Source organism: Stenotrophomonas sp. BIO128-Bstrain (genome assembly GCF_030128875.1).
Lineage (GTDB): Bacteria > Pseudomonadota > Gammaproteobacteria > Xanthomonadales > Xanthomonadaceae > Stenotrophomonas > Stenotrophomonas bentonitica_A.
Genome location: NZ_CP124620.1, coordinates 3,716,265 through 3,772,213, shown reverse-complemented (window position 1 = coordinate 3,772,213; position 55,949 = coordinate 3,716,265). Strand labels below are relative to the sequence as shown.

General features: G+C 67.9%; 53 protein-coding genes (2 of these 53 cut by a window edge). 36 read left to right on the top strand and 17 right to left on the bottom strand.

Annotated features, from left to right (window positions below):
- The 3 genes from POS15_RS17230 to POS15_RS17220 form a co-directional block, all read right to left on the bottom strand.
- Positions 1–962, bottom strand: partial view of a TldD/PmbA family protein gene (locus POS15_RS17230; protein WP_019184928.1) — the 5' portion only. 373 nt of this gene lie to the left of the window's left edge; only the first 962 of its 1,335 coding nucleotides appear in the window; its start codon is at positions 960–962; its stop codon lies beyond the left edge, outside the window.
- 20 nt (positions 963–982) lie between these two features.
- Positions 983–2,617: a TldD/PmbA family protein gene (locus POS15_RS17225; protein ID WP_019184927.1), complete on the bottom strand. Its 1,635-nt coding sequence runs from the start codon at positions 2,615–2,617 to the stop codon at positions 983–985.
- A 132-nt stretch (positions 2,618–2,749) separates the two neighbouring features.
- Positions 2,750–4,378 (bottom strand): TldD/PmbA family protein, encoded by a 1,629-nt coding sequence (locus POS15_RS17220; protein WP_046273872.1) that lies wholly within the window; start codon positions 4,376–4,378, stop codon positions 2,750–2,752.
- Positions 4,379–4,522: 144 nt separating this feature from the next.
- Here POS15_RS17220 and POS15_RS17215 point away from each other — a divergent pair, with 144 nt between their 5' ends.
- The 3 genes from POS15_RS17215 to POS15_RS17205 all read left to right on the top strand — a co-directional run bounded on the left by POS15_RS17215 (position 4,523) and on the right by POS15_RS17205 (position 6,921).
- The gene (locus POS15_RS17215) at positions 4,523–5,149 is read left to right on the top strand and encodes a DUF938 domain-containing protein (protein WP_019184923.1); all 627 of its coding nucleotides are present in this window, start codon (positions 4,523–4,525) and stop codon (positions 5,147–5,149) included.
- 92 nt (positions 5,150–5,241) lie between these two features.
- Positions 5,242–5,880 carry a hypothetical protein gene (locus POS15_RS17210; RefSeq protein ID WP_019184922.1) on the top strand — a complete coding sequence of 213 codons (639 nt, stop codon included), beginning with the start codon at positions 5,242–5,244 and terminating at the stop codon, positions 5,878–5,880.
- A 108-nt stretch (positions 5,881–5,988) separates the two neighbouring features.
- A complete protein-coding gene (locus POS15_RS17205) occupies positions 5,989–6,921 on the top strand; it encodes an AEC family transporter (RefSeq protein ID WP_284128555.1) in 933 nt (310 codons plus the stop codon).
- Between the two features lie 33 nt (positions 6,922–6,954).
- On the opposite strand, the gene POS15_RS17200 is transcribed toward POS15_RS17205, so the two are convergent.
- Positions 6,955–8,439, bottom strand: a complete 1,485-nt coding sequence (locus POS15_RS17200; RefSeq protein ID WP_019184920.1) for an AAA family ATPase — start codon at positions 8,437–8,439, stop codon at positions 6,955–6,957.
- Positions 8,440–8,571: 132 nt separating this feature from the next.
- Between POS15_RS17200 and POS15_RS17195 the strand changes: the two genes are divergently transcribed.
- The 9 genes from POS15_RS17195 (at position 8,572) to POS15_RS17155 (ending at position 17,564) form a co-directional block, all read left to right on the top strand.
- Entirely contained in the window at positions 8,572–9,204 is a 633-nt protein-coding gene (locus POS15_RS17195) for a ParA family protein (RefSeq protein ID WP_019184919.1), read from the top strand.
- Positions 9,205–9,217: 13 nt separating this feature from the next.
- Positions 9,218–9,694: a histidine phosphatase family protein gene (locus POS15_RS17190; RefSeq protein ID WP_019184918.1), complete on the top strand. Its 477-nt coding sequence runs from the start codon at positions 9,218–9,220 to the stop codon at positions 9,692–9,694.
- A 42-nt stretch (positions 9,695–9,736) separates the two neighbouring features.
- Positions 9,737–10,294: a YceI family protein gene (locus POS15_RS17185; protein WP_051010531.1), complete on the top strand. Its 558-nt coding sequence runs from the start codon at positions 9,737–9,739 to the stop codon at positions 10,292–10,294.
- On the top strand, positions 10,291–12,324 hold the full coding sequence (locus tag POS15_RS17180) for a phospholipase D family protein (RefSeq protein WP_019184916.1): 2,034 nt from the start codon (positions 10,291–10,293) through the stop codon (positions 12,322–12,324). The genes POS15_RS17185 and POS15_RS17180 overlap by 4 nt, the downstream gene beginning before the upstream one ends.
- A gap of 25 nt (positions 12,325–12,349) precedes the next feature.
- A complete protein-coding gene (locus tag POS15_RS17175) occupies positions 12,350–12,787 on the top strand; it encodes a hotdog fold thioesterase (protein WP_019184915.1) in 438 nt (145 codons plus the stop codon).
- Positions 12,788–12,968: 181 nt separating this feature from the next.
- A complete protein-coding gene (locus POS15_RS17170; RefSeq protein ID WP_019184914.1) occupies positions 12,969–13,760 on the top strand; it encodes a lysophospholipid acyltransferase family protein in 792 nt (263 codons plus the stop codon).
- A 56-nt stretch (positions 13,761–13,816) separates the two neighbouring features.
- Positions 13,817–14,812 (top strand): alpha/beta fold hydrolase, encoded by a 996-nt coding sequence (locus tag POS15_RS17165; RefSeq protein WP_026070062.1) that lies wholly within the window; start codon positions 13,817–13,819, stop codon positions 14,810–14,812.
- Between the two features lie 60 nt (positions 14,813–14,872).
- On the top strand, positions 14,873–16,942 hold the full coding sequence (locus POS15_RS17160) for a tetratricopeptide repeat protein (RefSeq protein ID WP_284128554.1): 2,070 nt from the start codon (positions 14,873–14,875) through the stop codon (positions 16,940–16,942).
- A gap of 10 nt (positions 16,943–16,952) precedes the next feature.
- The gene (locus POS15_RS17155; RefSeq protein ID WP_019184911.1) at positions 16,953–17,564 is read left to right on the top strand and encodes a YbhB/YbcL family Raf kinase inhibitor-like protein; all 612 of its coding nucleotides are present in this window, start codon (positions 16,953–16,955) and stop codon (positions 17,562–17,564) included.
- Positions 17,565–17,712: 148 nt separating this feature from the next.
- Here the strand turns inward: POS15_RS17155 and POS15_RS17150 are convergent, their stop codons facing one another.
- Together POS15_RS17150 and POS15_RS17145 are read right to left on the bottom strand one after the other, a co-directional pair.
- Positions 17,713–18,537: an META and DUF4377 domain-containing protein gene (locus POS15_RS17150; RefSeq protein WP_026070061.1), complete on the bottom strand. Its 825-nt coding sequence runs from the start codon at positions 18,535–18,537 to the stop codon at positions 17,713–17,715.
- Positions 18,538–18,608: 71 nt separating this feature from the next.
- Positions 18,609–19,403, bottom strand: a complete 795-nt coding sequence (locus POS15_RS17145; protein ID WP_026070060.1) for an undecaprenyl-diphosphate phosphatase — start codon at positions 19,401–19,403, stop codon at positions 18,609–18,611.
- Between the two features lie 223 nt (positions 19,404–19,626).
- On the opposite strand from POS15_RS17145, the gene glnA reads away from it, so the two are divergent.
- The 11 genes from glnA to POS15_RS17090 all read left to right on the top strand — a co-directional run bounded on the left by glnA (position 19,627) and on the right by POS15_RS17090 (position 29,818).
- Positions 19,627–21,036: a type I glutamate--ammonia ligase gene (glnA, locus tag POS15_RS17140; RefSeq protein ID WP_019184908.1), complete on the top strand. Its 1,410-nt coding sequence runs from the start codon at positions 19,627–19,629 to the stop codon at positions 21,034–21,036.
- Between the two features lie 349 nt (positions 21,037–21,385).
- Positions 21,386–21,724 carry a P-II family nitrogen regulator gene (locus POS15_RS17135; RefSeq protein WP_019184907.1) on the top strand — a complete coding sequence of 113 codons (339 nt, stop codon included), beginning with the start codon at positions 21,386–21,388 and terminating at the stop codon, positions 21,722–21,724.
- Positions 21,725–21,742: 18 nt separating this feature from the next.
- Positions 21,743–23,176, top strand: a complete 1,434-nt coding sequence (gene amt, locus POS15_RS17130) for an ammonium transporter (RefSeq protein WP_266084775.1) — start codon at positions 21,743–21,745, stop codon at positions 23,174–23,176.
- A 139-nt stretch (positions 23,177–23,315) separates the two neighbouring features.
- Positions 23,316–24,065 (top strand): N-acetylmuramoyl-L-alanine amidase, encoded by a 750-nt coding sequence (locus POS15_RS17125; protein WP_070473812.1) that lies wholly within the window; start codon positions 23,316–23,318, stop codon positions 24,063–24,065.
- Positions 24,062–25,240: a murein transglycosylase A gene (locus POS15_RS17120; RefSeq protein WP_284128553.1), complete on the top strand. Its 1,179-nt coding sequence runs from the start codon at positions 24,062–24,064 to the stop codon at positions 25,238–25,240. Before POS15_RS17125 ends, POS15_RS17120 begins: the two co-directional genes overlap by 4 nt.
- Positions 25,241–25,245: 5 nt before the next feature.
- Entirely contained in the window at positions 25,246–25,539 is a 294-nt protein-coding gene (locus POS15_RS17115) for an immunity 53 family protein (RefSeq protein ID WP_284128552.1), read from the top strand.
- 22 nt (positions 25,540–25,561) lie between these two features.
- Entirely contained in the window at positions 25,562–25,912 is a 351-nt protein-coding gene (locus POS15_RS17110; protein ID WP_284128551.1) for a VOC family protein, read from the top strand.
- A gap of 54 nt (positions 25,913–25,966) precedes the next feature.
- Positions 25,967–27,025, top strand: coding sequence for an ATP-binding protein (locus tag POS15_RS17105; protein ID WP_019184902.1), 1,059 nt, complete (start codon positions 25,967–25,969; stop codon positions 27,023–27,025).
- Positions 27,018–28,469, top strand: a complete 1,452-nt coding sequence (gene ntrC / locus POS15_RS17100; RefSeq protein ID WP_046273864.1) for a nitrogen regulation protein NR(I) — start codon at positions 27,018–27,020, stop codon at positions 28,467–28,469. The genes POS15_RS17105 and ntrC overlap by 8 nt, the downstream gene beginning before the upstream one ends.
- A 93-nt stretch (positions 28,470–28,562) precedes the next feature.
- Entirely contained in the window at positions 28,563–29,129 is a 567-nt protein-coding gene (locus POS15_RS17095; RefSeq protein WP_019184901.1) for a superoxide dismutase family protein, read from the top strand.
- Between the two features lie 53 nt (positions 29,130–29,182).
- A complete protein-coding gene (locus POS15_RS17090) occupies positions 29,183–29,818 on the top strand; it encodes a superoxide dismutase family protein (protein ID WP_019184900.1) in 636 nt (211 codons plus the stop codon).
- Between the two features lie 132 nt (positions 29,819–29,950).
- Here the strand turns inward: POS15_RS17090 and POS15_RS17085 are convergent, their stop codons facing one another.
- Positions 29,951–30,838 carry a hypothetical protein gene (locus POS15_RS17085; RefSeq protein WP_019184899.1) on the bottom strand — a complete coding sequence of 296 codons (888 nt, stop codon included), beginning with the start codon at positions 30,836–30,838 and terminating at the stop codon, positions 29,951–29,953.
- A 92-nt stretch (positions 30,839–30,930) separates the two neighbouring features.
- Between POS15_RS17085 and POS15_RS17080 the strand changes: the two genes are divergently transcribed.
- Positions 30,931–32,226 (top strand): acetyl-CoA C-acetyltransferase, encoded by a 1,296-nt coding sequence (locus POS15_RS17080; RefSeq protein ID WP_026070059.1) that lies wholly within the window; start codon positions 30,931–30,933, stop codon positions 32,224–32,226.
- Between the two features lie 211 nt (positions 32,227–32,437).
- On the opposite strand, the gene POS15_RS17075 is transcribed toward POS15_RS17080, so the two are convergent.
- The 3 genes from POS15_RS17075 to POS15_RS17065 all read right to left on the bottom strand — a co-directional run bounded on the left by POS15_RS17075 (position 32,438) and on the right by POS15_RS17065 (position 35,669).
- Complete coding sequence (locus POS15_RS17075) at positions 32,438–33,802, bottom strand: heme biosynthesis HemY N-terminal domain-containing protein (RefSeq protein WP_019184897.1); 1,365 nt, start codon at positions 33,800–33,802, stop codon at positions 32,438–32,440.
- 3 nt (positions 33,803–33,805) lie between these two features.
- A complete protein-coding gene (locus POS15_RS17070; protein WP_070472010.1) occupies positions 33,806–34,783 on the bottom strand; it encodes a uroporphyrinogen-III C-methyltransferase in 978 nt (325 codons plus the stop codon).
- 109 nt (positions 34,784–34,892) lie between these two features.
- Entirely contained in the window at positions 34,893–35,669 is a 777-nt protein-coding gene (locus tag POS15_RS17065; RefSeq protein WP_284128550.1) for a uroporphyrinogen-III synthase, read from the bottom strand.
- 43 nt (positions 35,670–35,712) lie between these two features.
- On the opposite strand from POS15_RS17065, the gene POS15_RS17060 reads away from it, so the two are divergent.
- The 5 genes from POS15_RS17060 to POS15_RS17040 all read left to right on the top strand — a co-directional run bounded on the left by POS15_RS17060 (position 35,713) and on the right by POS15_RS17040 (position 38,831).
- Positions 35,713–36,183 carry a YiiD C-terminal domain-containing protein gene (locus tag POS15_RS17060; RefSeq protein ID WP_026070058.1) on the top strand — a complete coding sequence of 157 codons (471 nt, stop codon included), beginning with the start codon at positions 35,713–35,715 and terminating at the stop codon, positions 36,181–36,183.
- A 30-nt stretch (positions 36,184–36,213) separates the two neighbouring features.
- The gene (locus POS15_RS17055) at positions 36,214–36,648 is read left to right on the top strand and encodes a hypothetical protein (protein WP_019184893.1); all 435 of its coding nucleotides are present in this window, start codon (positions 36,214–36,216) and stop codon (positions 36,646–36,648) included.
- 78 nt (positions 36,649–36,726) lie between these two features.
- On the top strand, positions 36,727–37,164 hold the full coding sequence (locus tag POS15_RS17050) for a rhodanese-like domain-containing protein (RefSeq protein WP_019184892.1): 438 nt from the start codon (positions 36,727–36,729) through the stop codon (positions 37,162–37,164).
- 105 nt (positions 37,165–37,269) lie between these two features.
- Positions 37,270–37,785 (top strand): protein-export chaperone SecB, encoded by a 516-nt coding sequence (secB, locus tag POS15_RS17045; RefSeq protein ID WP_019184891.1) that lies wholly within the window; start codon positions 37,270–37,272, stop codon positions 37,783–37,785.
- Positions 37,786–37,805: 20 nt separating this feature from the next.
- On the top strand, positions 37,806–38,831 hold the full coding sequence (locus POS15_RS17040) for an NAD(P)H-dependent glycerol-3-phosphate dehydrogenase (RefSeq protein ID WP_284128549.1): 1,026 nt from the start codon (positions 37,806–37,808) through the stop codon (positions 38,829–38,831).
- Between the two features lie 310 nt (positions 38,832–39,141).
- On the opposite strand, the gene POS15_RS17035 is transcribed toward POS15_RS17040, so the two are convergent.
- Both POS15_RS17035 and POS15_RS17030 read right to left on the bottom strand, forming a co-directional pair.
- Positions 39,142–39,714: an Ax21 family protein gene (locus tag POS15_RS17035; protein WP_019184889.1), complete on the bottom strand. Its 573-nt coding sequence runs from the start codon at positions 39,712–39,714 to the stop codon at positions 39,142–39,144.
- Between the two features lie 287 nt (positions 39,715–40,001).
- A complete protein-coding gene (locus POS15_RS17030) occupies positions 40,002–40,640 on the bottom strand; it encodes a response regulator transcription factor (RefSeq protein ID WP_019184888.1) in 639 nt (212 codons plus the stop codon).
- Between the two features lie 74 nt (positions 40,641–40,714).
- Between POS15_RS17030 and POS15_RS17025 the strand changes: the two genes are divergently transcribed.
- Entirely contained in the window at positions 40,715–44,185 is a 3,471-nt protein-coding gene (locus tag POS15_RS17025) for a transporter substrate-binding domain-containing protein (RefSeq protein WP_284128548.1), read from the top strand.
- Positions 44,186–44,300: 115 nt separating this feature from the next.
- On the opposite strand, the gene POS15_RS17020 is transcribed toward POS15_RS17025, so the two are convergent.
- Both POS15_RS17020 and POS15_RS17015 read right to left on the bottom strand, forming a co-directional pair.
- The gene (locus tag POS15_RS17020) at positions 44,301–44,666 is read right to left on the bottom strand and encodes a c-type cytochrome (protein WP_237740331.1); all 366 of its coding nucleotides are present in this window, start codon (positions 44,664–44,666) and stop codon (positions 44,301–44,303) included.
- Between the two features lie 122 nt (positions 44,667–44,788).
- Complete coding sequence (locus tag POS15_RS17015; RefSeq protein WP_019184885.1) at positions 44,789–46,465, bottom strand: electron transfer flavoprotein-ubiquinone oxidoreductase; 1,677 nt, start codon at positions 46,463–46,465, stop codon at positions 44,789–44,791.
- A gap of 273 nt (positions 46,466–46,738) precedes the next feature.
- Here POS15_RS17015 and POS15_RS17010 point away from each other — a divergent pair, with 273 nt between their 5' ends.
- Positions 46,739–47,902: an acyl-CoA dehydrogenase family protein gene (locus tag POS15_RS17010; RefSeq protein ID WP_019184883.1), complete on the top strand. Its 1,164-nt coding sequence runs from the start codon at positions 46,739–46,741 to the stop codon at positions 47,900–47,902.
- Between the two features lie 104 nt (positions 47,903–48,006).
- On the opposite strand, the gene trmL is transcribed toward POS15_RS17010, so the two are convergent.
- Positions 48,007–48,486, bottom strand: a complete 480-nt coding sequence (trmL, locus tag POS15_RS17005; protein WP_019184882.1) for a tRNA (uridine(34)/cytosine(34)/5-carboxymethylaminomethyluridine(34)-2'-O)-methyltransferase TrmL — start codon at positions 48,484–48,486, stop codon at positions 48,007–48,009.
- Positions 48,487–48,529: 43 nt separating this feature from the next.
- Positions 48,530–49,009: a hypothetical protein gene (locus POS15_RS17000; protein WP_102788813.1), complete on the bottom strand. Its 480-nt coding sequence runs from the start codon at positions 49,007–49,009 to the stop codon at positions 48,530–48,532.
- A 395-nt stretch (positions 49,010–49,404) separates the two neighbouring features.
- Between POS15_RS17000 and POS15_RS16995 the strand changes: the two genes are divergently transcribed.
- From POS15_RS16995 to POS15_RS16980, 4 genes are all read left to right on the top strand, one after another.
- Positions 49,405–52,296: a pitrilysin family protein gene (locus POS15_RS16995; protein ID WP_284128547.1), complete on the top strand. Its 2,892-nt coding sequence runs from the start codon at positions 49,405–49,407 to the stop codon at positions 52,294–52,296.
- Positions 52,297–52,423: 127 nt separating this feature from the next.
- A complete protein-coding gene (locus POS15_RS16990) occupies positions 52,424–52,741 on the top strand; it encodes a DUF4156 domain-containing protein (protein ID WP_046272272.1) in 318 nt (105 codons plus the stop codon).
- A 112-nt stretch (positions 52,742–52,853) separates the two neighbouring features.
- On the top strand, positions 52,854–53,870 hold the full coding sequence (locus POS15_RS16985; RefSeq protein WP_019184878.1) for a 3-oxoacyl-ACP synthase III: 1,017 nt from the start codon (positions 52,854–52,856) through the stop codon (positions 53,868–53,870).
- Positions 53,871–53,977: 107 nt separating this feature from the next.
- Entirely contained in the window at positions 53,978–54,868 is an 891-nt protein-coding gene (locus POS15_RS16980; protein WP_019184877.1) for an alpha/beta fold hydrolase, read from the top strand.
- Between the two features lie 163 nt (positions 54,869–55,031).
- On the opposite strand, the gene POS15_RS16975 is transcribed toward POS15_RS16980, so the two are convergent.
- Complete coding sequence (locus tag POS15_RS16975) at positions 55,032–55,457, bottom strand: YkgJ family cysteine cluster protein (RefSeq protein ID WP_019184876.1); 426 nt, start codon at positions 55,455–55,457, stop codon at positions 55,032–55,034.
- Positions 55,458–55,560: 103 nt separating this feature from the next.
- Between POS15_RS16975 and oleC the strand changes: the two genes are divergently transcribed.
- Positions 55,561–55,949 carry the beginning of an olefin beta-lactone synthetase gene (gene oleC / locus POS15_RS16970; RefSeq protein ID WP_026070057.1) on the top strand. It continues 1,267 nt past the right edge of the window, so the window shows 389 of its 1,656 coding nt (coding positions 1–389); it begins with the start codon at positions 55,561–55,563; its stop codon lies off the right edge, out of view.

The following is a 55,949-nucleotide window of genomic DNA, read 5'->3' as shown; positions in this document are numbered from 1 at the left end:
TTCTGCGCCCAGAAGCGCGAGTAGTTGAGGTTGGCGATCTTGCCGTCCTTGATGATGTCCAGCTTCTCGCGCGGCTGGCCTTCGTTGTCCCACGGCAGCACGGCGGCTTCGGGGTGCCACGGGTCGGCGACCATGGTCACGCGCGGGTCGTAGACCTGTTCGCCCAGCTTGTTGCCGCCGCCCTTCCTGGACAGGAAGCTGCGGCCTTCATCGGCCGAGCGCGCATCGAAGAAGTTCATCATGAAGCTGATCAGGCCGGCCGCGGCCGCCGGCTCCAGGATCACCGTGTACTTGCCCGGCTCCAGCGCCTTGGCCTCGGCCGATTCGGTGGCCTTGCGCATGGCGATGCGGATGTCCTGGTCGGCCTTGAAATCGGCGGCATCCTTGAGGTTGCGACCCACCCAGCCCGAGCCGCGGCCGTCTTCGGTGCGCACGGTGCAGGTGTAGTCGAAGTTGGTGCCGCGCTGGTAACCGAAGTTGCCGTTGCTGTTGGCGGTGGCGTAGAAGCTCTGGCCGTCTTCCAGGAAGCCGGCCGCGATCAGACCGTTGCCACGGCACGGCGCGATCGAGTCGGCGGCGACCTTGGCGCGGAAGGCCGGGTCGATCGCCGCAGTGGATTCGCTGAAGGTCGGGCTGGGCCGGTAGGTCTGCTTGCCGATCGCCGGCAGGAACTCCGGGTTCTCCGGGGCCAGGCGGGCCAGATCCTCGGCGCGGCGCACCACGCGTTCCAGCGCGGCATCGTCGAATTCGTTGATCGAGGCGGTGCCGACGCGCTTGCCGAAGGCGACCGTGACGGCCAGTTCGGTGTTGTCGACGATGCCGCTGGTGGAGACATTGTTCAGTGCGAAACGGATGTTGCCGTCGATCGAGCCGGCCAGCACGGCAGTGCATTCATCGGCCTTGGAGAGCGCGATGACCTTGTCGAGGATGGCCTTGGCCTGGGCTTCGGTGAAGATACTCATGGATTGGGGCTCCTGACCGGTCAGCCGAGGCTGCGCGCGGTGTTGATGACGTTGATGCCGTTGAAGCGCGCGGTGGACGAACCGTGCGAGACCGCCGAGACCTGGCCCGGCTGGCCCTTGCCGTCGAAGAACGAGCCGCCCAGGCGGTAGTCGCTTTCGTCGGCCACGGCGGTGCAGGCATTCCAGAACTCCGGCGTGCGGATCTGGTAGGCCACGTCCTCGAGCATGCGGGTGATCTGGCCGTTCTTGATTTCATAGAACAGCTGCCCACCGAACTGCGCGTTGTACCGCTGCTGATCGATGGAGAACGAGCCGTCGCCGATGATGTAGATGCCGTTCTCGACGTCCTTGATCATGTCGGCCACGCTCAGCTTGGTCTTGCCCGGTGCCATGGAGACGTTGGCCATGCGCTGGAACTGCACGCTGGACCACGAATCGGCATAGCAGCAACCATCGGACTCGGTCTTGCCGAGGATGTGGGCCTGGTCGCGGATGGTCTGGTAATCCACCAGCTTGCCTTCGCTGATCAGGTCCCAGCGCTTGGTCTTGACGCCTTCATCGTCGTAGCCGACCGCGCCGAGGCTGCCCGGCTGGGTCTTGTCGGCGAAGATGTTGACCTTGTCGCTGCCGTACTGGAAATGCTGCTCGCGCTTGTCCAGCGTCGCGAAGCTGGTGCCGGCGTAGTTGGCTTCGTAGCCGAGGACGCGGTCCAGTTCCAGCGGATGGCCGACCGACTCGTGGATGGTCAGCCAGGTGTGCGACGGATCCAGGATCAGGTCGTACTTGCCCGGCTTCACCGACGGGGCCTTGAGCTTCTCCTGCGCCTGCCTGGCCGCGGCGATCGCATCGGCCTTCATGTCGTAGGAGTTGCGGTAGTTGACCACGCCGTTGGGCGAGACCGCCTTGCCGGTGCCGACGCCATCGAGGTACTCGTAGCCCAGGCCCATCGGCGAGGACAGCCCCGAGCGGGTGCGGAACTTGCCGGTGCTCTTGTCGATGGCGGTGACCGTCATCGGTGCCCAGATGCGGTGCACGTCCTGGTCGATGTAGGAGCCGTCGGTGGAGGCGAAGTACTTCTGCTCGTTGACCAGGAACAGCATCGAGTTGACGAAGCTGGCGCCGGCGCCCATCGCGCCTGCATTGACGTCCAGCAGCAGCTCGACCTTTTCCTTGATCGGCACGTCCATCGCGTTCTTGCGGATCGGGGTGCGCCAGGACACCTCACCCACGCCGGGCGCGGCAGCCAGCTGCACCGGGGCGGTCTGCACGCCGGCGTTGGCCTTGGCGATCGCCGCGGCCTGCTGTGCGGCGCGGGCCACGTCGGTGGTGCCGAGCTGGTTGGTGGCGGCAAAGCCCCAGGCGCCGTTGACGATCACGCGGATGCCCACGCCGGTCGATTCGGTGTTCACCACGTTCTGGACCTTGTCCTCGCGGGTGATCACGTACTGGCGCAGGTAGCGGCCGATACGCACATCGCAGTAGGTCGCGCCCGCCTGGCGCGCAGCGGCCAGGGCGGCGTCGGCCAGGCGCTTTTTCAGGGCCGGGTCGAGGCTGCTCTGCAGTTGCTCGGCGGCAATGACCTTGCCGAAGAACGACGGCACGATCAGTCCGCCAGCGGTAAGCCCGGTCAGGGCGAGAAAGTCACGTCTTTGCAAGGCAGCTCTCCACGTCGGTGTGGGGGTGGCAGGGAAACAGCGACATCAGGGCGACCGCCGCGGCGGCACAGCCGATTCTTGCGGCCATGCGTGCGCCGCGGTAGTGACATTCGGCACGGAGCAGGGACGGGCTCATCCCAGGCTGCGTGCGGTGTTGATGATGTTGATGCCATCAAAGCGCGTGGTCGCCGAGCCATGCGAGACCGCCGAGACCTGGCCCGGCTGGCCCTTGCCATCGAAGAACGAGCCGCCGAAGCGGAAATCGCGCTCATCGCAGATCGCGCTGCAGGCATTCCAGAACTCCGGCGTGCGGATCTGGTAGGCGGCATCCTCGACCATGCCGGTGATCTCACCGTTCTTGATCTGGTAGTACAGCTGGCCGCCGAACTGCGCGTTGAAGCGCTGCTGGTCGATCGAGTACGAGCCGCGGCCGTGGATGTAGATGCCGTTCTCCACGTTCTTGATCATGTCGGCCACGCTCAGCGGGGCCTTGCCCGGCGCCAGTGACACGTTGGCCATGCGCTGGAACTGCACGCTGGACCACGAATCGGCGTAGCTGCAGCCGTGGCTTTCCTTCTCGCCGAGGAGGTGCACCTCATCGCGGGTGGCCTGGTAGTTGACCAGGATGCCGTCCTTGACCAGGTCCCAGCGCTTGGTTTTCACGCCTTCATCGTCGTAGCCCACCGCGCCCAGGCTGCCCGGGGCGGTCTTGTCGGCGAAGAAGTTGACGATGTCGCTGCCCCAGCGGAAGCCCGCCTCGCGCTTGTCCAGCGTGGCGAAGCTGGTGCCGGCGTAGTTGGCTTCGTAGCCGAGCACGCGGTCCAGCTCCAGCGGGTGGCCGACGTTCTCATGGATGGTCAGGAACAGGTTGGACGGGTCCAGCACCAGATCGTACTTGCCCGGCTTGACCGACGGCGCCTTGAGCTTTTCACGGGCGTGGCGGGCGGCAGCAATGGCATCTTCGACAGGGTCGTAGGAATCGCGGTAGGCGACCACGCCGCCCGGCAACGCGATCTTGCCGCGCGCGTCGCCATCGAGGAATTCGTAGCCCATGCCCATCGGCGAGGACAGCCCGGCGCGCGTACGGAACTTGCCGCTGGCCTTGTCGATCGCGGTGGCGGTGAACGGCAGCCAGATCCGGTGCACGTCCTGGTCGATGAACGAGCCGTCGCTGGAGGCGAAGAACTTCTGTTCGTTGACCAGGAACAGGGTGGAGTTGATGAAGTCGGCGCCGGCATTGAGCGCGGCCGCATTCAGCGACAGCAGCATCTCGACCTTGTCCTTGATCGGTACCGCCATCGCGTTCTTGCGGATCGGGGTCTTCCAGCTCACGTCACCCACGCCGGTCACCGGCGCCAGCTGTACCGGGCGGCTCTGGATGCCGGCGTTGGCGCGGGCGATCGCCGCGGCCTGCTCGACCGTGGCCAGCACCGCGGCCGGGGTCTGCTGGTGGGTGGCGGCAAAGCCCCAGGCGCCGTTGACGATCACCCGGATGCCGATGCCCGAGGATTCGCTGTTGGTGACGTTCTGGACGTTGGCCTCGCGGGTGATGATCGCCTGGTTGAGGTACCGGCCGATGCGCACATCGCAGTAGCTGGCACCGGCGCGTTTGGCGGCGGCAAGCGCGGCCTCGGCCAAGGCCTTCCGGCGACCCGCATCGCCCGGTTCGAGCAGCTGCTCGGCGGCGATCAGCCGGCCATGCGGCAGTACCAGGCCCGCCAGGCCCATTCCAGACAGCGCTAGAAACTCACGACGTTGCACAGCTCACATCCCCCAAGGACGGCCGGCGGCGCGCAGGCGGCCGGCGTTGGACAAGTCTTCGACTTTCGGTGGCATCGCACAGTGGCACAAGTGACTGCGGTCATGGTTGGATGGACATCGATTCCCTGCCGATGTGACATTGCGATGAGCCAGATACGCTGGTCCGAGGCCTGCGACCGCAACCGCGCGCCGATCCTGGCGGTGCTGCAGCGCCACCTCGCCGACCGCCACCGGGTGCTGGAGATTGGCAGCGGCACCGGCCAGCACGCCGAGTCCTTCGCGGCGGCACTGCCCCACCTGCAGTGGCAGGCCAGCGACCATCCGGATCACCTGCCGGGCATCGCCGAGCGGCTGGACGCCGCGGGCCTGCCCAACACACCGGCCCCGTGGCCGCTGCAGGCCGTGTTGTCCCCCGCGCCCGGGCTCGGGCCGCTGCCGCCGGACGCGCCGTTGGCGTTCGATGCGGTGTTCAGCGCCAACACCCTGCACATCATGAGCTGGGCGCACGTCCAGGCGCTGTTTGCCGGGTTGCCGGCAGTCATGGCGGCCGGTGCCGTGCTCTGTATCTACGGTCCGTTCAATGCCCATGGCGAGTACAGCAGCGACAGCAACCGCCAGTTCGACGCATGGCTCAAGGCGCGGGACCCGGCCTCGGGCATCCGCGACGCCGAGGCGGTGGATGCGCTGGCGGCGGGGGCGGGCCTGCAGCTGATCGAGGACGTGGCGATGCCGGCCAACAACCGCCTGCGGGTGTGGCGGCGCGCCGGCTAGCGCCGACCGCTGGTCGGCCGCGCTTGGTGTCCGGCGCATGCTGCGGTTAGGATCAGGAGGGGAGGTTGTTGTGACAACCTGGGGGAGTTTGCATGGCAATTGCAAGACAGATGGTGGCCGGCGTGATGCTGGCCATGGGGGCGTGTGTGTTCAACGCGTCGGCGCAATCGCTGCCGGCCGTGCAGGAGTTCTACTTCGACAACGACGTGGCGGCCGCCCCGATGGTGGTGGTGCAGGGCCAGGGCGGGGAGCTCGTCGACCAATTGATGAAGCAGCGCGAGCGCGGCCGCAAGAGCCTGGAAGCGACCGTGCAGCTGGCCGGCGTCGCGATCGCGCAGGGCCGGCCCGAGCTGGGGCGCAGTCTGTACGAACAGGCCGCGACGACCGCATCGGCCAGTTCGGTGCCCGGTCGGTCGGTGCGCTGGAACTACGGTTGGGATCTGTTCCGGCTGGGTGAGGCCGACGCGGCGTTGGTGCAATGGACCGCGGCGCAGAACACGCTGCGCGGGAATCCGGCGTGGGTGCCGCCCACCTTCGCGCTGGCGCTGTGGACGCTGGGCCGCAAGACCGAAGCCGTGCAGTGGTACGCCGCCGCCGTGCGCACCGAGCCGCAACAGTGGAGTGGGGCCGATCGCTACGCCGAACTGCTGCCTGGTTGGCGCGACAGCGAGCGCAGCACGCTGGCCGAGGTGCAGCGTGCGTGGGCCGAGAAGCCACCCGCCTGGCCATGATTCCGCAGGCCGGCCCGTGCAGGCGGGCTGGCCTGCCATAGCGCGGGCGATGCGGGCTTCGACCATGGTCGGAACATGCCATGCAGGCGATTGGGCTAGGCTGTGGCGATGGCTTTCGACGCATTCGCTCTGATCCTGACCATGCTCGGCCTGGGCATGGCGTTCTCGCGCCTGCGCACGCTGCCGGAGAACACGGCCGATGTGCTCAACCGCATCGTGCTGTACGTGTGCCTGCCGGCGGCGGTGCTGATCTATGTCCCGCGGCTGCATCTGGACACCAGCCTGATCGGGCTGGTCGCCACGCCGTGGCTGTTGATGCTGTGCACGCTCGCACTGGTGAGCCTGGCCACGCGCGCGTTCGGCTTCGCCCGGGATGTGCATGCGGTGCTGCTGATCTGTGTGGCGCTGGCCAATTCCAGCTTCATCGGCTATCCGATGGTGCGTGCCCTGCTCGGCGATCACGCCCTGCCCTATGCGGTGGTCTACGACCAGTTCGGCACTTTCGTGCTGCTGTCCACCTTTGGTCTGTACGTGATCGCGCGCTACAGCGGCGACACCCCGCCCACCGCCGCGCAGATCCTGCTGCGGATCGCGAAGTTCCCGCCGCTGTGGGCGTTGCTGTTCGCGCTGACCCTGATGCCTGAGCAGCCGCCGGGCTGGATCGGCACCGGGCTGAAGCAGCTGGCCGATGCGATGCTGCCGCTGGTGATGTTGGCGGTCGGTTTTTCGATCCAGCTGCGCCTGCCATTGGACGAGCTCAAGCCGCTGGGCATCGGGTTGCTGTTGAAGCTGCTGGTGATGCCGGCGCTGGCGCTGCCGATCTCGTGGGGGTTCGGCCTGCAGGGTGCGATGCTGCAGGCCAATGTGCTGGAGTCGGCGATGCCGACCATGATCACCGCCGCCGCGCTGGCGATGTCACATCGCCTGGCCCCGCGCCTGGCTGCCGCGCTCGTTGGCTACGGCATCCTGCTGTCGCTGGTGACGCTGCCGGCGTGGGTGTGGGTGCTGCAGCGCGGGGCCGGTCTTCCAGGGTCGCCATGATCAGGCAGCCGGCAGCCGGCTGACGGTCGGGCGCTACCCGTCCGCGCTGACGGTGCGCCCGCGGGCCCACTCGCGCAGCGCGGTGACCTGCTCGGCCATCAGCACCGACAGCGGCCGGCTGCCGCGGATCTCCTGCATCAGCAGCTGGGTATCCAGCCCGCGTGATTCGGCGTGTGCGGCGTACAGCCCGGCGACCACCGCCTGTTCGATCTCCGCCCCGGAGAATCCGTCCGCCGCGGCCGCCAGCGCCGGCAGCGCGAAATCGTCGGCGTTGAGCTGGCGCTTGCCCAGGTGCAGGCGCAGCAGTTCCACCCGGGTGTTGGCATCGGGCAGGTCGACGAAGAAGATCTCATCGAAACGCCCCTTGCGCAGCAGCTCGGCCGGCAGCTCATGGACCTGGTTGGCGGTTGCGACGATGAACACCGTGCCCTTGCGTTCGGCCAGCCAGGTCAGCAGGTGGCCGAGCACGCGGCGCGAGACGCCGCCATCTTCGCCGCCACTGGCCAGGCCCTTCTCGATCTCGTCGATCCACAGCACGCACGGCGCCAGCTGCTCGGCCGAGGCCAGCGCATCGCGCAGGTTCTTCTCGGTCTCGCCGTGGTATTTGTCATACAGGCTGCCGAAATCCAGCCGCAGCAGCGGCACGCCGAAACCGGCGGCCGTCGCCTTGGCCAGCATCGACTTGCCGCAGCCCTGCACGCCCAGCAGCAGCATGCCCTTGGGCGGGTCCAGGCCCGCCGGGCCGGCGCCGCCGAGGAAGACCGGGCGGCGCTGGTTGACCCAGCGCTTGAGCCGGTTGGCACCGGCCACGTCGGCGAAGCGGGTGGTGTCGTATTCGTAGTGCAGGTGGCCGGCGCGGTTGAGCAGCTCGAACTTGAGCCGGGCCAGCTGCGGCAGGTCGTCCTGGCTGAGCGCACCGTCGGCGAAGATCAGCTGGCGGGCGATCCGCCGCGCGTCGACCAGGCTCAGCCCGCGCAGGTTGTGCAGGATCTTCTGGACCGCCTCGTTGTCCACCTCCACGCGCCGCCCGCCATGTTCGCGGGCATAGGCTTCGGCTTCCTCGCGCAGCATCTTCAACAGCGCGTTGAGGTCGGGCAGGCGCGGATTGAAGCGGGTGGCCAGCGCTTCCAGCTCGGCCGGAAGTTCTACCTTGGCCCCGATCAGGACCAGCACGTGGGCCTGGCAGTGGCGCCGCTGGATCAGGTCGCGCAGGGCGCGCTGGTGGCTGGCATAGCCCAGGTAGGGATGGAAATCGAGCAGCAGGTAGATGCCGCGCTGCTCGGCCTGGCGGATCATCTGCAGGGCCGCGCTGGCGTCGGGCGGGCCGACCGGGTCGTCCTCGCGGTCCATGTCGATCCGGCGCAGCCCCTCGGTGATCGACCAGCGGTGCAGGGCGCGCCAGACATGCATCAGGGTCTGCCGGAACAGCTCGACCACCCGGCCTTCATCCTGGGTCTCGATGATGATCAGCGGGGTGTTGGCGCGGATCAGCGCGCTCAGGTCCTGTAGTTCGCTCATGCGGGCGGTCAGTCCATTGGAACCATCCACGATAGCAAAGCCGTGGGCGCCGGTTCTGGTTCAGCGCCGCGACTATCTCCGTCACAGGCGCCGGTGTAGGCTGCGGAAACGTTCCCCGGAAGCGAGGCCTGCATGAAGACGATCCTGGTGGCCGGTTCCAAAGGCGGAGTGGGCAAAACCACCGTCGCCACCCACCTGGCGGCGCATTCGGCATTGGAAGGCAAGCGGACCGTCCTGGCCGATGCCGATCCACAGGGCTCCAGCACACGCTGGGCACAACGCCGCTCGGTCCTGGAAAGCGCCGTGCTGCCGATCGACGTGTACCGCAAAAAGAGCTGGGAACGACTGGTTCCCGACGGCACCGACGAAGTCATCATCGATGCGCCGGCCGGTGCGATGGCCGACGATATTCCGCATTTCCTTGACGTTGCCGATGCGGTGGTGGTTCCCGTGCTGCCTTCCGCGCTGGACATCGAAGCCATCGTCGGCTTCCTCAACAGCCTGTCGCGCGTGGCCCGCGTCCATGACCGCAGCCTGCCGGTCGGGTTGGTGCTCAACCGCACCAAACCCTGGACGCAGACCTCGCAACAGGCGATACAGATGTTGGCCGATTGGCCTTACGAGGTCGTTGCGCAGTTGCGCGACAGCCAGAGCTATGTGGTGATGGTCGGGCTGGGACGGAGTCTGTTCGACTACCGCTCGGCCCAGGTGCGCGAGCACCAGAGTGACTGGGAGCCGCTGTTGAAGTGGCTGAAGAAAGCCTGACACGAGAGATCCCATGCGAGAACTGATATTGCTGCGTCACGCCCATGCCGAAGCCGCCAGCACCGGCCAGGCCGATCTGGACCGCCCGCTGTCGCCGGTCGGTCTGGCCGAAGCCGAGGCCGCCGGCCGCTGGCTGAAGGAAAACAACCTGCTCCCCGACTGCGTGCTCTGCTCGCCGGCGCGGCGTACCCGCGAAACCCTGGAGGCTGTGCTGGGCATCACCGGCTTCGTCGAAAAGCGCCTGGAGGATGCCGTCTACGAGGCCACCCCGGGCACCTTGATGGGGCTGATCGATGCGCGCCGGGACGTCGACCGCCTGCTGGTGGTCGGGCACAACCCGGGCCTGGAACAACTGGTCGCCCTGATGAGCGAAGGCACCAGCAGTGATTACCGGGGCATGCCACCGGGCGGAATCGCGGTCCTGGCCTTCGACCGTGAGGCTGCCATCGAGCCGGGTGTGGCCAGCCTGACCGCCTTCTGGTGGCCGTAACCCGTGTGGGCAGTCCGCGCGGCGTGGGTCGGGCTGCTGTTGATGGCAGGGGCGGCCCATGCCGCCCCGCCGTCGTCGGTGCCGGCCGCCACCAGCCAGGCCCTTGCCTTCGATACGGCCACCTCGCGCTTCGGGTTTGAGATCCGGACGCGGCTGGGGCAGCGCATCGAGGGCATCTTCCCCCGCTTTGAAGGCAACATCGAAGTGCTCTCCGACGGTCGCCACCAGGTGCACCTGCGGATGTTCACCCGCTATGTCGAGATCCCCGGCAAGGCCCGCTACACCGGCTGGATGCGGGGCGAGGAGTTCTTCGACGCGGCCCGCTACCCGGTCGTGGAGTTCGACTCGCTGCCCTACTGGCCCGAGGTGGTCGACAAGGGGGGCAGCATCCAGGGCCGGCTGATCCTGCGCGGGGTCAGCCACCCGGAAACGCTACGGGTCGAACCGCCGCAGTGTGCCCGGGCCGGGTATGATTGCGACGTGGTCAGCCGCGGTACCGTCCAGCGTGGCCGGTATGGAATGGACAGCTGGCAGCTTGCGCTGAGTGATCGAGTGACCTTTGTATTGCGTGCGCGTCTGAGCGAGGCGCCGAAACCGTGAACCCATTGCTGCGTCTGTTGGTGCTGGCAACGCTGTTGCTGGGCAGCGGCTGTGCTTCGCTGTCCAACGCCGAGCGCGACCGCGCCGCCGGCATCGCCGTACAGGCGCGTTCGACCGTGGTCGACTGCGCCCAGCCGGACCGCTGCGCGCTTGATTCGCCGCTGCGTGCCCTCGGTGGCCGCGCCTTCGCCGAATCGCATGCCGGCCAGCCGCGGCACTACGCCACCATCCTCGACGAAGGGGAAGTTTCCCTCGTCGCGCGCTTGAACCTGATCCGCAGCGCCACGCGCAGCATCGACCTGCAGACCTACATCTTCGACAAGGACGACAGCGCCCGGCTGGTCCTGGACGAACTGCAGGCGGCCGCACGCCGCGGGGTCAAGGTGCGGGTGCTGATCGACCAGCTCTCGGCGATCTCCGACCTGGAGATCCTCGGCGCCCTGTCCGGCAGCCATGCCAACTTCGAACTGCGGGTCTACAACCCGACCTTCGGCAAGGCGCGCCTGAACTACTTCGATTACGCCGCCAGCGTGGTGTGCTGCTTCCGCCGTTTCAACCAGCGCATGCACAACAAGCTGCTGGTGGTCGACGATGCACTGGGCGTGGTCGGTGGGCGCAACTACCAGGACGACTATTACGACTGGGACAGCGAATACAACTTCCGCGACCGCGATGTGATCGTGGCCGGCCCGGAAGTGCGTGAGATGGCCGCCAATTTCGATGCGTTCTGGCGCGCGCCGCGCAGTGTGCCGGCCGAGCGCCTCAACGATGTCGGCCGCACGCTGCTGCGCCAGGGCGTGCCGGCCATGCCGCCGGCCGACTTCCGGCGGCCCGAGCGGGTCGAGCGGGTCAGTGAAGAGGCCGACGATCCGGACTACGTGCGCCGCACCTTCGTCGATACCGCCCTGCCCGTGGCCTCGGTGCAGTACGTCGCCGATCTGCCGCGCAAGCATCGCCGCGAACGTGCCAGCCAGCCGGCCAACGGCCAGCACGTGACCGAGCCGCAGCTGGATGCGCTGATCGCCAGCGCACAGTCCGAAGTGCTGCTGCAGACGCCGTACCTGGTGTTGTCCAAGCCGGCGCAGCGCCTGTTCCGCGACCTGCGCAAACGCGAGCAGGCACCGCGCGTGGTGGTGTCCACCAACAGCCTGGCCGCCACCGACAACCCGATCGTCTACGCGCTGTCCTACAAGTACAAACGCCGCAACCTGCGTGAGCTCGGGTTCAACATCTACGAGTTCAAACCGTTCCCGCTCGATGCCCCGGTGGACTACCGCAACCTGCTGCCGGCACCGCTGGGTTCCGAGGCGCCGCCGTCGCAGGGCAAGCGCAGCAGTCTGCTCGGGGGCAGCGCGGCCGGCAGCAATGCGCGCGCTGGCAGCGACGGCCGTGCCAGCGATGGCCCGCGCCGTGGCAACGCCGACCGCAACAGCGCCAGCGGGCGCCGCCGCAGTACCGATGGCAGCGAAGTGGAGCGCCGCGTGCTGCGTGCTGAAACCCGGCCCTCGTTCCTGGGCACCAAGGCGGTCAACAAGCCGCTGCCGGTCACCCGCAAGGGCGCCCGCATGGGCCTGCACGCCAAATCGATGGTGGTGGATCGCCGCATCGGCGTGATCGGCACCCACAACTTCGACCCGCGCAGCGAGAACTACAACACCGAAGGGGCGGTGATCATCGATGACCCGGTGTTCGCCGAGGCGCTGGCGCAGAGCATCCTGCGCGACATCCACCCGCAGAACTCCTGGGTGGTCGCGCCGCGTGCCAAGCCGCCGGTCCTGTCCGGCCTGAACTACAGTGTCGGCAAGGCCTCCGAGGCGCTGCCCGTGCTCGATTTCTGGCCGTGGCGCTACGCCACCGATTACGAGTTCCAGCCCGGGCCCGAGTGCCCGGATCCGCTCAAGCGGCAGGACCCGGCCTTCCACACCTGCTACGTCGCCGTCGGGGATTTCCCCGAGGTGAATGTCGGGCCGAAGTGGCTGCTGGTGCGCATGCTCACCGCCTTCGGTGCCGGGCTGGTTCCGATTCTGTAAATCTGCAACCCCACGGAGAAGCTGCATGCCCCAGGTATTCCGCGACGCGGTGTCGATCCAGGCGCTCAACACGCTCAGCCGCAACACGCTCATCGAGCACCTGGGCATCGTGTTCACCGCCGCGGGCGAGGACTGGATCAGCGCCACCATGCCGGTGGACGAACGCACCCGCCAGCCGTACGGCATCCTGCATGGCGGGGCGTCGGTCGTGCTGGCCGAAACTCTCGGCAGCAGCGCCGGCAACCTGTGCGTGGATACCACCAGGGAGGTCTGCGTCGGGTTGGAGATCAATGCCAACCACATCCGCGCGGTGCGCGCCGGCACGGTCACCGGCACCGCGCGTGCGGTCCATGTGGGGCGCAGCACCCAGGTGTGGGACATCCGCATCGAGGACGCGGCCGGCAAGCTGGTCTGCACGTCGCGGTTGACCCTGGCGGTGGTGCCCGCGGTGCGCCCGGGCTGATCGCACGCATGGCACGGATGCTGTGTTGCGTGGCCCATGACAGTGCGCCGGCGCATGTGCGCACGGCCGTTGTGCCGCCGCTGGCCGTTGGCTTGACAGCGTGCGGCGGCTGGCTTGGGCCTGCCATCGATTTGTCCGGATTCCGCTGGCAGAGCCTGCGGCGCTCGGGTATCGTTCGCGGATGAATTCCCCCACTCCGGCCTCACGTGGCGGCGTGGCGCGTGTGTGCCGTTACCTGTACCGCGTACCGCTGCTGCTGGTCCACCTGTTGCTGTTCCTGCCGATGCTGCTGATCGCCATGCTGCCGCCGTGGGGGCGCGTGCGCGTGGGCCAGCGCACGTTCGAGCATGCGGCGGTGAACGCCTGGTCGGGCGGGCTGATGTGGATCTTCGGCTTCCGCCTGCACCGGATCGGCACACCGCTGCCGGGTGCGGTGCTGTTCGTGGCCAACCATGTCAGCTGGGTCGATATTTCGATGCTGCACAGCCAGCGCATGATGGGCTTCGTGGCCAAGCAGGAGATCGCCGGCTGGCCGGTGGTCGGCTGGCTGGCCGCGCGCGGGCAGACCATCTTCCACCAGCGCGGCAGCACCGAGTCGCTGGGTGGGGTGATGCAGGAAATGGTCGTGCGCCTGCGCGAGGGCAAGGCAGTGGGCGTGTTCCCGGAAGGGCGCACCCGCGGTGGCCATGAAGTCGGCCCCTTCCATGCGCGCATCTTCCAGGCCGCGGTCGAGACCCAGGTCCCGGTGCAGCCGGTCGCGTTGCGCTACGGCTGGCGCGGTGACGCGCAGACCATTGTCGCGTTCGGCCCGAAAGAGAGTTTCTTCGCCAACTTCCTGCGTCTGCTGGGAGAGCCGGCACGGCGGGCCGAGGTGCACTTCCTCGCGCCCATTGATACCCACGATCTGGAAGGCCGTCGCCGCATCGCGGAAACCTCGCGCGCGCGCATCCTGGCGGCCATGTCCGCCGAGTAAGCGGTGGTGGTCCTTCACACGCCAGCGTCGCGGCCGGGAGCAGGCTCGCGCCCATGTTGACCGCTGCCGACTATCACCCCCCGCGTTGGCTGCGCAACCCGCACCTGCAGTCGATGCTCAGCTCGAGCCGGATGCGGATGCAGCGCGGGCTGGTGCTGCTGGCGGCGACCGGCGCGCACACCGACGAGCTGATCCTCGATGGCGGTGAAGGCGTGCGCCTGCAGGGCTGGCACAGCTACCTCCAGGGGCGCCAGCCGGTCGGCATGGCGCTGCTGCTGCATGGTTGGGAAGGCAGCGCCGAATCGAGCTACATGCGCATGACCGCCGCGCGGCTGCTGGAAGAGGGCTACGACGTGGTGCGGCTGAATTTCCGCGACCATGGCAATACCCACCACCTCAACCCGGGCATCTTCCACTCCAACCGCATCGATGAGGTGGTGCACGCAGCCGGTGACATCGCCCGCCGCTGGCCCGAGCTGCCGCTGGTCGCCGCCGGCTATTCGCTGGGCGGCAACTTCGTGCTGCGCCTGGCCCTGCGCGCGCCCTCGGCCGGCGTGCCGCTGCGCCGCGTGGCCTCGGTGTGCCCGGTGCTGGACCCGGCGATCACGATGGAGAGCATCGAGAACGGCCCGGCGATGTACGACTGGTACTTCCGGCGCAAATGGGCCGGCTCGCTGCGTCGCAAGCGCGATCTGTTCCCCGAGCTGAGCGACTGGGACGACCGCGTGCTCAAGCTGGACATCCGCGCGCTGACCGCCTGGCTGGTCGAGCACCACACCGAGTTCGGTTCGCTGCAGGCCTACTTCGATGGTTACTCCATCGCCGGCGACCGCCTGGCCGGGCTGCAGGTGCCGGCCGACATCCTGATGGCGCAGGATGACCCGGTGATCCCGTTCGCCACCTTCAACGGCTGGCGGCTGCCGGCCCATGCCCACCTGGAAATCGCCCCGTGGGGTGGCCACTGCGGTTTCCTGGAAAACTGGCGTGGTGATGGCTTCTCCGAGCGCTGGGTGGCCCAGCGGCTGCGGATCGAGGCGAACACGCCGGCCTGACAGCCGTTCTGGCCGGCCGGCCCCGCTACAATCGGGGTTTGCCCTCGAGTTCGGACCGTCATGCAAGACCAGATTCTCCAAGCCCTGCGCCGCAATGCGGTGGACGATGCCGTGCAGCTGGCGCGCGAGTGGATCGCGGCCGAGCCGGAGCAGCCGCAGGCACACCGCTGGCTGTCGCTGTCGCTGCAGCAGCAGGGCCAGTTCGATGACGCGCTGGCCAGCCTGCAGCAGGCCCTGACGCTGGCGCCGGACAACGCCGACCTGCATCTGCAGCAGGCCGGCCTGTTGCTGGCCCTGCGCCAGTTCGACGCAGCCGGCTCGGCGCTGGACCGCACCGCCGAACTCAACCCCAACGAACTGTCCGCGTACGTGATGCAGGCGCACCTGGCGCTGGCCCGCAATGACGTGGACGACGCCGACCGCCTGACCCGCCTGGGCCTGCGCGTGGATGAGGAACATCCGGAACTGGCCGCCCTCTCGGGCATGGTCGCGCTGCGCCGGGGTGAGGTGGATCGCGCGCTGGCCCAGCTCTCGGCGGCCAGCCAGGCGCTGCCGGATGATGCCCGGGTGCTTTACGCACTGGGCTTTGCCTACCTGGGCAAGGACATGCTGGCCTTCGCGGAGCAGGCCTTCCGCCGGGTGCTTGCCCTGAATCCGGCCACCACCGCCCTGCAGGGGCTGGTCGTCCAGCTCGCGCTGCGCCAGGGCAACCTGGAGAGCGCAGCGGACATGATGCGCCAGGTCCTGGCCGTGCCCGGCGGCGATACGCCGGCCATGCGCCGCCTGGCCGGCGAGCTCGAACTGCAGGCCGGCCAGCCGTTGCAGGCGCTGGAGCACCTGCTGCCGGTGCTGGCGCAGTGGCCCTCCGATCGGCACACGCTGCAGCTGCTGCTGATGGCGTGGCAGCGCCTGGGCCGTGAACAGCAGGCCCGCGAGACGCTGGATGCGACCCTGGCCGATCATCCCGAGGTGCATGACCTGTGGATGGCGCGCCTTACCGTGGAACCGGTGGGTGGCCCGGAAGCGGTGGCCGTGGGCGAACGCTGGCTGCAGGCCATGCCGGAGCACCTGCCGGCACTGGAAACGCGTTTGCGCCTGCACGACATGAACAACGAAGCCAACCAGGCCGAGGCCGTGGCCGAGCGCATCGTCGCGCTGGAGCCGGGCCGGGTTTCCGGTGAAGTGCGCCTGGTCGATGGACTGCTCACGCGTGAGCCGGCTGCCGCGATCGCGCGCGTGCAGGCGCTGCTGGACACGGCCCCGGAGGATGCCCGGGCGGGACTGCGCGCCTGGCTGGGCTCAGTGCAGGACCGTGCCGGCCAGTACCACGATGCGCTGCGGACGTGGGTCGACCTGCATGCGGCCGAGGCGCCGCAGCGCCTGCCCCTGCCGCCGCAGGCCAAGGCACCGCTGAGCTGGCCGGACCTTGCGCCGGTGGCTGAAGACAATGCGATCGCTCCGTTGTTCATCTGGGGCGCGCCCGGCTCCGGCGTTGAACGCGTGGTCGCCGCGATGGCCGCCGCCAGCCCGGTGATGCGTGGTGACCGCTTCGGGCCGACGCCGCCCAACGATCCCTTCCAGCGCTATCACACGCTGCAGGAGCTCTCGACCGGCAAGCTCACGCCCGAGGCACTGGTGGAGCAGTGGCGCAGCCAGTTGCCAGCCCGGGGCATCGCCGACGGGGCGGTGATCGATTGGCTGCTGTGGTGGGACAACGCGCTGCTGTGGGCGCTGCGCCCCCAGCTGCCGGAGGCACGCCTGGTCATCGTGCTGCGCGACCCGCGCGACATGCTGCTGGAGTGGATCGCCTTCAGTGCCCCGGCCCCGCTCGCGGTGACCTCGGTGCACGAAGCGGCCGAATGGCTGGCGCGTGCGCTGGCCCAGGTCGCCACCCTGCACGAGCAGAGCCTGTACCCGCACGCGCTGTTGAAGATCGACGAGATCGGCAACGACCCGCAGGCGATGGCCGAGTTCCTCGGTGCCCACTTCGGCATGCGTTTCCCGCCGGCCGGCACGCTGGGCCCGGCCCGCATGGCCCCCGGCCACTGGCGCGATTACCGCGAGGTGATGGGGCCGGCGTTCGCGCTGCTGACCTCGGTCGCGGTGCGCCTGGGTTACCCGGAAGAATAAGGAGACCTGTATGCATCTGAGCAGTGACAGCATCACCAACGGCCAACCGATCGCCGCCACCTTCGCGGCCGGCGATGCCGAAGGCTTCGCCCCCAACCGCAACCCGCAGCTGGCCTGGCACGATGTGCCGGCCGGCACCCGGTCGTTCGCGCTGCTGTGCATCGACCCGGATGTGCCGACCGTGCCCGATACGGTCGGCCGCCAGGATTGCACGGTGCCACGCGATCAACCGCGTGCGCACTTCGCGCACTGGGCGATGGCCGATATTCCGGCCGATGTGCGCGCGCTGGCCGCGGGCAGCTGCAGCGACGGCTTCACCGTGCGCGGCAAGACCCAGCCGGCCGGCCCGGCGGGCAGCCGCCAGGGCCTGAACGATTTCACCGGTTGGTTCGCCGGCAATCCGGACATGGCCGGCCAGTACCTGGGCTATGACGGCCCGTACCCGCCGTTCAACGACGAGCGCGTGCACCGCTACTTCTTCCGCGTGTTCGCGCTGGACGTGGCGCAGCTGGAGCTGCCCACGCCGTTTACCGCTGCCGATGTGCTGCATGCGATGCACGGGCACGTGCTGGCCGAAGCATCGCTGCATGGCACGTATACGTTGAACCCGGCGCTGGCGTGATCCCCCGGTGGGTGCCGACCGTTGGTCGGCGTTACATCCGGTAGGTACTGTCGGGAGCCGGCCAGCGGCCGGCACTACAGTCGGGAGCCGGCCAGCGGCCGGCACTACAGGATGAAGAAGGGCGGCCAGCGGCCGCCCTTCTGCGTTCTTATTTCTTCTCGTTCGCCGACTCGACCACCATGTCCAGCACGTAGGCGTTGGACGAGGCATCGGCCGGTGGGTTGGCGATCGTGTAGCGCTTCACGCGCACCACGTTGCGCACGCCGTCTTCGTGGGTGTAGCCCTCGATGACGTCGTAGAAGTTCTGCCACTCGCCCGGCTCGCCCTGCTTGATGCCATTGGCGTCGTAGCGGATCTCGCGCGTCTGCAGGCACTGCTTGTCGCGGATCAGCGGGTGCGGGCACGGCTTGGTCTGCGCGGCCACCTCCAGGAACACCGTTTCGCCTTCGCCGCCGTAGCGGGTCTCAGCGGTCGGCTCCGGGGTGAACACCAGCACATCGCCGTTGGCGGTACGCAGGGTCAGCTGGCCGGCATCGCCCAGCTCGGTCTTGAGCGCGCCTTCCAGGCGGCTGCCCACGGCCTGGTCCAGCGCCATCAGGTTCTTGTCGGTGCAGGCCATCATGGTCGAGGCCATCGGCGAGACGGTCAGCGAACCATCGGCCAGCGTGTAGCCCCCGCCCATGCGGTTGCAGGTGTTGCTGATCGCGATGCGGTCATCCTTGAAGTCCAGCGTGACCGGCTTGTCGGCGCGGGCGAACAGCGCATCGATGCGCTTGCCGCTGGCATCGGTGGCCGATTCCAGGCGCCAATGGCTGCCCTGCAGGCGCTGCACATCCAGGCGGGCCACGGCAGCCTGGTCGGCGGCGGCGGTCGGTGCCGGGGCGAGGTCATCGCGGCCGGCCGGGGCGGTGGAAGGGTTGCTGCAGGCGGCCATCAGGGCCAGCGGCAGCATCAGCATCAGGGTGCGTTTCATGTACATCTCCTTGGGAACCTGGGGAAAAACGCCGGCGCGCCCCCAACGGGGTTGCGCCGGCGCCGGGCCGTTCAGTTGCCAGCGGGCAACCAGAGCAGCAAGGCCGCGCCCAGTGCGATGCGGTAGACCGCGAACGCCGTGAACTTGTGCGACTTGATGTAGCCCAGCAACCACTTCACTACGATGAAGCCGGTGACGACCGCGGCAAGGAAGGCCACGCCGACGTCGGTCCAGTTCTCACTGGCGAGCTTGCCGTCCTTGGCCAGTTCCAGGAAGGCATAGCCGCTGGCGGCGAACATGGTCGGGATGCCGACCAGGAACACGAACTCGGTGGCTTTCGCGCGGCGGCTCAGGCCGAACAGCATCGCGATGAAGATCGCCGCCGCCGACCGCGAGGTGCCCGGGAACACACCGGCCACCACCTGCGCCACACCGACCAGGATGGCGACCTTCCAGGTCACCTCATCGCGCTCGGGCAGGCGTGCGGTGTAGGCCTCCACCAGGATCATCCACAGGCCGCCGATGATCAGTGCCCAGGCTACCGGCGTGACCGTCTCCGGCAGTTCCCAGCCGGCCAGGCGGACCGGCAGGCCGACCACGGCGGTGACCAGGAAGGCGGTGCCGAGCTTGAGCACGTAATCGCGGTTGGCGCGCTCATGCAGGCCGGTCGCCAGGGTCCACAGCCGCTGCCGGAACACCAGCGTGATCGCCAGGATCGCGCCGGCCTGGATGATGATGTTGAAGAAGTCCGAGCGTGCGCCCAACCAGTGCTGGGCGATCAGCAGGTGGCCGGTGCTGGAGATCGGCAGGAATTCGGTGAGGCCTTCAAGAATGCCCAGAAGGAGGGCGGAGAGCAGGTCGGACATCGGGGGGGCTGGGGCTCGGAATGGGTGAAATCGGGAGGCAGCATAAAACATCCGCGTCCCGCACCAAATGTGTGCGTGGTGCAGGGCGCGCACTATTTTGGTGCGGATAGCCGTGCACTGCGGGGTCGGGCAGCCCAGTGAAATCAAGGGTTTGTGAAGTCTGAAAAGTTGGCACGGGGATTGCTCTATCCACTCAGGCAATCACCCATCTGAGGTTTCACCGATGTCCGTGGAAAATGTTGAGAAGCTGATCAAGGACAACCAGATCGAGTTCGTCGACCTGCGTTTCGTCGATATGCGTGGTATCGAGCAGCACGTCACCTTCCCGGTCAGCATCGTGGAGCCGTCGCTGTTTGAAGAAGGCAAGATGTTCGATGGCAGCTCGATCGCCGGCTGGAAGGGCATCAACGAGTCGGACATGGTCCTGCTGCCGGACCCGTCCAGCGCCTACATCGACCCGTTCTACGCCGACCCGACCCTGGTCATCAGCTGCGACATCCTCGATCCGGCCACCATGCAGCCGTACGGCCGCTGCCCGCGCGGCATCGCCAAGCGCGCCGAGGCCTACCTGAAGTCCTCCGGCATCGCCGAGCAGGCCTTCTTCGGTCCGGAGCCGGAGTTCTTCATCTTCGATTCGGTCCGCTTCGCCAACGACATGGGCCACACCTTCTTCAAGATCGATTCCGAAGAAGCGGCCTGGAGCACCGGTGACAAGTACGACGGCGCCAACAGCGGCTACCGTCCGGCCGTCAAGGGCGGCTACTTCCCGGTCCCGCCGACCGATTCGCTGCACGACCTGCGTGCGGAAATGTGCAAGACCCTGGAACAGGTCGGCATCGAAGTGGAAGTGCAGCACCACGAAGTGGCGACTGCCGGCCAGTGCGAAATCGGCACCAAGTTCAGCACCCTGGTGCAGAAGGCCGACGAACTGCTGCGCATGAAGCACGTCATCAAGAACGTTGCCCACCGCAACGGCAAGACTGCCACCTTCATGCCCAAGCCGCTGGTCGGCGACAACGGCAGCGGCATGCACGTGCACCAGTCGCTCTCCAAGGGCGGCACCAACCTGTTCTCCGGTGATGGCTACGGCGGCCTGAGCCAGCTGGCGCTGTGGTACATCGGCGGCATCTTCAAGCACGCCAAGGCGATCAATGCCTTCGCCAACTCCGGCACCAACAGCTACAAGCGCCTGGTCCCGGGCTTCGAAGCCCCGGTGATGCTGGCCTACTCGGCCCGCAACCGTTCGGCTTCGTGCCGCATTCCGTGGGTGTCCAACCCGAAGGCGCGCCGCATCGAAATGCGCTTCCCCGATCCGATCCAGTCCGGCTACCTGACCTTCACCGTGCTGATGATGGCCGGCCTGGACGGCATCAAGAACCAGATCGACCCGGGCGCACCGAGCGACAAGGATCTGTACGACCTGCCGCCGGAAGAAGAGAAGCTGATCCCGCAGGTCTGCTCCTCGCTGGACCAGGCCCTGGAAGCGCTGGACAAGGACCGCGAGTTCCTCAAGGCCGGTGGCGTGATGAGCGACGACTTCATCGACGGCTACATCGCGCTGAAGATGCAGGAAGTCACCAAGTTCCGCGCGGCGACCCACCCGCTCGAGTACCAGATGTACTACGCGAACTGAGCAACAGGTGACGATGACGAAGGATTTCCCTCCCACCCTTCGTCATCGTCGCCGCTTTTCCGGCTGGGGAGCCGGCAAGGCGACCATGTTGTAGAGCGGACCGTCGGTCCGCTGAAAAAGGTAGAGCGGACCGTTGGTCCGCTCCACCACCAGGGGCAAGAGAGACCGGACGCGTGTCATGGGCCCTTCCTCCCTCCCGCGTCACCGCTGGCGTCGCCCTTCGGGCGTCGGCAACGGCGTGGCCCATGCAACGTTCGGCGCAACGACCGGCGGCCATGTGCAAGTGGCCGCCGGTTGACCTGACATCGGCCCCACGCGGGCCGGTTCCATCCACCATCGGGATATGCGCATGAAACTGATCTCCGCCATCATCCGGCCGTTCAAGCTCGACGAGGTCCGCGAGGCCCTCTCCGACGCTGGCGTGTCGGGCATCACCGTGACCGAAGTCAAAGGCTTCGGGCGCCAGAAGGGCCACACCGAGTTGTATCGCGGCGCGGAGTACGTCGTGGATTTCCTGCCGAAGATCAAGATCGAGACCGTCGTGACCGACGATCGCCTGGAGGCCGTGGTCGAGGCCATCCAGACCGCGGCCGGCACCGGCAAGATCGGCGACGGCAAGATCTTTGTCACCGCGGTCGAACAGGTCGTCCGCATCCGCACCGGCGAAATCGGCGCTGACGCGCTCTAACCCCACTCGGAGCCCACAATGAAGACCTCTTTGTTCACCGGGTGGCAAGCCCGGTTCCATGCCGTGTGCCTGATGATGCTGCTCAGCGCGCTGGCCGTCGGTGCCTTCTCCAGCAGTGCGCACGCCCAGGCCCAGGTCACTCCGGCACCGTCGGAGACGGTCGCGGTCGAGCCGCTGCCGGCCACGCCGGAGGCCACGGCTGCCCCGGTCGCCGAAGCCGCCGCGGCGGCCACGTTCGATCACGGCGATGTCGCCTGGATGCTCACCTCCACGTTGCTGGTGCTGCTGATGGTGGTGCCGGGCCTGGCCCTGTTCTACGGCGGCCTGGTGCGCTCCAAGAACGTGCTGTCCATCCTCAGCCAGATCCTGGTGGTGTTCTCGCTGGTGCTGATGCTGTGGGTGGCCTACGGCTACAGCGCGGTGTTCAGCCAAGGCAACGCCTTCTTCGGCTCGTTCACCGAGTTCGCCTTCCTCAAGGGCTTCGGCCCGGATACCGTGGGCAACACGCCGATCGCCGGTCTGCCGGATTATCTGTTCGTCGCTTTCCAGTCGACCTTCGCCGGCATCACCACCGCGCTGATCGTGGGTGCCTTCGCCGAGCGCATCAAGTTCAAGGCCGTGCTGCTGTTCTCGGCCTTGTGGTTCACCCTGAGCTACATCCCGATGGCGCACATCGTGTGGGGCGGCGGCTATCTCGGTGAGATGGGCGCGATCGACTTCGCCGGTGGCACCGTGGTCCACATCAATGCCGGCGTGGCCGGCCTGGTGGGCGCCTACTTCGTGGGCAAGCGCATCGGCTACGGCCAGACCGCATTGAAGCCGCACAACGTGCCGTTCACCTACATCGGCGCGATGCTGCTGTGGGTGGGCTGGTTCGGCTTCAACGCCGGCTCGGCGGCTGCGGCTGACACCGTCGCCTCGCTGGCCTTCATCAACACCATCCTGGCCACCGCTGCTGCCGTGCTGGGCTGGACCCTGGTCGAAGCGGTCAGCAAGGGCAAGCCCTCCGCACTGGGCGCTGCCTCCGGCGCCGTCGCCGGCCTGGTCGGCATCACCCCGGCCTGCGGCACCGTCGGCCCGCTGGGCGCGATCGTGATCGGCCTGGTCGCCGGCGTGGTCTGCGTCTGGGGCGTCACCGGTCTCAAGCGCCTGCTCAAGGTCGATGACACCGCCGATGTGTTCGGCGTGCACGGCATCGGCGGCATCGTCGGTGCGCTGCTCACGGGTGTGTTCAGCGCGCAGTCGCTGGGCGGCACCAAGGCCGACCTGGACATCGGCCACCAGGTCTGGGTGCAGCTGGTCAGCGTCGGCTTCACCATCGTCTGGTGTGCCGTAGCCACCGTGCTGATCCTGCTGGTGGTGCGCATGGTGTTCGGCCTGCGCGTCACCGAAGAAGCCGAGCGCACCGGCCTGGACGTCACCTCGCACGGCGAGTCGGCCTACGAGGCCTGATCCGCGCGCGCTACCGCATTAGAAACGAGAGAGATGTTCTACCTTTGCCGGCGGCCTTCGGGTCGCCGGTTTTTTGTGGGCGCCCGCTGGGCATTACCGTGCTTTGGCAGCTGATCGTGCAATCACGCACAATGCAGGCATGCACGTGACCCGTACTTCCCTCGCACTGCTCGCCCTTCTGCTGCTCGCCGCCTGCGCCAGCACCGAGGTCCGCAGCCCGCTCGCCACCTGGGTGCCGTCGCCGAACCACAACGCGCGCGCGCCGGTGGTGATCGTGTTGCACCACACCGATCAGCATTCCGTGCAGCAGAGCCTGGACACGCTGCGCAGCGCCAACAGCGGCGGCAAGGTCAGTTCGCACTATCTGGTCGGGGCCGATGGCCACATCTACCAACTGGTTGGCGATGACCGGCGCGCCTGGCATGCCGGTCCCGGTCGCTGGGGGACGATCACCGATCTCAACTCGGCCTCGATCGGCATCGAGATCGACAACGATGGCGACACGCCGTTCGCACCGGCACAGATCGCGGCCCTGATCCGCCTGCTGGATGACCTGTGCACGCGCCTGCGCATTCCGCCCAGCCAGATCATCGCGCATGCCGATCTGGCGCCCTCGCGCAAGCAGGATCCCAGCCGTTTCTTCCCGTGGCAGCAGCTGGCCGAAGCCGGTTTCGGCGTATGGCCGCGCGCAGCCGATGGCCCGGCACCGGCCGGCTTTGATGCCTGGATGGCCCTGCAGGCCTTCGGCTACCCGATGGACGACCGGGCGGCCGCGGTCGGCGCCTTCCATCGCCGCTTCCGCGGGCGCGACGATCTTCCCGCAGATCTTGATGCCGAAGACGCCCGCATCCTGCACTCGCTGCTGCTGCAACAGGAACGCCGCCCATGAAGTCCGATTCCCTTCGCCACGCACTCAAGCACGCCGCGCTGTCGGGGGTCGCGTTGGCCGTGTTGAGCGCCTGCGCGGTCGCGCCGCAGCGCCCTGCGTCATCGCCAGCGACCGTGCCCACCAGCACCTACGCAAAGACGAGTTGGAACGCATTGCCCGCCGTCGCGGACGCCGATCTGCAGGCCGGCTTCGCAGCCTGGCGCAGTGCCTGCCCGCGCCTGAAGACAGAGGCCAACTGGGCACCCACCTGCGCCGCGGCCGCCAAGGTTGCCACCACGCCGGCCGCCATCCGCCAGTTCCTGCAGGCGAATCTCGACGTCTATGCCCTGCGCGCCGGTGGCAACCGGGCCGATGGCCTGATCACCGGTTACTACGAGCCGATCTATGCCGGCAGCCTCACCCGCACCGCCAAGGCGGCGGTGCCGGTGTACGGTGTGCCCGACGACATGATCAGCGTCCAGCTCGAGAGTCTTTATCCCGAACTCAAGGGCAAGCGCCTGCGCGGACGCGTGGAAGGGCGCGTGCTCAAGCCGTATGACGATGCCGCGCGGATCGCCGCGAACGGCGTCAAGGCACCCGTACTGGCCTGGCTGACCAGCCCGATGGACCTGCAGTTCCTGCAGATCCAGGGATCGGGCCGCGTCCAGCTGGCCGATGGCCGTCAGCTGCGGATCGCCTACGCCGACCAGAATGGCCATCCCTATCGCCCCATCGGCCGCTGGCTGGTGGAGCAGGGTGAGCTGAAGCAGGCCGACGTCAGCATGGCCGCCATCCGCGCCTGGGCCGATGCCCACCCGACCCGTGTGCCCGAACTGCTGGCCAGCAATCCCAGCTATGTGTTCTTCACCCGCGGCACGGACAGCGACGAAGGCCCGCGCGGCTCGTTGAACGTGCCGCTGACCGCCGGCTACAGCGTCGCCGTGGATCGCAACGTCGTGCCACTGGGCAGCCTGCTGTGGCTGTCCACCACGCGCCCGGACGGCACCGCGCTGGTGCGCCCGGTCGCCGCGCAGGATACCGGCGGTGCCATCACCGGCGAGGTCCGCGCAGATCTTTTCTGGGGCACCGGCGATGCGGCCGGCGAGCTGGCCGGGCACATGAAGCAGAAGGGCACGATCTGGATGCTGTGGCCGAAGGGTGTGGCGTTGCCGAAGGCGCCTGACAAGAGCGAGTGACACCGATGGATGAACTGCAGCGACTCCAGCACTGGTATCGAAGGCAGTGCAACGAGGACTGGGAGCATACGTTCGGGGTCACTATCGACACCCTTGATAACCCCGGCTGGCACGTCTGCATTGATCTCATCGAGACGGAGCTTGAGCAAAAGCCCTTTGCATCGATCAGCCGGGGGGACTCGGAAGATGATGCCGACTGGATTATCTGCACGGTTGAGAAGTCGCAGTTTGTAGCGAGCGGTGGTGCCGGGAACCTGACTGAGTTGCTTGGTGTATTTCTCAGCTGGGCTGAGGCCTAGCGATCGATTGCCCGGAGGATTCATGAAGGTCAAACGCATCATCGCCAACATCGCCGCGTCCGATCCGGCCGCCGCGGACAGTTTCTATCGGGACATCCTCGGCCTGGAGCTGGTCATGGATCACGGCTGGATCCGTACCTATGCGGGATCCGCGGATATGACTGTCCAGGTGAGTGTGGCGTCCGAAGGCGGCTCCGGTACCGCCGTGCCCGATCTCTCCATCGAGGTCGACGATCTGGACGAAGTGCTTCGACGGGTGCACGCGGCCAACCTCCCCATCGCCTATGGCCCAGCCAGCGAACCGTGGGGCGTGCGTCGGTTCTACCTCCGCGATCCGTTGGGCCGGCTGGTCAACCTCCTGCAGCATGCGTGAGCGAGGCAGGAAACCGGGATCAACAGGCCTGCCGTTTTGCACTACATTGGTGCAATGACCACCGTGCTCCCGCCTCCCGCCCTCGACGCCCTCGGCACCCCGGTCGCATGGGCCGACGCCAGCGGCCGTGTGGTGGGCTGCAATCCCGCCTTTGCCCGCTGGCTGGGCGTGAGCGTGCGGCGCCTGCTGGGCCAGCCGCTGGCCTCGCTGGAGGCACAGGGCGATGCCCTGGCCCACTTCCTGGCCCGCGATGAGCGCGACACCCTGCGCCTGCACCGGCTGGCCCTGGCGCTGCCGGGCGATGCGCCCCGTTTTGCCGAGGGGTGGCTGAGCCGCTGGGACGAGGGCGGCTGGCTGCTGGAGGCGCATCCGGTCGATGAGTTCCCGGGGTTGGACCCCACCCAGGCGCTGCCCAGCGCACTCAGTGCCGCGCTCAAGGGCCTGGCGCACGAGCTGCGCAATCCGCTGGCCGGCTTGAAGGGCGCGGCCCAGCTGCTGGCGCGGCGCAACGCGCAGCGCGATCCGGACGAGCGTGAACTGATCGAGCTGATCGGCTCGGAGATCGAGCGCCTGAACGGCCTGCTCGAGCAACTGCTGTCGCCCGCGCCGGCCGCGCCGCACGCACCGCTCAATATCCATGCCTCGCTGGAGCGCGTGCTGCGGCTGGCCGAAAGCGAAGGTGGCTGGGCGGTCCGGATCCAGCGCGATTACGATCCCAGCATTCCCGAGTTCGATGGCGATGCCGACCGCCTCACCCAGGCCGTGTGGAACCTGGTCCGCAATGCGATCCAGGCCGGTGCGGGCACCGTCACCCTGCGCACGCGCGTGGAGCACGGCGTGCGGATCACCGATCAGCTGCACCCGCTGGCACTGCGGCTGGAAATCGCCGATGACGGCCGTGGCGTGCCCGAAGACCTGGCCGAGCACCTGTTCCTGCCGCTGGTCAGTGGTCGTGCCGAGGGCACCGGGCTGGGCCTGGCGCTGGCCCAGCAGGTCGCGCGCGAGCACCGCGGCACCCTGACCTACCGCTCGCGCCCGGGCCATACCGTATTCACCGTGCTGCTGCCGATCGGGCAGGGCACCCCCGCCGAGGACACCGCCGCCCATGGCTGACCAGGTCGATACCACCGCCCAGCGCGTCTGGGTGGTCGACGATGACCGCGCGGTGCGCTTCGTACTGTGCACCGCACTGCGTGAGGCCGGCTACCGCGTCGAAGGGTTCGACGGCGCGGCGGCCGCCTTGGCGATGCTGTCCGAGCAGCCGCCACCGGATCTGCTGTTCACCGATGTCCGCATGCCCGGCGATGACGGGCTGGTCCTGCTGGACAAGCTCAAGGCGGCGCATCCGCAGCTGCCGGTGATCGTGATGTCGGCCTATACCGATGTGGCAAGCACGGCCGGCGCCTTCCGCGGTGGTGCGCAGGAATTCCTGTCCAAGCCGTTCGATCTGGATGATGCGGTCGCGCTGGCGCAGCGGGTGCTGCCCGCGCCGGATGTCACCTTGGCCGAGCCGAGCGAGACCGCCAGCACGACGCCGCCCGATCAGCGCCCGCAGCTGGTCGGCGATACGCCTGCGATGCGCGCGCTGTTCCGCGCGATCGGACGCTTGGCGCAGGCACCGCTGTCGGTGCTGATCAATGGCGAGACCGGCACCGGCAAGGAGCTGGTCGCGCATGCGCTGCACCATGAGTCGCCGCGCGTGCAGGGCCCGTTCGTCGCACTCAATACCGCCGCCATTCCGTCCGAACTGCTGGAGAGCGAGTTGTTCGGCCATGAGGCGGGCGCGTTCACCGGTGCCCAGCGCCGCCACATCGGCCGTTTCGAACAGGCCAATGGCGGCACGCTGTTCCTGGATGAAATCGGTGACATGCCGTTGCCGCTGCAGACGCGACTGCTGCGCGTGCTGGCCGAGGGCGAGTTCTTCCGTGTCGGCGGGCGTGAGCTGATCCGCGTGGATGTGCGCGTGATCGCCGCGACCCACCAGGACCTGGAAACGCTGGTGGCGCAGGGTCGCTTCCGTGCCGACCTGCTGCACCGGCTGGATGTGGTGCGGCTGCGGTTGCCGCCGCTGCGCGAGCGTCGCGACGACATCGCGCAGCTGGCCGAGACCTTCCTCGCGGCCGCGGCACACAAGCTGGATACGCCGCCCAAGCGGCTCACTGCCGCCGCGCTGCAGGCGCTGCGCGAACACGATTGGCCCGGCAACGTACGGGAGCTGGAAAACGTGTGCTGGCGCATGGCCGCGCTTGCCGCCGCCGACAGCATTGGCGTGGCCGACGTGGACAGCGCGCTGCACCGCGGTGCCGGTGCGCCGCGCGCGCGCAGTGCCGGCGACCCGGGGCAGTGGGAGACCCTGCTCTCGGCGTGGGCGCGCCAGCGACTGGCTGAAGGTGCCGAAGGCCTGCACGCCCAGGTGCGTGACCGGGTCGACCAGGCCCTGCTCGAAGCCGCCCTGCAGATCACCCACGGCCGCCGTGCCGAGGCGGCCGCGCGGCTGGGCATGGGTCGAAACACGCTCACCCGCAAGCTCGGCGCCGGCCGCCGGCGCGGCGGATGAACCGCATGTCCACACCGCGTGTGCGCCATGTCCGGGCCGCTTTCATGGCCTGTGGACGAGCACACGGTTAGTTTGCAATCAAGGAGTCTTCCCATGCGCAGTTCCCATGTCGTCCTCGCTGCGGCGATCGCGGTCGGTCTGGCCGCCTGTGGCAGCACACCGCCGCCGCGTCCCGCCGCCCCCGTCGTGCCGGTGGTCAGCACCGCGCAGATGGCAGAGGCCAATCTGTCGCCCGCCTCGGCCAGCCTGGTCAGTGGGCGCCTTGCGCTGGTGCCCGATGCACGTGGCGTACACATCACCGGTGTCATCGGTGGCCTGCAGCCGCTGCAGGTGGCCGGGTTCCACGTGCATGAGCGCGGCGACTGCAGTGCGGTCGATGCCAGCAGCGCCGGTGCGCATTTCAATCCAGCCGGGCAGCCGCACGGCCGCAACAGTGCCGGCGCGCACCACGCCGGTGACATGGACAACCTGCGTGCCGATGCGCAGGGACGCGTCAACGTCGACATCCGCCTGCCAGCGGTTACCCTTGGCGGCGGCGCAGCCACCGATATCGCCGGGCGTGCACTGATCGTGCATGCCAATGCCGACGATTACCGCAGCCAGCCGGCCGGCAACGCCGGCGCCCGAATTGCCTGCGGCGTCATCCGGGTCGTGCGCTGATCGCGCCGTCCCACGACGCCGTTTCTTCCAACGCTACCCGCAAGGAGATCCACATGCGCCTGATCCACACCACGCTGTTCGCGGCCATCGCCGCGCTCGGCCTGACCGCCTGCAACAAGCCGGCCGACACCACCCCGGAAGCCACGCCGGCTGCCGAAGCCACCGCGTCCCAGCCGACGGCCGAAGCGACCCCCGAGGCACCGCCGGCGATGACCAGTGAGGCCCATGCCATCCACACTGCCAGTGCCGACCTTGCGCCGACCCAGGGCAATGACGTCAAAGGCAACGTGACCTTCAGCATCGTTGACGGCAAGGTTCATGTGAAAGGCCAGGTCAGCGGCCTGAAGCCGAACAGCGAGCACGGCTTCCACATCCATGAGAAGGGCGATTGCAGCGCGCCGGACGGTGCCAGCGCCGGTGGCCACTTCAATCCGGGCCAGGAAGACCATGGCAGCGTCGCCAGCGAACCGCATCACGGTGGCGACATGCCCAACATCAAGGCTGATGCCCAGGGCAACGCCGTGGTCGACGCCCCGGTCTCGACCAACGTCAACATCGGCAAGGGCGATGATTTCGACATCATTGGCCGCGGCCTGATCGTCCATGCCGACGCGGACGACTACAAGACCCAGCCGACCGGCAATGCCGGCGCACGCCTGGCCTGCGCGGTGATCAAAGCGGCCCCGTAATCCAGGCCGTGTTTGACGAAAAACGCCGGCGAACGCCGGCGTTTTTTTGAACGTTGGTAGAGCCACGCCATGCGTGGCTGCCATGAGCGATATCGATTTTCCCGAGGAGCCGGCCAGCGGCCGGCACTACCCTCAGCGGGCCAGCAGCTCGCGCGCGTCCTGCCCGGCTTCGCAATGTACGAACAGCACCGGCAGGCCATGCGCTTCCAGCACGGCGGCCATCTGCCGCTGGCGGATCAGGTACTGATCGTAGATGCCCTGCAGGCGATCGCAGTCGCCGGTGCCGTGGTTGTAGTACGCGCACCAGCCGGCGGGATCGAACAGCGCCATACGCACTTCGCCGTCAGCGTATCGAAGCAGCGGCTCCGGCGCGGCATCCAGCCACTCTTCCACGTGCGGTGCCATCAGTGCGGTTTCAATCAGCGGCCACAGAATCGCCAGGCCCTGGTTGTCGTACTGCATCGACATCATCGCGGCGAGATCATTCACCGTGAAATAGCGCGCGTGTTCGATCTGCGCGCCGAAGGCGTTCTGGGCCTGCAGCGCGGTATCGGCCTGCGCCATGCCCTGGGCCAGCAGCACGTCTTCCAGCGCCTCGGCCACGGCCTGGGTCTGGGCGACTTCAGTGCCCGTCAGCAGGAACGGGACGACCCGCAGGCCGCCGCCGGTGAGGCTGGCATCGGCCTGGAACGGCAGCGGTACATCGCCATCGGCGCCGGCACCAAAGGCCAGCACGCGCGGGCCCTGGTTGCGGCCCGGGGCGCGCATCTGCAGTTCTTCCAGGCGCCGGTGCACCGGCCAGCCCGGACGCAGGATTTCCGCCGGATCGAAGTGGGCGCCGGCGAACACGAAGTCCAGCCCGCTGACGCCGGGCACCAGCTTGGCCAGATCGCGGCCGACGCGTTCGGCCAGTTCACCAGCCTGTTCGGAGGACAGCGCGGCATGGCGCGGGGCGTCGCCGCCGGCCAGTTCCAATGCCAGTACGCCAATGGCATTCATGCCGTGGTCGGGTTTGCTCATGGTTTCACGGTTGGCCCATCACAGGGCGGCAGCTACACTTGGCCCCATTATGCCTGCTCCTTCGTGCAGGCCATGTTGCAGACACCCCTCCCATGCCAGGTATCTCCATGCCCAACGCCCGTCCCGTCGCCATCCTCGGCGGCGTCCGCATTCCGTTCTGTCGCCAGAACACGGCTTATTCGGACGTCGGCAATCTCGGTATGTCGGTGCGCACACTCGGTGCGCTGGTCGAGCGCTTCGGCCTGCACGGCCAGCAGCTGGGCGAAGTGGCGATGGGCGCGGTGATCAAGCACTCCAGCGACTGGAACCTGGGCCGCGAAGCAACGCTGTCCTCGGGCCTGTCCCCGTTGACTCCGGGCATCACCATGCAGCGCGCCTGCGGCACCTCGCTGGATACCATCATCGCAGTGGCCAACAAGATCGCGCTGGGCCAGATCGACTCGGGCATCGGCGGCGGCTCGGACACCACCTCCGATGTGCCGATCGTGTACGGCAAGAAGCTGCGTGCGCGCCTGCTGGCGGCCAACCGCGCCAAGAGCACCGGCGACAAGCTCAAGGCACTGACCCGCGGCTTCAAGCTGAGCGAACTCAAGCCCGAATTCCCCGGCGTGGCCGAGCCGCGCACCGGCAAGAGCATGGGCGACCACTGCGAAGACATGGCCAAGGAGTGGAACATCTCCCGCGACTCGCAGGATGAGTGGGCGGTGTCCTCGCACAAGAAGCTGGCCGCTGCCTACGAGCGCGGGTTCTTCAACGACCTGATCGCGCCGTTCCGCGGCGTGGAGCGCGACAACATCCTGCGCGCCGATACCTCGCTGGAAAAACTGGCCACGCTGAAGCCGGCCTTCGACAAGGTCTCCGGCCGCGGCACGCTGACCGCCGCCAACTCCACCCCGCTCACCGACGGCGCCTCGGCGGTGCTGCTGGCCAGCGAAGAGTGGGCGCGCGCGCATGGCCACGAGCCGCTGGCGTACCTGCGTGATTCGCAGGTGGCGGCCGTTGATTTCGTACACGGCGAAGGCCTGCTGATGGCGCCGACCATCGCGGTGCCGGAGATGCTCAAGCGCAATGGCCTGACCCTGCAGGATTTCGATCTCTACGAAATCCACGAGGCCTTCGCTGCACAGGTGCTGTGCACGTTGCGCGCGTGGGAAAGCGAAGACTACTGCCGCAACCGGCTGGGCCTGGAGGCGCCGCTGGGCAAGATCGATCCGGCCAAGATCAATCCGCTGGGCTCCTCGCTGGCCACCGGCCACCCGTTCGCCGCCACCGGCGCCCGCGTGATCGCCACGGCGGCCAAGCAGCTGGCCGAACGCGGCGGTGGCCGCGCGCTGGTCTCGATCTGCACCGCCGGCGGCATGGGCGTGGTGGCGATCGTCGAGCGCTGATCGTCCCGCTGCATGGAACGAAGAAGGCCGCCCAAGGGCGGCCTTCTTTTTTGTATCCGGCGGAGGTGTTGCACCATTGGGCTCTGGTCGTGCCGGCCGCTGGCCGGCTCCTCCATACCGTTTCGGGGAGCCTGCATGCTCGGGGAACCCTCATTTTCAGGGACCGCGCGTTGCCGGCCAGCGGCCGGCACTACCGGGAACCACGGCGCTGTTACGGCAGGCGCGGGTTGCCGAACTCGTCGCGTTCCACGTGCAGGCGATCTTCCTCCACGTGCATGCGGCCCTGCTCCACGTGCAGGCGATCGTGCACCGGCGCCGGTTCACCCATCAGCGATTGCTCTTCGACGGTGGCGCGCTCGGGCACGATCGGGTCCAGCGGCGTCGCGGTCGCGGCACGGGCCAGCGCCACGCTGTCATCGCCGCGCTGCTGGCGCAGCGCATTGGCGAAGCACTGCGAGGCCAGCGCGGTTTCGCCGCGTTCCAGGAACAGCTCGCCCAAGGCTTCCCACGCGGCCGGGCCGGCACCAGCGGCAATCGCGCGGTGCAGGTAATCCTCGGCCAGGGTGTGCTGGCGCTGGCGGGCGGCAATGCGGCCCAGCGCCAGCAGCAAGGCCGGGCTGGAGGGCTGGGTGGTCAACCAGCGCTGCAGGTTGGCCTGGCGCGTGGCCAGCTTCTCCACCGGCATCTGGCCGTAGAGCGTCACCACCGATTCGTCCCAGCGCGTGTCCAGCGCCTGCTCCAGGTTCAGCAGGGCCGGTTCGTCCCAGTCCAGGGCAACCGCCCGCAGGGCATAGGCCGAAACCACGTCCGGATCGCTGCGCAGGGCCTTCGGCGTGGCCTCCCACTGCGCGGCCAGTGCGTTGACATCACCGGCCTCCAGCAGCGACTGGGCCGCCAGGCGGATTTCCAGTTCGGCCACGGCGGTGTCCGGCAGCACCTTCTGCTTGCGCAGCGCGCCCAGCTGCCCGTACGCCTCATGCGCGCGATCGGCACGGGCCAGTGCCTCGGTGCGCAGCCACAGGCCGCGCGGCGGCAGCGGCTGGATCGCGGCGATGTCGAGCACGTTGATCGCATCCACCGGACGCTCCTGTGCCAGCAGACGTTCGGCCTGCAGCAGGGCATGGCTGGTGGCGTCTTCGGCGGCCAGGCGCTGCAGATACTGGTTGACCGCGGCGTCGTCGTCGCGCGCCTGCGCGCTGCGCACCGCAGTGACCAAGGCGACAGCACTCACTTCCTTGTCTTCGGCGGCGCTGGTCAACAGCTTTTCCGCACGCTGCCAGTGGCCCTGTTCATGGGCCTGCAGGCCCTCGGTCAGGCGCGCACGGCCCTGCTTGCGGCGGTAGCGGCCCCAGGCGCGGAACGGCGAGGCCAGCAGGCTCCACAGCAGCCACAGCACCAGCAGACCCACCAGCACCATCAGGGCGACCTGCGGCACGGTGGAGCGGTAGTCGGTACCGCCGTAGCGGTAGATCACTTCGCCGAACTGCCGCAGCTGTTCGGTGCCGAGCCACTGTGAGGCGATCACGCCCAGGGCGACGGCCAAGAGCAGGACCACCAGAGATTGAAAGGGCTTCATCGATTACCTCCCGTTACGCATCGAGCGCAGTTGCTGCAGGGTGCTGCCCAGTTCTGGCAGCGATGGACGCAGCTCGCAGGCGCGTAGTTGATGCAGTTCAGCACGTTGCTCGCGCAGAGCAGGTGAATCCGGCCACAGCCGCGGCAGCCACAGCGCCACGCGGTCCAGCGCCTGCACATAGCCGGGTTGATCGCCGCGCTCCACCGCGGCCCGCGCCAGGGTCAGTTCCAGCTGCAGCGAATCCCACGCGGCCACCCGCTCGGCCTCGGTCAACGGGCCCTGCAGGCGGGTGGGGGTGATGGTCACGAACGGTGCCAGCACCTGGTGCCACCAGGGGCTGCCAACGGCGGTATCGGCCGGGGCGTCGATCTGCTCGGGCAGCGCGGTCAGCGCCTGGGCGAACCGGCCCAGCCGTGCCTGGGTCTGCGCACGCACCCCGGGGCCCAGTGCATCCACGGCATTGCGCTCCTGCATCAGCGCCTGCCGCAGGTTCAGATACTCGCTGCCCTGCACATCGTCCAACGAGGCGGCCGCCAAGGCGTACAGGCGTTTGGCGCCGTCGGCGTCATCGGCATAGGCCAGCCGCTGGCCGGCCTGGCTCAGCAACAGCTCGGCCTCTTCCAGCTGCAGCGCCTGGGCACCGTGGCGGGTGCTGTCGGCCAACTTGGCCAGGTTTTCTTCGAGCAGGGCGTTGCGCTGGCTCAGGCCGAGCATTTCATCGCGCAGCACCCGGTTGGTCGCGGCGGCGTCCTGCACGCGCTGGGAGGTCGAGCGCTGATCGCGGCGCAGCGCCTCGACACTGTCCAGCAGGCCCTGCACCTGCAACTGGGCATTCTCCTCGCGTACACGCTCCTGCGCCTGTCGCGACTGCCACTGCGTCCAGCCCCAGGCACCGCCGCCGGCCAGCACGGCCAACGCCGTGACCGGCACGATCCAGCGCAGGGGGCGGCGCGGAGAGGAAGGCGAAACAGGGTCATTCATACGGGCATCCTTGTCGCGCGCGCCGGGCAATCCGCTTGGCTGGCGAGCGACGTGGCGCACAGCATCGCCCGCCGCCCGAGCCGCCTGCAAGACCGCTCCGGCGCCCTGTTCAGGAAGATGCGGGCGGGATGAGCGCGGCGTGTGCAGCGGCAACCAGCTGCGAAGGCAACGGGCCTGCCGCCAGCTGCACCTGCCCGAAGCCGACCGCGCGCGCCTGCGCGGCCAGCCGCTCGCTGGCGGCCACCACGAGGGCCTCGCGCAGGGGGGCCTGCAGATCGTCCGGCAACTGCGCCAGCAGCAGGGTCAGTGCCTCGCCACTGCTCAGTGCCAGCACCCACGGCGTGGCCGCGTGCCGCAGCCGCTGCAGCATGCGCGGCGCAAGGGGCAGCGCACGGCGGACATAGACGTTGGCCCGCAGCAGCCGGGCACCGCGTTGCTCCAGGGTCTGCGCGATCACCCCGCGCCCGCCGGGCGCGGTCACCAGGCCGGCGCGCAGGCCATGCAGATCCGCCAGGGCCGGCAACGCGAGCAGGCCCTCGCTGTCCATCCGCGCCGGCGCGGCGATGCCCTGTGCGCCCTGCCGGTCCAACGCCGCCGCCGTGCCGGCGCCCACCGCAAGCCACTGCCCCGGGTGGGGTGCGGCCAGGTCCACCAGGCGCGCGGCCGCCTTAACCGCCGCCGGGCTGCTGAAGACCACCCGCTCGGCTGCCAGCGCGGCCTCCAGCGCGGCGCGCGTGGCCGTATCAGCGCAGGCCTGCAGCGCCCACGGCGAGAGCGCGATGACGCGCGCCCCGGCGGCAGCGGCCGCACGCCGCAGCGGCGCATGCTGGCCACGCGGGCGCAGCGAGATCAGGGTCCAGGGCGCGACTTTCGTTTCGGTGTTCATTGCGGGCATTATGCGAGCCCTTCGATGTGACGTGATCAACCAGATGTCCGCAACCGATTCCCTGCCGGCGCAGTTGTCCGCGCTGCAGCATGTCCTGGATGCCATGCCGCCGGTGGCGGCCATGCAGATCCGTGTCCACGACTATCGCGACGGCGTCCTGCACATCCATGCCCCGCTGGCGGCCAACGTCAATGACAAGGGCAACGCCTTCGGTGGCAGCCTGGCCTCGGCCCTGACCCTGTCCGGCTGGGCCCTGGTGACGCTGCGGCTGCGCCTGGCCGGGTTCGATGCCGATGTCTACGTGGCCGACAGCCACATCCGCTACCTGGCGCCGGTCTACGGCGATCTGCATGCGCAGGCCCAGGCCGATGCGGAAACCGACTGGGACAGCTTCCTGGCCACCTTCGCCCAGCGCGGCAAGGCCCGCATCAGCCTCACCGCCCGGCAGCCGGGCGAGGGCGACAAGGCCGCCGCTGAACTGAGCGGCCGTTTCGTGGCCTTCGCCAGGCGGTAGGATGGGCGCCTTGCCTATTGGGGAATTCGCATGCGTCGTACGCTTCAGATCCTGCTGCTGGCATTGCTCGCGCTGACCAGCGTGAGTGCCCTGGCGGCCGAGCAGAAAACCACCCGGAAGCAGCGCAAGGATCTGGAGGAAACCCAGATCAAGTACGACGCCACGATGCGCTGGGGCACCGTTGAAGACGCGTTGCCGTACCTGGACCCGGAATACACCCGGGTCCACCCGCTGACCGATCTGGAACTGCGCCGCTTCGAGCAGGTGAAGATCTCCAGCTATCGCGCCAGCGACAACGTGCCCATGCCCGATGGCCGGGTGGGGCGCACCGCCGAGGTGCGGGTGATCAACAACAACACCCAGGCCGAGCGCACGGTGCGGGTGCGGGAGATCTGGCGCTGGGATGCCGAAGACAAGCGCTGGCTCCAGGCCAACGGGCTGCCCGACCTCTGGCAGGACCGCTGACGCCCGCCCACACGGGGCTGGACGCCGATTCGCCCGCATGTGCGACAATCGGCGCCCGCTTATCGACCCGTGATCTTAGTGAATTACGAAGAGTTGCTGGCCTTTGCCGGCCGAAACCCGATGTTGTCGATGGCCCTGGTCGGCCTGACCGTGGCCATCATCGTGACCGAAGTCCGCCGTCTGTTCCGTGGCTTCAAATCGCTCAAGCCGGCGGAACTGACCCAGCTGATGAACGCCGGTGGCGCCATCGTGGTCGATCTGTCCTCGAGCAGCGATTTTGAGAAGGGCCATATCGCCGGCAGCCGCAATGTGCAGCCGAGCCAGTTCGGTCCGGAGCACAAGCTGGTCGCCAAGGCCCAGCAGAGCCCGGTCGTTCTGGTCTGCCGCAGCGGCAACGCCTCCGAGACGGCCGCCAAGGCCTTGAAGAAGGCTGGTTTCACCCAGGTCAACGTGCTCGATGGCGGCATCCCGGCGTGGCAGCAGGCCGAGCTGCCGCTGGTCAAGGGCCGCAACTGATCCCCGTCGGATTGCAGCGCACGCCTTGTACGCGGCGCACAGCGCCCCCATCGCAGGGCATGTAACAATCCGTTTTTACAGCATTCATTTTTGGAGCAACAGGAAATGTCCGAAGAGAACACCAACGGCGCCGTCGCGCCGGTCGACGCCGCCACCGGTCCCTCGTTCACCGTCGAGAAGATCTACGTCAAGGACGTTTCGTTCGAATCGCCGAACGCTCCGGCCGTCTTCAATGACGCCGTGCAGCCGGAACTGCAGCTCAACCTGAACCAGCGCGTGCAGCGCCTGGGCGAGAGCGCCTTCGAAGTCGTGCTGGCCGTGACCCTGACCTGCAAGGCCGGCGAGAAGACCGCCTATGTGGCCGAAGTGCAGCAGGCCGGCGTGTTCGGCCTGGTGGGCCTGGACCCGCAGTCGATCGACGTGCTGCTCGGCACCCAGTGCCCGAACATCCTGTTCCCGTACGTGCGTTCGCTGGTGAGCGAGCTGATCCAGGCCGGTGGCTTCCCGCCGTTCTTCCTGCAGCCGATCAACTTCGAAGGCCTCTACGCCGAAACCCTGCGCCAGCGCCAGGAACAGGGCGAGACCTCGCTCGCCGATTCCGAGCCGGCCGGCAACGCCTGATCGGCGCTGCAGTCGTACGGATGAGCAAGCACGCAGACAAAATCGCGGTTCTCGGCGCCGGCTCCTGGGGCACGGCCCTGGCCAGCCTGCTCGCGCGGCACGGTCACCCGACCGTGCTGTGGGGGCGCGATGCGGCGATGGTCGAGGCCATCGACCAGCGCCACGAGAACACCCGTTATCTGCCGGGCATTCCGCTGCCCGAGTCGCTGCGCGCGACCACCGACCTGGCCGCTGCCGTCAAGGACGCCGCCTGGATCCTGGTGGTGGTGCCGTCGCACGCCTTCGGTGAAACCGTGCGTGCACTGGCGCCGCTGCGCCCGGCTGATGCCGGCGTGGCGTGGGCGACCAAGGGCTTCGAACCCGGCTCCGGTCGGTTCCTGCACGAAGTGGCGCGTGAGGTCCTCGGGCCGGACGTGCCGCTGGCGGTGGTGACCGGCCCGTCGTTCGCCAAGGAAGTCACCCAGGGCCTGCCGACCGCGATCACCGTCCACGGTGACGCGCCGGACTTCGCCCAGCAGGTGGCCGATGCCATGCACGGCCCGGCGTTCCGCGCCTACACCGGCGATGACATGGTCGGTGCCGAGCTCGGCGGCGCGATGAAGAACGTGCTGGCCGTGGCCACCGGCGTTGCCGATGGCATGCAGCTGGGCCTCAACGCCCGTGCCGGCCTGATCACCCGTGGCCTCAACGAAATGCTGCGGCTCGCCGCGGCGATCGGTGCCAAGCCGGAAACCCTGATGGGGCTGGCCGGCCTGGGCGATCTGGTGCTGACCTGCACCGGCGACCTCTCGCGCAACCGTCGGCTGGGCCTGGCCCTGGGCCGTGGGCAGACGCTGCAGGATGCGGTGCGCGAGATCGGCCAGGTGGTGGAATCGGTGCAGACCGCCGATGAAGTGATGCGCCAGGCGCGGCGTCATGGCATCGACCTGCCCATCTCCGACGGGGTGCGCGCCGTGCTGCACGGTGAGCAGACCCCCGAAGAAGGATTGCGTGCGTTGTTGGCACGCGAGCAGAAGCCGGAGTATCCGGACACGCTGTTCAAGTGAGGCACCCAAAACCCCGGCAGATGCCGGGGTTTTTTTTGGGTCTTCGTCCATTCTTTTGAGGCGCGACGGCGGATGGGTCGGGCGCTGGGCCACGCCAGAACGAAACAACCCGGCACGTGGCCGGGTTGTTTCGTGGCGTACCGACGAGGGTGTGGCCATGCCAACCGCAAAAAACCGCGACGGCCGTGCAGGTAGAGCCGACCGTTGGTCGCCTGCTGTAAAAGTGAAGCCCGGCGTGAGCCGGGCTTCATGGCGCAGGGGAGAGAGACCGCGCCATCCAACAACGTACCGCGGTATTGCGTATCGCGTATTACCAGGTGAAGCGCGGACCGACGAACCATTCCTTGTCGCCGCCCTTGGCCAGCTTCACTTCGCCGGCCAGGCCCCAGTTCTGGTTGAGCTTGGCCTGGGCGCCGACGCGGCCGTAGAACTCGCCGTCCGGATTGATGCCGTGCTTCTTGCTGTAATCCTCGTAACCGGCCATTACGTAGCCTTCGAAGTTCGGGGTGAACGCGCTGCGCACGCCAACTTCGGTGGAGTAGCCGTTGAAGTCCGGGCCGTGCTTCGGGTCGAACTTCTGGTAAGCAACGCGGGCGACCAGATCGGTGGTCGGGGCGATGCCGTAGTTGTAGCCCACACCGACGCGCCACTGGTCGACGTCGTTGCTGCCGCGCTTGGTTTCCTGCGCGTTGTAGTCACCGAAGACATGGAAGTTCGGCGCCACGGCGACCGAGCCCTTCACCGCCCAACCATCGGCGTCGCCGCCCTTGGCATCGGTGTTCACGTAGCCGCCTTCGACATAGTTGTACGACAGGCCGTCGGTTGCCGACGCAGCGAACGGCAGTGCAGCGAGCAGACCCAGAGCAAGCAGGGAAGTCTTCATTTTCGGGAACACCTTTTTATTTTTTGGTTTTGTCCGCCAGCAGAGGGAGGGGAAACGCTGCTGGCGACAGGTGTGAATTATCCGTTAGTCACCCGAATTAGCCCTGAATATCAAACTGAGCAGTACATAAATGAAGCGGCAACATCGGGAACTCTTCGTTCGCTATCTGCTACGCACGCGCACTCCGTCTCATGCGTAACGCGCGCACACGACAGGACACCATCGCGATGACGTGCATCGCATGGGTATCGAAGAAAAAAGAACGCGCGTCCGCAGGCGGACCGGGATCAGCGTTCGCCGTCGCGCAGGTAGTCGAACAGCTCGGCGTCGCCCTTCAGCCCGAGCTTCAACATCGCATCGCCTTTCTGGCGGCTGATGGTGCTGACGCTCTTGTGCAGATGGAGGGCGATCTCCTTGACCGTCATGCCGCTGCCAAGCAGCCGCAGCACTTCCACTTCGCGTGGCGACAAGGGACGGGCTCCGCCTTCCTCGACACTCTCCGTGCCGATTGCGTCAATGCGTTCCTTCAGCGACAGGCTGACGTAGGGCACGCCGCGCTGCACGGTCTGGATCGCCAGCGGCAGCTCATCCATCGAGGAGGTCTTGTCGACCAGGCCAAGCACGCCGGTAGCGACCACCATGCGCAGGATCGCCAGGTTGTTGGACACGCTGAGCATCAGCACCGGCAGCTCGGGAAAACGCCGGCGGATCATGGCGATCATCGCGAAGCCATCGGCCTGCGCGCCGCCGGGCATGGAGTAATCGGTGACCAGAACATCGCACTCGTGGTCGCCCAGTACGGTCATCAGCTCGGCCACGGTACTGGCCTCGGCCACCACCTGGCCAACGCCGCTGGACTCGATCACGGCCTTCGTGCCGATCCGTACGACCGGATGGTCATCGGCAATGATAATGCGCAGGGTCATGGACTAGTATTGCCTGTGAGGCAGCCGTCGGGCCGTGCCGGGATGGGGATGTCATTCTACGGAGGTCAGGCAGCATGCGTACCCACGTCATTCGCTGGCTGGTTCTGTTCGTGCTCGCGATGGCGACGGGCATGCAGGTATACGCGGCTGCGTCGCCTCCCTTGCCCCCCCACCAGAGCGAGTGGCTTGGCAGGCACCCTACCATCATCCTGGGCATGTACGACAGCGGTTGGCCGCCGTTCGAGTCCATGCAGAACGGCAAGCCGGTCGGCCTCGGCTACGACTACCTCAGCCTGCTGACCCGGCAGCTGGGGGTGCAGGTGCAGGTGCGGATGTATCGCGACTGGACCGAGGTCCTGGAGGCGGCATGCCGGGGCGAAGTCGATGTGGTGATGAACATCACGCTCACCGCCGATCGCACGCGCTGCATGGTCTACACCCGCCCATACGCCCAGGCGCCGCTGGCGCTGGTGGGCCGCCCCGGCGAAACCCGGGCATCGTCTGATCCTGACCTGCGCGGCCTGCGCGTGGTCACCGAGCGTGAGTTCGTCACCAGCGACGAAGTACGCTCGCGCTTTCCCGGCGCCCGGCGCGTGACTGCGGCCAGCACCACCGCCGCATTGGCCATGGTCGGCAGCGGCGAGGCCGACGTCTACATCGGCAACGCGTATGTGGCCACGACCCTGATCGCCGAGCGACGGCTGACCGATGTCAGCCTGCTGCGCCCCAGCGACCTGCCACCGGAGCGGCTGCATTTCGGTGTGCCCAACGCCAAGCAGCCCTTGGCTGAAGCGCTGGACATGGGCCTGGCCGCGCTCGCCGAGACCGAGCGCGAGCGCCTGGAACGGCGCTGGCTCCCGACGCCGCGATGGTCGGTGCAGTCGCAGGTGATCCTGGGCAATGCGGAGAGGCGTGTCCTGGCCACCCCCCTGCGCCTGGCCTTCGCGCCGAACGCGGCACCGCTGGCCTTCATCGACAGTGCCGACCGGCCCAGCGGTGTCTCGGCCGAGTACCTGCGCCTGCTGCGCACGGTAGGGGCGCAGCTCACGCGGGTGCCGGCGCACGACTGGTTCGATGTGCGCGAGCAGCTGCGCCGCGGCGAGGTCGACGCGATCATGGGCATCCCCAACGATTCGAACTACCTGGGCGACGGCTGGGTGTTCAGCCAGCCCTTCATCACCGTTCCCAACGTCGTGGTGACGGCCAGTGGCAGTGCGTCGGTGCTGGGCGTGCCCGATCTGGATGGCCGCAGCATCCTGCTGTCCGATCCGGAACGGTTGCGCGGGTATGTCCTGCAGCAGGCCCCCAATGCGCGCATCGTGCCCGCGCGCAGCGCCGAACTGGCGCTGTCACGGCTGGCCAAGGGAGACGCCGATGCGTACATCGGCAACCTGGCCGTCATCGATCGCATCGTGCGTGATCACTATCCCGCGCAGCTGCACGTGGCAGCGCCGGCGGGATTCAGCGATCGCCTGTCGTTGGCGGTCAAGCGCCAGTACGCACCCCTGGCCACCACGTTCGACCGCCTGCTGGTGAACATGAGCGCGCGCGAGCACGAAGCGATCCGCAGCGACTGGTTGTCGGCCGAGTACCGCAGCGATCTGGACTGGCGCGCGACCGCGCGCTGGGCGGTGCCGCTGGCCCTGGTGCTGCTGACCGCACTGCTCGTCCATGGGTGGGGGCACTGGCGCCTGCGCAGTGAGGTAGCGATGCGCCGCCGTGCCGAGCAGCGCCTGGCCGACGTCACCGACAATCTGCCGGCGATCGTGTACCAGGGCCGTCGCGAACGGGATGGCCGGCTGTCGCTGCCGTACATCGCCGGTGACACCGAAGCGCTGTTCGGGCTCACCGCGGCCGAGGCGATGGCCGATGAAAGCGCGCTGATCGCGCGCATCGACGAGCGTGATCGCGCCAATGTGCGCCAGGCCCTGGAAAGCGCCACGCGGGACTTCGCCCCGGTGGACATAGAATTCCGCACCCGCCCAGGGGGCATGCTGCGTTGGGTGCGTTCGCGCGCGCTGCCCTACGACGCCGAGGACGGGGTGCTGCTGTGGAGCGGCTACTGGATCGATGTGACCGAGGCGCGCGCACAGGCCGACGCGCTGGCGCTGGCCAAGGCGGCCGCCGAGCGCGCCACCGCCGCCAAATCCGAATTCCTGGCCACGATGAGCCACGAGATCCGCACACCGATGTCCGGCGTGCTGGGCATGGTGGAGGTGCTCTCGCACACCTCGCTGGATGGCGAACAGCGCCGCATCATCAGCGTGATCGAGGACTCGGCGCAGATGCTGCGGCAGATCCTCGATGACCTGCTGGACTACTCCAAGATCGAGGCCGGCGCGCTGTCCCTGCAACCGCATCCGGTCGCCCTGCGCGCATTGCTTGGCAACGTGCAGCAGCTGCTTGCCCCGCAGGCGGTGGCCAAGGGGCTGGAGCTGCAGATCCAGATCGACGACGCGCTCGCGGCCATGCACCTGGTCGACGGCATGCGCCTGCGGCAGATCGCATTCAACCTGCTCAGCAATGCCATCAAGTTCACGCGCGCCGGCGAGGTCGGCATCGCGCTGGAGGTGCTCGACGGTGATGCCCACGGCGCGCAGCGGCTGCGCCTGACCGTTTGCGATACAGGCATCGGCATCTCGCCCGAGCAGCGCGAACGGCTGTTCGCGCCGTTCGTACAGGCCGACGCGGCGACCAGCCGCCAGTACGGTGGCACAGGGCTGGGGCTGAGCATCTGCCAGCGCCTGGTGGCGATGATGCATGGCACGCTGACGCTGCACAGCGTCCCCGGCGAGGGCACGCGCGTGGAGGTGCTGCTGGCCGTACCGGTGGTGCCGGTGGACGAACAGCCCGGCGCCGCCGAAGAACACACGCAGGCGGTGCCGTTGCCGGCCGCATTGCAGCAGCGGCGCATCCTGATCGTGGAGGACCATCCCACCAACCAGGCGCTGATGGGGTGGCGCATGCAACAGCTGGGCCTGCCACACGTGCTGGCCGAGAACGGCGAACAGGCACTGGCGCTGCTGGCGCGCACCCGTTTCGACCTGGTGCTGACCGACTGCCGGATGCCGGTCATGGACGGCTATGCCATGACCCGCCGCATCCGCGAGCAGGAGCGTGACCGCGGCGGTGCCCGGCTGCCGGTGATCGCGCTGACCGCCAGCGCGATGGAGGACGATCTGCAGCGCTGCCGCGAGGCCGGCATGGACGATCTGCTGGCCAAGCCGGTCGCACTGGGCGCCTTGCGCCAGGCACTGCTGCAGTGGCTGCCGGACGGGGACGGCCCCTTGTCCGGCGCGGAGCAGGCACCGGGTGCGGATGACGCGCCGCCGGACCGGGCCGCGCTGGTGCGCCGGTTTGGTTCGGAGCACGTGGCCGGCGTGCTGATCGAGAGCTTGTGCACGGCCTCGGCCGAGGATCTGGTGAAGCTGCAGGCAGCCCTGGATGCGCAGGCCGGGCCCGCACTGGTGAATGTGCTGCACCGGCTGGTGGGGGGCTGGCAACACTGGGCGCCGACGCGCTGGCGCTGCAGGCGCGCAGCCTGATGGAACGCGTCGACGACGAAGGCGTGGCGGCGCACGCCGAGGCGGTCAGCGCATTCGATGCGGCGTTGCGGGCTTATCTGGTGCAGCTGCAGGCGTCCTGACCGGCGCCTGCCGGTCATCGCTGCTGCTGCAGATACTCGATCACCTGCCGCCGGCGCTCCGGGTCAGCGGTGGAGTTGACCATGCGCGTACCCGGCACCGCCTGCGTGGGCGAGCGCAGGAACGCATCGAGGGTCTGTTCGTTCCAGGTCAGCCCTGCATCGCGCATCGCGTTGGAATACGGATAGCCGGCGACACTGCCGGCACGCCGGCCGATCACGCCATGCAGGTTCGGGCCGAACCGATGCACGCCACCCGGGCTGACGGTGTGGCAGCCGGCACAGATCGCAAAGGCGCGCTGCAGGTCCTGCTGATGGGCCTGCTCCGGCGTCTGCGGGGTGCGCGAACACGCCGCCAGCAGCAGGCAGGCCAGTAACGCCAACGTCGATCGGAAAGCAGGGGCCACGGCGCCACGGTCACGTCCAACAGGACGCTCAGGATAGCCAGCGCGGCGGTGCCTGCCGCGCCTGATGGCCTGCGACCGGTGGTCGCAGGCCATGCCGATCACATGCCCGAGTAGTTCGGGCCGCCGCCGCCCTGGGGGGTCACCCACACGATGTTCTGGGTCGGGTCCTTGATGTCGCAGGTCTTGCAGTGCACGCAGTTCTGCGCGTTGATCTGCAGCTGTTCGTGCCCATCGCTGCCGACGAACTCGTACACGCCGGCCGGGCAGTAGCGCGCTTCCGGACCGGCGTACTCGGCCAGGTTGATCCGCACTGGCACGCTGGCGTCCTTGAGGGTCAGGTGGCTGGGCTGGTCTTCGGCGTGGTTGGTGCTGCTCAGGAACACCGAGCTGAGCCGATCGAAGGTGAGCACGCCATCCGGCTTGGGATAGTTGATCTTCGCATGCTTGGAGGCCGGCTCCAGGCAGGCGTGGTCCGGGGTGCTGTGGCGCAGCGTCCACGGCGGATTGCGGATGCCCAGCTTGGGCAGCAGCCACTGCTCGATGCCGGTCATCAACGTGGCCACGGTCTGGCCCTTCTTGAACCACTGCTTGAAGTTCTTGGCCTGCTGCAGTTCGGCATGCAGCCAGCTGGTCTCGAACGCCTGCGGATAGGCGCTCAATTCATCGTGCTGGCGATCGGCCACCAGCGCATCGAAGGCGGCATCGGCGGCGAGCATGCCGGTCTTGATCGCGGCATGGCTGCCCTTGATCCGGCTGACGTTGAGATAGCCGGCCTCGCAGCCGACCAGCGCGCCACCGGGGAACACCGTCCTGGGCAGCGACATCAGCCCACCGGCGGTGATCGCGCGCGCACCGTAGCCGATGCGCTTGCCCCCTTCCAGGTGCTTGCGGATGTCCGGGTGTGTCTTGAAGCGCTGGAACTCTTCGAACGGGCTCAGCCACGGGTTCTTGTAATCCAGGCCGACCACATAACCGATCGAGACCTTGCCGCCCTCGGCGTGATACAGGAACGCGCCGCCGTAGGTGTCGTTGTCCAGCGGCCAGCCGGCCGCGTGCACCACCAGGCCCGGCTCATGCTTGGCCGGATCGATCTGCCACAGCTCCTTGATGCCGATGCCATAGGCCTGCGGATCCTTGCCGGCATCGAGCTGGAAGCGTGCGATCAACTGGCGGCCGAGATGGCCGCGCGAGCCTTCGGCGAAGATCGTGTACTTGGCGTGCAGCGCCATGCCGCGCTCGAACGCGGGGCCGGGCTGACCGTTCTTCTCGATGCCCATGTCGCCGGTGGCCACGCCGATCACCGCACCGTCCTCGCTGTACAGCACCTCCGCCGCGGGGAAGCCGGGGAAGATCGCCACTTCCAGCGCCTCGGCCTGCTGCGCCAGCCAGCGGGTGACCTCGCCGAGGCTGACGATGTAGTTGCCTTCGTTGTGGAAGCACTCCGGCAGCAGCGCGTTGGGCGTGCTGCGCGAGCCGGCTTCACTGAGGAACAGGAATTCGTCGCGGGTGACCTTCTGCTTCAGCGGTGCGCCGCGCTCGGCCCAGTCCGGGAACAGTTCGCTCAGTGCCCGCGGATCCATCACCGCACCGGAGAGGATGTGCGCACCGGGTTCAGAGCCTTTCTCCAGGATGCACACCGACAGCTCGCGGCCGGCTTCGATGGCGCGCTGGCGCAGCCGGATCGCCGTGGCCAGGCCAGCGGGACCGCCACCGACGATCACCACATCGAATTCCATCACTTCACGCGGGGGCAGGACGTTGATTTCTTCGCTCATGGGGCTGCGTAACTCGTGGGTAGTGCCGCGGGTTGAACGGCGGCGGTTGCCTGGGAATCGCGCGTGTCACACCACGGCGAAACGGTGGATCATTGCGCCAGAGTACCGGCACGGCGCATTTAAGCCTAGATCGCCGACGATGACAGCGGTGTCGCCGCGCGTTCGATACCAGGATGCTGCGGCGCAGCATCCGCGCTGCCGCGCCGTCCCTTGGCCGCTTCGCGCACAACGACCACAATGGGAGCCTGTTCCACCGCCACCTGCCGGGATGCCATGTCACTGAATCCGTTCGATCTGTTCGATATCCGTTCGCTGCTCAGCGAGGAGGAGCGCGCGGTGCAGGCGACGGTGGCGCGTTTCACCGATACGCGGGTGCTGCCGATCATCGGCGATGCGTTCGACGACGGGCGCTTCCCGGACGAATTGATTCCCGAGATCGCCGCGCTGGGCCTGCTCGGCTCCAGCCTGCCCGAGCAGTACGGCGGCGGCGGGCTCAATGCGGTGAGCTACGGCTTGATCTGCCAGGAGCTGGAGCGCGGCGATTCGGGCCTGCGCAGCTTCGTTTCGGTGCAGAGCTCGCTGTGCATGTACCCCATCTACGCTTACGGCAGCGAAGAACAGCGGCTGCGCTGGTTGCCGGACATGGCCACCGGCAAGGTGATCGGCTGCTTCGGGCTGACCGAGGCGCATGGCGGCTCCGATCCGGCGGCGATGAAGACCCGCGCGGTGCGCGATGGCGGTGACTGGCTGATCAACGGCAGCAAGATGTGGATCACCAGCGGACCGGTGGCCGACATCGCGATCGTGTGGGCGCATACCGACGATGGCATCCAGGGCTTCGTGCTGGAAAAGGGCATGGCCGGGTTCACCACGCAGGAGATCAAGCACAAGATGAGCCTGCGCGCCTCGTTGACCGGTGCGCTGTTCTTCGACAACGTGCGCGTGCCCGACCGCAACCGCCTGCCGAACGTGCAGGGGCTGAAGGGGCCGCTGGGCTGCTTGAACCAGGCGCGCTACGGGATCAGCTGGGGTCCGATCGGCGCTGCGGTGGCCTGCCTGGATGAAGCCCTGGGCTATACCAAGCAGCGGGTGCTGTTCGGCCGGCCGGTGGCGGCCACGCAGAGTGCGCAGATCAAGCTGGCCGAGATGGCGCGGCGGATCACCACCGCGCAGCTGCTGGCCCTGCAGCTGGGGCGCCTGAAGGACGCCGGCCAACTGCAGCCGCAGCAGGTCAGCCTGGCCAAGTGGAACAACTGCCGCATGGCCATCGACATCGCGCGCGAATGTCGCGACCTGCTCGGCGGCGCGGGCATCACCACCGAGCACGTGGCGATCCGGCATGCACTCAATCTGGAATCGGTGATCACCTACGAGGGCACCGAGACCGTGCACCAGCTGGTGATCGGCCGCGAGCTGACCGGGATCAATGCGTTCTGAGGTCACCTGACCAACGGTCAGGTGCTACACCAACGGTCAGGCGCTACACGGCCGGCAGGTGCCTGTGTCACCGGTAGGTGCCGACCGTTGGTCGGCACGGCATCTTATTCCCCGCCGGCAAACCCGTTCTGGCGCCATGCCTCGTACATCACCACGGCGACCGTGTTGGACAGATTGAGGCTGCGGTTGTCCGGCTGCATCGGCAGGCGCAGGCGGCGGCCGTGGGGCAGGCTGTCGAGCAGGTCCTGGGGCAGGCCGCGGGTTTCCGGGCCGAACAGGAAGGCATCGCCGTCTTCGAACTGCTGGGTGTCGTAACGCACGCTGCCGCGGGTACTCAGCGCGAACAGGCGCTTGGGCGCAATGACCTGCAGGGCGGTTTCCAGATCAGGATGGACCTGCAGCCGAGCGTATTCGTGATAGTCCAGGCCGGCGCGCTTGAGCTGCTTGTCGCTCAGGTCGAAACCGAGCGGCTCGATCAGGTGCAGCCGCGCGCCGGTGTTGGCGCAGAGGCGGATCACATTGCCGGTGTTCGGCGGGATTTCGGGTTGGAACAGGACGACATGGAACGTGGGCGTGGCAGTCATCGGCGAAGTGTACGCCGTGGCTGCGGAAGACCGCAGCTGCGGCTTACTGGCGGATCAGGGTCGTGGCGGCGGCAGCGGCGGTTTCCAGGGCCAGGGCCTGCAGGTCGGCAGCCGACGGACGCACCTGCAGGGTCGGCAGGTTGATGATCACTTCGTTGGCCACGGCAGTGGCGGCAGCGGTGAAGGTGGCGACGTAGCCGCGGTCGTTGGTCTGTTCGGCAGCCAGGGCCTGGCGCTGTTCGGCGGTCGGACGCACTTCCACGGCGGCCAGGGTGGTGACGCGGCGGTTGGCGGCCAGTTCGGCGCGGTACTCGGCGATCAGGCCAGCGGTCGGACGGACTTCCACGACGGCCAGGGTCGGGATGTCGCTGGTGCGCTCAACCTCGGCCTGGGCGATCTGGTCGGCCGAGGGGCGGACCTGCACGGTGTCCAGGGTGACGATGGCGGGGGCGGCCTGCACCGACGAAGCAAACGCGGAACCGGCGGCAAAGGCGATGGCGATGGCGAGAGTCTTGGTGTTCATGGCGAGGTCCTGTTTAGTGTTGGTGATCAGTGGTGTGGTAGTAAGGTAGTACACCGATTCGGGGCTTGCAAGAACAATTTCACTATTCTTGTTTCTGTTCAGCATCCAGTCAGTTTCGGTTTGATCCTTGTTTCCCTTGCCATGTACCAAGCAGGTCGCGTGCCAACTTTTACGCATTGATTTCAAAGGGTTTTTTGCGAATTAGCGGTGTCCGATGTCCGGACACGTGTCCGCCGCAGGGCCGCGGACTGTCCGCCCGGCCGCGTGCGGCCACGCTCGGATGTGCGGTTCGTGGCGGATCCGCCGCCATCGGCAGGTCAATGACTGTTGGCCGATGCCTTTTGCCCGGGCGGCGCGCTAGCATCCGGCTTCACTTTCATGACCAAGGAACCGGAATGACCGTCCAACTTCGACCGCGTGCCGCGCTGCTGGCTGTAGCGCTTTCCGCCGCCCTGGGCTCGTTCGCGCCGGCACCGGTCCTGGCCAAGCCGGCCACGGCGGCCAAGGTCGACATTCCGTTCGAACAGTTCACCCTGCCCAATGGCCTGCGCGTGGTGGTGCACACCGACCGCAAGGCGCCGATCGTGGCGGTGAATATCTGGTACCACGTGGGCAGCAAGGACGAACCCGCCGGCCGCACCGGCTTCGCGCACCTGTTCGAACACCTGATGTTCCAGGGCAGCGAGAACCACGACGGCGAATACTTCGAGCCCTTCAAGCAGGTTGGCGTGACCGGCCAGAACGGCACCACCAATACCGACCGCACCAATTACTTCGAGAACGTGCCGACCACCGCGCTGGACATGGCGCTGTGGATGGAGTCCGACCGCATGGGGCATCTGCTCGGGGCGATCGACCAGGCGGCGCTGGACGAGCAGCGCGGCGTGGTCCAGAACGAGAAGCGCCAGGGCGAGAACCAGCCCTATGGCCAGGTCTGGGAAAAGCTGACCCGCGCGATGTATCCGGCCGGACACCCGTACCACCACAGCGTGATCGGCTCCATGAACGATCTCAACGCCGCCTCGCTGGACGACGTGAAGACCTGGTTCCGCACCTGGTACGGCCCGAACAATGCGGTGCTGGTGCTGGCCGGTGATATCGACGTGGCCACCGCGAAGGAAAAGGTCGCCAAGTACTTCGGCGACATCCCGGCCGGCCCGAGCATGGCCCAGCCCAAGGTGGACGTAGCCAAGCGCGAGAAGAGCACGCGCGAAGTGATGACCGACAAGGTGCCGCAGGCGCGCATCTACCGCGCCTGGAACGTCGCCCAGGTCGGCACCACCGACATCGATCAGCTGCAGCTGTTCGCGCAGGTCCTTGGCGGTGCGAAGTCCTCGCGCCTGGACCAGCGCCTGCTGCACCAGGACAAGCTGGTGGACAACATCAGCGCCGGCGCCTACAGCTCGCAGCTGGGCTCGAACTTCGTGATCATGGCCAGCGTCAAGCAGGGCGTGGACCCGGCCAAGGTCGAGGCGATCATCGATGAGGAAGTGAAGCGCCTGGCCAAGGACGGTCCGACCGCCGACGAGCTGAGCCGCGGCAAGACCGCCTTCCGCGCCGGCTTCATCCGCGGCATCGAGCGCATCGGTGGCTTCGGCGGCAAGGCCGACGCGCTGGCCGAGTGCACCGTATACGAAGGTGACCCGGGCTGCTTCCGCAAGTCGCTGGCCACCATCGATGGGGCCACGGCCGCGCAGGTGCGCGATGTCGGTGCCAAGTGGCTGGGCGTTGGCGATCACACCATCGTGGTCGAGCCGGGCGCGCGCGTTGCCCTGGCCGAACTGCCGTCGGAAACGCCCAAGCCGTTCACCGTGCCCGCCGTGGATCCGCGCTTCACCACGCTGCCCAAGCAGGTCGACCGCAGCACCGGCGTGCCGCAGACCAAGACCTTCCCGGACCTGAAATTCCCCGAACTGCGCCGCGCCACGCTCAAGAACGGCACCCAGGTGATCCTGGCCGAGCGCCATGACATCCCGGTCGTGCAGTTCAGCTATGAATTCCCGGGTGGCTTCACCGCCGACCAGGGCCGCAAGTCCGGCACGGCCAACTTCACCATGGGCCTGCTCACCGAAGGGGCCGGCAAGCTCGGTGCGCTGCCGTTCGCCGATGCGGCCGATGCACTGGGCGCCAAGCTCGATGCCTCGGCCTCGCTGGACAGCACCAGCGTGTACCTGTCCGCATTGAAGGAAAACCTGGCCCCGTCGCTGGCCCTGTATGCGGACATGCTGCGCCAGCCGCGCTTCGACCAGACCGAGATCGACCGGGTCAAGGCGACCTGGATCGCCGGCATCCAGCAGGAGAAGGTCAACCCCAGCGCGGTGGCGATGCGGGTGATGCCGACCCTGCTGTACGGCGCGGGCCATCCGTATGCGATCCCGTTCACCGGCAGCGGCAATGAAGTGGACATCCAGTCCATGACCCGCGAAGACCTGGTCGACTTCCACCGTGACTGGCTGCGCCCGGAGCAGGGCACGTTGATCGTGGTGGGTGACACCACGCTGAAGGAAATCGTGCCGCTGCTGGAGCGCCAGCTCGGCAACTGGAAGGCCGAAGGTCCGGCGCCGGAGGTCAAGGCGCCGGTGGATGTCGCCCGTCCGGCGCATGCCCGCGTGTACCTGATCGACCAGCCGGGCGCGGTGCAGGCCAATCTGTTCGCCAGTCAGGTGGTGCCCTCGTCCAGGGACCCGGGTTCGACCCGCTTCGATATCGCCAACGGCGTGCTCGGCGGCGACTTCACCTCGCGCCTGAACATGAACCTGCGTGAGCAGAAGCACTGGTCCTACGGGGCCGGCAGCAGCGCCAGCAACACCCTGGGCCAGCGCCCGTGGGGCGCCCGCGCGCCGGTGCAGATCGACAAGACCGCCGAGGCGATGCAGGAGATGCAGAAGGAAATCGCCGAGTTCGCCAGCGGCGCCAAGCCGGCCACCCCGGCCGAAGTGGCGCGTATCCGCAACATCCAGAACCTGAGCCTGCCCGGCGCCTATGAGACCGCCAGCGCGGTGATGGGCACCATCAGCGGGATCGTGCGTTACCAGCGCCCGGACGATTACGTGGTCCAGCGCAAGGCCGAGATCGAAGCGATGACCCCGGCCCAGGTGCAGCAGGCCGCGGCCACGCTGGACCCGAACGCGCTGACCTGGGTGGTGGTGGGTGACCTCAAGCAGACCGAGGCCCCGGTGCGTGCGCTCAAGCTTGGCCAGGTGCAGGTCATCGATGCCGAAGGCAAGGTGGTCGACGCCCCGGCCACTCCGGCCACTCCGGCTGCCGTGGCACCAAAGGCCCGGTGACGCCCAACGCTGGCCGGCCGCCGCGCCCGCCAGCCGCTCAGGTGCCGGGGACCCACCCGGCACCTGATCACCCCCGATTCAGTTATTTCCCGCACACTCCCTTACGTATTCCAGCCAGGCCTTGCCCATGCGCATTCTGCTTCTGTCCGCCCTGATCCTCAGCGTTTCCGCCTGCACCTGGGTGCCGATCGAATCCTCCGGCAAGACGGTCCGCGTGCTGCCGGCCGGTGCGGTTCCCAGCGGCTGCCAGAGCAAGGGCGAAGTGGTGGTGACCGTGAAGAGCAAGGTCGGCTTCTACAACCGCAACCCGCTGCGCGTGCAGGAAGAGCTGGAAACCCTGGCACGCAACGAGGCCCCCAGCGCCGGTGCCAACGCCGTGCAGGCCTCGGGCCTGCCGGCCGATGGCAGCCAGCGATTCCTGGCTTTCCAGTGCCCGCCCCGCTGAACCCTTCACCCCGCGCCCGGACCATACGCCCGGGCGTGAATTCGTAAAGGTGCGGTGAAAGCCGTGCCGGCTTACAATAGCGCCCCCTTCGCCTGAGCCTTGGCGCTAACTGATGCTCTTCAAGAATGTCTCGATCGCCGGCCTGGCGCACATCGACGCGCCGCACACGCTGACGTCCAAGGAAATCAACGAACGTCTGAAGCCGACGCTGGATCGCCTTGGCATCCGCACCGACGTGCTCGGCGACATCGCGGGGATCCACGCCCGCCGCCTGTGGGATGCCGACATGCTGGCCTCCGACGCCGCCACGCTGGCCGCCCGCAAAGCCCTGGAAGACGCCGGGATCGGCGCCGACAAGATCGGCCTGCTGGTCAACACCTCGGTCAGCCGCGACTATCTGGAGCCGTCCACGGCCAGCATCGTCTCGGGCAACCTGGGCGTGGGCGACGAATGCATGACCTTCGACGTCGCCAATGCCTGCCTGGCCTTCATCAACGGCATGGACATCGCCGCCCGCATGCTCGAACGCGGCGAGATCGACTACGCGCTGATCGTCGACGGTGAAACCGCCAACCTGGTGTACGAGAAGACCCTCGAGCGCATGGCCCTGCCGGGCGTGACCGCCGATGACTTCCGCAACGAGATGGCCGCCCTGACCCTGGGCTGCGGTGCCGCGGCGATGGTCATGGCGCGCACCGAGCTGGTGCCCGATGCCCCGCGTTACCGCGGTGGCGTGACCCGCTCGGCGACCGAGTGGAACCAGCTGTGCCGCGGCAACCTGGACCGCATGGTCACCGACACCCGCATGCTGCTGATCGAAGGCATCAAGCTGGCGCAGAAGACCTTCGTCGCCGCCCGTGAAGCACTGGGCTGGGCCGTGGAGGAACTGGACCAGTTCGTGATCCACCAGGTCAGCCAGCCGCACACCGCCGCCTTCATCAAGAACTTCGGGATCGACCCGAAGAAGGTGATGACGATCTTCGGCGAGCACGGCAACATCGGCCCGGCCTCGGTGCCGATCGTGCTGAGCAAGCTCAAGCAGCTGGGCAAGCTGAAGAAGGGCGATCGCATCGCGCTGCTCGGCATCGGCTCGGGCCTGAACTGCTCGATGGCCGAAGTGGTCTGGTAACCCATTGGCCGCAGCCTGCTGCGGCGTTGCTTCCGGGGCCGTGTCTGCCGCGCCGGAATTGAACATCAAGGGCCGGTTCTGCCGGCCCTTTTCACAGGTGCGATTGAATGCCCCAGCTGCCCGGTTACCCCGCCCATCCGCACCGCTTCCAGGTGCGCCCCGGCCTGTCGATGAGCTATCTCGACGAAGGCCCGCGCGATGGCGAGGTGGTGGTGATGGTCCACGGCAACCCGTCGTGGAGCTATTACTGGCGCACCCTGGTGGCCGGCCTCTCGGACAAGTACCGCTGCATCGTGCCGGACCATATCGGCATGGGCCTGTCGGACAAGCCCGATGATGCGCACTACGACTACACCCTGCAATCGCGCGTGGATGACCTGGACGCGCTGCTCGCGCACCTGGGCATCACCGGCCCGGTGACCCTGGCCGTGCACGACTGGGGCGGCATGATCGGCTTCGGCTGGGCGCTGTCGCACCACGCGCAGGTCAAGCGCCTGGTGGTGCTCAACACCGCCGCCTTCCCGATGCCGGCCGCGAAGAAGATGCCGTGGCAGATCGCGCTGGGTCGCCACTGGAAGATTGGCGAGTGGCTCATCCGCACCTTCAACGCCTTCTCCTCCGGTGCTTCGTGGCTGGGCGTGGAACGGAAGATGCCGGCGGACGTGCGCCGCGCGTACGTGTCGCCGTACAACAGCTACGCCAACCGCATCAGCACCATCCGCTTCATGCAGGACATCCCGCTGTCACCGGCCGACAAGGCCTGGTCGCTGCTGGAGCGTTCCGGCCAGACCCTGCCCAGCTACGCCGACCGCCCGGCGTTCATCGGCTGGGGCCTGCGCGATTTCGTGTTCGACCATCACTTCCTGAAGGGCTTCCAGGCCGCGCTGCCGCAGGCGCAGGTGCATGCCTTCGAGGATGCCGGGCATTACGTGCTGGAGGATAAGCACGAGGTGCTGGTGCCGAAGATCCGCGCCTTCCTGGACGCGAACCCGCTCTGATCGGCGTGACGACCCACGGTCGTCACCTACCATCAACCGGTAGGCACCCTCACCGGTAGAGCCGACCGTTGGTCGGCTGCCCCATCCCCGGTAGAGCCAACCGTTGGTCGGCTGCTTTCCGGTCGGCTGCTTCCGCCCCGCGCCCTGACCCCGGCGCCCCCAACTACGCCGCGATCGGCGCCTGCGGGGCCGGCGAATTGCCGTTGTCATCGGGATGATCATCATCATTGCCCGCCTCGTCCCGCCAGCGCCAGTCGGCCAGGGTCAGCGCCGGCATGCCGTGCGCGATGCGCGCCTTGTCGCACTGCGGGCTGGCCTTGCCGTACTCCCACGAGGCGTCCACCTCACGGCACACGCTGGGGCGGTTGGGGTGGATGCTGCAGCGCGAATACACCCCGATCTCCGCGTCCAGCGCCACGCAGTAGACCGGCTTGGACAGGGTGCCGCGCATGCACAGCCGGTGCGGGTCCAGCACCTGGGTGAGCTCGTGCGGGACGCCCCCCGGGGTGACCTCGTCCGATTCCATCCAGTGGAAGGCCACACGGTATTGGGTGCAGCAGGCGCCGCAGGTGAGGCAGGGATGGGGCATGGGGCACCGGCCTTGGGCGGCAGCGAAGCAGGAGGGAAGGGCGCGAATTTTCCACGCCAACGGCCGGCGCGCAAGAATTTTCTGCAGCGGCGACAATGAACGGATGAACAGCGCCATCAATATCGCCGCGCGCCTGCCCGAGCTGGCCCGTGAACGCCCCGACCAGATCGCCATCCGCTGCCCCGGCACGCCCGGGCCCGGCGGCATGGCGCGCTACGACGTCACCCTGGATTACCGCACCCTCAACGCCCGCAGCGACGCGATGGCGGCCGGTCTGGCCGCGCACGGCATCGGCCGCGGCGTGCGCGCCGTGGTGATGGTGCGGCCCTCGCCGGAGTTCTTCCTGCTGATGTTTGCGCTGTTCAAGAACGGCGCGGTGCCGGTGCTGGTCGACCCGGGCATCGACAAGCGCGCGCTGAAACAATGCCTGGACGAGGCCCAGCCGGAGGCCTTCATCGGCATCGGCCTGGCCCACGTGGCGCGCCTGGCGCT

Excerpts from the sequence above, each read along its gene's own strand:
- POS15_RS17215 (WP_019184923.1), top strand. The coding sequence starts at position 4,523 with ATGAGCCAGATACGCTGGTCCGAGGCCTGCGACCGCAACCGCGCGCCG.
- POS15_RS17210 (WP_019184922.1), top strand. The coding sequence starts at position 5,242 with ATGGCAATTGCAAGACAGATGGTGGCCGGCGTGATGCTGGCCATGGGG.
- POS15_RS17205 (WP_284128555.1), top strand. The coding sequence starts at position 5,989 with ATGGCTTTCGACGCATTCGCTCTGATCCTGACCATGCTCGGCCTGGGC.
- POS15_RS17200 (WP_019184920.1), bottom strand. The coding sequence starts at position 8,439 with ATGAGCGAACTACAGGACCTGAGCGCGCTGATCCGCGCCAACACCCCG.
- POS15_RS17195 (WP_019184919.1), top strand. The coding sequence starts at position 8,572 with ATGAAGACGATCCTGGTGGCCGGTTCCAAAGGCGGAGTGGGCAAAACC.
- POS15_RS17190 (WP_019184918.1), top strand. The coding sequence starts at position 9,218 with ATGCGAGAACTGATATTGCTGCGTCACGCCCATGCCGAAGCCGCCAGC.
- POS15_RS17185 (WP_051010531.1), top strand. The coding sequence starts at position 9,737 with ATGGCAGGGGCGGCCCATGCCGCCCCGCCGTCGTCGGTGCCGGCCGCC.
- POS15_RS17175 (WP_019184915.1), top strand. The coding sequence starts at position 12,350 with ATGCCCCAGGTATTCCGCGACGCGGTGTCGATCCAGGCGCTCAACACG.
- POS15_RS17170 (WP_019184914.1), top strand. The coding sequence starts at position 12,969 with ATGAATTCCCCCACTCCGGCCTCACGTGGCGGCGTGGCGCGTGTGTGC.
- POS15_RS17160 (WP_284128554.1), top strand. The coding sequence starts at position 14,873 with ATGCAAGACCAGATTCTCCAAGCCCTGCGCCGCAATGCGGTGGACGAT.
- POS15_RS17155 (WP_019184911.1), top strand. The coding sequence starts at position 16,953 with ATGCATCTGAGCAGTGACAGCATCACCAACGGCCAACCGATCGCCGCC.
- POS15_RS17150 (WP_026070061.1), bottom strand. The coding sequence starts at position 18,537 with ATGAAACGCACCCTGATGCTGATGCTGCCGCTGGCCCTGATGGCCGCC.
- POS15_RS17145 (WP_026070060.1), bottom strand. The coding sequence starts at position 19,403 with ATGTCCGACCTGCTCTCCGCCCTCCTTCTGGGCATTCTTGAAGGCCTC.
- glnA (WP_019184908.1), top strand. The coding sequence starts at position 19,627 with ATGTCCGTGGAAAATGTTGAGAAGCTGATCAAGGACAACCAGATCGAG.
- POS15_RS17135 (WP_019184907.1), top strand. The coding sequence starts at position 21,386 with ATGAAACTGATCTCCGCCATCATCCGGCCGTTCAAGCTCGACGAGGTC.
- amt (WP_266084775.1), top strand. The coding sequence starts at position 21,743 with ATGAAGACCTCTTTGTTCACCGGGTGGCAAGCCCGGTTCCATGCCGTG.
- POS15_RS17125 (WP_070473812.1), top strand. The coding sequence starts at position 23,316 with ATGCACGTGACCCGTACTTCCCTCGCACTGCTCGCCCTTCTGCTGCTC.
- POS15_RS17120 (WP_284128553.1), top strand. The coding sequence starts at position 24,062 with ATGAAGTCCGATTCCCTTCGCCACGCACTCAAGCACGCCGCGCTGTCG.
- POS15_RS17115 (WP_284128552.1), top strand. The coding sequence starts at position 25,246 with ATGGATGAACTGCAGCGACTCCAGCACTGGTATCGAAGGCAGTGCAAC.
- POS15_RS17110 (WP_284128551.1), top strand. The coding sequence starts at position 25,562 with ATGAAGGTCAAACGCATCATCGCCAACATCGCCGCGTCCGATCCGGCC.
- POS15_RS17105 (WP_019184902.1), top strand. The coding sequence starts at position 25,967 with ATGACCACCGTGCTCCCGCCTCCCGCCCTCGACGCCCTCGGCACCCCG.
- ntrC (WP_046273864.1), top strand. The coding sequence starts at position 27,018 with ATGGCTGACCAGGTCGATACCACCGCCCAGCGCGTCTGGGTGGTCGAC.
- POS15_RS17095 (WP_019184901.1), top strand. The coding sequence starts at position 28,563 with ATGCGCAGTTCCCATGTCGTCCTCGCTGCGGCGATCGCGGTCGGTCTG.
- POS15_RS17090 (WP_019184900.1), top strand. The coding sequence starts at position 29,183 with ATGCGCCTGATCCACACCACGCTGTTCGCGGCCATCGCCGCGCTCGGC.
- POS15_RS17085 (WP_019184899.1), bottom strand. The coding sequence starts at position 30,838 with ATGAGCAAACCCGACCACGGCATGAATGCCATTGGCGTACTGGCATTG.
- POS15_RS17080 (WP_026070059.1), top strand. The coding sequence starts at position 30,931 with ATGCCAGGTATCTCCATGCCCAACGCCCGTCCCGTCGCCATCCTCGGC.
- POS15_RS17075 (WP_019184897.1), bottom strand. The coding sequence starts at position 33,802 with ATGAAGCCCTTTCAATCTCTGGTGGTCCTGCTCTTGGCCGTCGCCCTG.
- POS15_RS17070 (WP_070472010.1), bottom strand. The coding sequence starts at position 34,783 with ATGAATGACCCTGTTTCGCCTTCCTCTCCGCGCCGCCCCCTGCGCTGG.
- POS15_RS17065 (WP_284128550.1), bottom strand. The coding sequence starts at position 35,669 with ATGAACACCGAAACGAAAGTCGCGCCCTGGACCCTGATCTCGCTGCGC.
- POS15_RS17060 (WP_026070058.1), top strand. The coding sequence starts at position 35,713 with ATGTCCGCAACCGATTCCCTGCCGGCGCAGTTGTCCGCGCTGCAGCAT.
- POS15_RS17055 (WP_019184893.1), top strand. The coding sequence starts at position 36,214 with ATGCGTCGTACGCTTCAGATCCTGCTGCTGGCATTGCTCGCGCTGACC.
- secB (WP_019184891.1), top strand. The coding sequence starts at position 37,270 with ATGTCCGAAGAGAACACCAACGGCGCCGTCGCGCCGGTCGACGCCGCC.
- POS15_RS17040 (WP_284128549.1), top strand. The coding sequence starts at position 37,806 with ATGAGCAAGCACGCAGACAAAATCGCGGTTCTCGGCGCCGGCTCCTGG.
- POS15_RS17035 (WP_019184889.1), bottom strand. The coding sequence starts at position 39,714 with ATGAAGACTTCCCTGCTTGCTCTGGGTCTGCTCGCTGCACTGCCGTTC.
- POS15_RS17030 (WP_019184888.1), bottom strand. The coding sequence starts at position 40,640 with ATGACCCTGCGCATTATCATTGCCGATGACCATCCGGTCGTACGGATC.
- POS15_RS17025 (WP_284128548.1), top strand. The coding sequence starts at position 40,715 with ATGCGTACCCACGTCATTCGCTGGCTGGTTCTGTTCGTGCTCGCGATG.
- POS15_RS17015 (WP_019184885.1), bottom strand. The coding sequence starts at position 46,465 with ATGAGCGAAGAAATCAACGTCCTGCCCCCGCGTGAAGTGATGGAATTC.
- POS15_RS17010 (WP_019184883.1), top strand. The coding sequence starts at position 46,739 with ATGTCACTGAATCCGTTCGATCTGTTCGATATCCGTTCGCTGCTCAGC.
- trmL (WP_019184882.1), bottom strand. The coding sequence starts at position 48,486 with ATGACTGCCACGCCCACGTTCCATGTCGTCCTGTTCCAACCCGAAATC.
- POS15_RS17000 (WP_102788813.1), bottom strand. The coding sequence starts at position 49,009 with ATGAACACCAAGACTCTCGCCATCGCCATCGCCTTTGCCGCCGGTTCC.
- POS15_RS16995 (WP_284128547.1), top strand. The coding sequence starts at position 49,405 with ATGACCGTCCAACTTCGACCGCGTGCCGCGCTGCTGGCTGTAGCGCTT.
- POS15_RS16990 (WP_046272272.1), top strand. The coding sequence starts at position 52,424 with ATGCGCATTCTGCTTCTGTCCGCCCTGATCCTCAGCGTTTCCGCCTGC.
- POS15_RS16985 (WP_019184878.1), top strand. The coding sequence starts at position 52,854 with ATGCTCTTCAAGAATGTCTCGATCGCCGGCCTGGCGCACATCGACGCG.
- POS15_RS16980 (WP_019184877.1), top strand. The coding sequence starts at position 53,978 with ATGCCCCAGCTGCCCGGTTACCCCGCCCATCCGCACCGCTTCCAGGTG.
- POS15_RS16975 (WP_019184876.1), bottom strand. The coding sequence starts at position 55,457 with ATGCCCCATCCCTGCCTCACCTGCGGCGCCTGCTGCACCCAATACCGT.